Source organism: Shinella sumterensis (assembly GCF_004514425.2).
In the GTDB taxonomy this organism is placed as follows: Bacteria; Pseudomonadota; Alphaproteobacteria; order Rhizobiales; family Rhizobiaceae; genus Shinella; species Shinella sumterensis.
On record NZ_MYFN02000010.1, the window covers coordinates 111,793 to 167,078 of the forward strand.

Consider the following 55,286-nt stretch of genomic DNA (forward strand, 5'->3'; position numbering starts at 1 on the left):
GCGATCGGCGGCGTGGATATCGGCACCTATGAGCGCCGCGGCTATCTCGACGCGATGAAGGCGCAGATCGTCCAGGGCATCTTTGGATATTGCGGCATCCAGCCCATCGGCCTGGACTTGTTGCTCCCGATCGACCAGCCCGCGGCCGAGCAGGGATTGCAGGACGCCTTCGATATCGGCCGGCGTGTCGCAACGTCGAATTAACCCGGGCCGGGTTGGCCGCCGCCGTGTGCCGTCTCCACGAATTCCCGACGAAGACCCTCCGCGGGCGACGACAATCAGGCCTGTCCCTGAGAATAATGGTGCGGGTGGTCGGAATCGAACCGACACTCCTTTCGGAACCGGATTTTGAGTCCGGCGCGTCTACCAGTTTCACCACACCCGCACATTTGCCGCCGATTCGAGCCGGCGCTCTCCGCATCTTGCCAGCGGAGCATGCCTCCCCAATAGAGCGAGGCGGCATGGGGTGTCAACGGGAAAGGCCGGTTGCACGACCGATCACGACTGCCACGTCTTTTTCTCAAAAAAATTCTTTTTTAGCGGGAACGAATTTTCCGTGACCCCGTTTAGGGAGCGCAACCGCAGACACCCCCGGATGCGGTTGTGAGGGGGACCCAAGGGCGATGTGCACGCTCTTGGGTCTCAACCCAAAACACCTGATATTTCCAAACTTCCAACATGATCGAACCCATGCGCCGGCAAAGACGAACAATTGCGTCTGTCCGGCGTTCTGTCGCGCAGACGGCAAAGGAGAGCACCATGGTTTTCAAGGAAGGCACCTTCAAGGGCGAGCAGCCGGAACATTTCGAAGGCCCCCACCCGGCATGGCTGGAAACGGCCGTGGCGGACGCGCTTTCGATAGCCGGTGACATCGATGCGTCCGACATCTCCGTCACCTGCAAGGGAACGCGCATCATCCTGACCGGCAGCGTCGGCTCCCCGGAAGAGGGTGCCCGGGCCGTCGAGATCGCGGCTTCCGTCAAGGATGTCACCGAGGTCGACAGCCGCCTTTCCTGGCTCTGACCCGCAAAAAGCCGCCATTGCCCGGCCGCACCCCGGAATGCTAGTTGCAATGCAGCATGAAACGGGAGTTCTGCCGGATGCTTGTCGAAAGACCGGGCTATGATGCGCTGTATGCGGATTTCCGCTGGGATATCCCCGAGCGCTTCAATATCGGCACCGCCGTTTCCGATGCATGGGCGGCACGCGATCCCGATCGCGTGTGCCTCCAGCATTTCCTGCCGGACGCCGCGCCTCTCTCGCTGACCTACGGCGAACTTGCGGCAAAATCCGATGCCTTCGCAGCCGCCCTCCGCGCCGAAGGCGTCGAGAAGGGCGACCGCGTCGCGATCCTGCTGCCGCAGGGCTTCGAGACCGTGATCGCCCATCTCGCGACATACAAGGTCGGCGCCATCGCCCTGCCGCTTGCGCTGCTCTTCGGTGCCGACGCCCTGCTGTTCCGCCTGGAAAACGCCGGCGCCAGGGCCATCGTCACGAACGCTTTCGGCCTGGAGCGCCTCCAACCCATCCGCACCCGGCTCCCCTCGTTGAAACTGGTCATCGCGACGGAGGCCACCGGTGACCCGACCGCAAAACCCTTCCACGACCTTCTGTCGCGTCACGCAGGCTCCTTCGACGCCATCGACAGCGGTCCTGATGACCCCGCGATGATGATCTATACGTCAGGCACGACAGGCCCGCCGAAGGGCGCGTTGCATGGGCATCGCGTCCTGCTCGGCCACATCCCGGGCTTCCAGATGCACCACGAGTTCCTGCCGCAGCCGGGAGACCGCATCTGGACGCCGGCAGACTGGGCCTGGGCGGGTGGCCTGCTGAACGTCCTGTTGCCGGCGCTGCTGCTCGGCGTTCCCGTCGTCTCCTCGCCGGGCCAGAAATTCGACCCCGACATGGCCTACCGCATCATGCAGGACATGGACGTGCGCAATGCCTTCATTCCGCCCACCGCGCTGCGGCTGATGAAGACGGTCGCCGATCCCCGCGCAAAGTACAGGCTGAACCTGCGCACCATCGGCTCGGCCGGCGAATCGCTCGGGCGAGAAACCTGGGAATGGGTGCGCGATACGCTCGGCATCACCATCAACGAATTCTACGGCCAGACCGAGTGCAACATCGTGCTGGGCTCTATCGGCAAGCTCGGCGTGTCGCGGCCCGGCCCCATCGGCAAGCCCGTGCCGGGACACGTTGTCGCCGTCATCGATGCGAATGGCGCGGAAGTGCCGCGCGGCACCGTCGGCCAAGTCGCCGTCAAGCGCCCGGATCCCGTGATGTTTCTCGGATACTGGAACAATGCCAGGGCGACGGCGGAAAAGTTCATCGGCGACTGGATGACGACCGGCGACCTCGGGCACATGGACGAGGAAGGCTATGTCACCTTCTTCGGGCGGGACGATGACGTCATCACCTCCTCCGGCTACCGCATCGGCCCGAGCGAAATCGAGGATTGCCTTGCCGGTCATCCCGCCGTGCAGCTCGCCGCGGCGGTCGGCAAGCCCGATCCCGTCCGCACGGAAATCGTCAAGGCCTATGTCGTGCTCCGGCCCGGCCAGGAGCCGTCCGCAGCGCTTGCCGCCGACATCCGCGACTGGGTGAAATCCCGCCTCTCGATGCACGAATATCCGCGCGAGGTGGAATTCGTCGATGCGCTGCCGTTGACCACGTCCGGCAAGGTCATCCGCCACCTGCTGCGCGAGCGCGCGGCAAGCGAAGCGCCGTTTTCCGCCTAGGGCAGCACCCTAACGCCGGGCGAGCGAGCGGATCTTCTCGCGCAGCAGCCGCGCCACGTTGCGCGTGTTGCGGTAGAGATGAAGCTGAGCCGCCACCTGGCGCACGTCCCGGTCCCGGTTCTGCTGAAGCCCCACGACCAGCGTGCCCATGTCCTCGCGCTCTTCCCAGAACCGGCTCATGACGGGATGATCCGGCACCGCGCAGGAATCCGACCGCAGGATGTTGGCGTCGTCCAGATGCCACTCGGTCAGTTCCGCGACGAGAAGCTTGCCGGGCGAGTATTTCGCGAAGTCCTCGTCATAGGCCGTCTTCCACGTATAGGCCTCGCCCCCCATCAGGAAGACGACCATGGACGCGATGGCGCGGCCATCGAGATCGAGCGTGTGGATACGCACACCGTCGGTCTCGGCGAGATTGGTGATCGCCTCGCGAGCGAAGGCCGCGCGATAGCGGTCGTTGATCATCGCCGTGCGGCTGCGGCCCTTCCAGCCCGAGGCTTCGAGCAGCAGGAATTCCTCCATGCGCACGCGGATATCCGCCGGCTGGCGGGCGACATTGTAGCTGAGCGCGCCGAGCCGATCGAGCTTGCGCCACTGTCGGCGCAATTCGCGGAAATGCTCCGGCGAGATGGCTTTTTGCAGATAGGCCTGCCCGTCCAGCAGGCTTTCCAGCATCGGACGGCGATAGGTGTCGGTCACCGTCACCGGCAGGTTGCGGCCAATCGCGACGGCGCGCACCAACTGGGCGAAGGGGCCGGTGAGCCGCAGGTCCGGAAGGACGAGAACCGAGGGCAGCGCCACACCGGAACCGCCCAACGCCTCCAGGAAATTGTCCAGCGTCTCGGCCGCGTCTTCCGCATCGACCAGCGGCGTGCCGATCGGGCCGAACGGGTTGGACCAGGCCCGCAGGATGCTGGAGCCGATGGAAAAGCCGGGCTTCTCGACGGAAAACGGCATGAGCAGGCGGATGCGGCTGCGCTCCGCGCTTTCATCCCTGACGATGGCAAGGCGGACGGTGCGATCTTCCAACCGCGGCATGGCGGGCGCCAGAAAACGCCCCGAGAAGAAGACATTCGGCTCCATGACCCGGTTGGACAGGAAGTCGAGCTCCTGCTGAAGCTCGTAGCCGGCCGCGGCCGGATAGAGCGCGAGCGAACGGCCGGGGCGGCCGACGGCCACCCGCAGGTCTGCCGGCGGATGGGCCAGCGGCGGCGCCGGCGGAATGGCGGCCTGCGCGCGCCCGCCGGCGATTGCATGGTCGAAGCCGTGGCTATCGGTCATGGTTGTCCATCCCGTTGACAAGGCTTGCCTTCACCGGATTGGCGAAGGCGAAGAGAATGATCGAGAGTTTGCCCCGCACGGCGAGGTGCAGGAGCAGCGCTTCCACCATCATGGCGCCGGCCGTCGCCACGGCGGCCCCGGTAATGCCGAAGAGCGGTATGAGGGTGACGTTGAAGGTGATGTTTGCCGCCAGCGCCACGGCATAGACCAGGACGCAAAGCTTCTGCTCGCCCGACATGGTGAGCAGCACCTCGCCCGGCCCGACCAGCGCCTTGGCCATGATGCCGGAAAAGAGAATGAACATCAGGCTCCAGCCCGCCGTGAAGGCAGGCCCGAACAGCGACAGCAGAAGGTGGCCGAGGGCGAGAACGGTGAGCCCCACGCCGAGCGACGGCCAGAAGCTCCAGCGTACCGTCTCGCCGGCAAAGGTTGCCAGCGCCACGCGGTCACCGGAGGAGAAGAGCGCGGAGAAGCGCGGCGCGGCCGCCGCCTTCACCGAAAAGAACACGAAATGCACCAGCGCCATCGTCTTGGCGGCTGCGAAATAGATCGCGACGCTTTCCGGGTCGAGAAACAGGCCGACCACGATGACATCGGAATTGGTGAGCAGGAAGCCGAAGCCCTCGATGAGGAAGATCGGCAACGCCGCCTTGAGCCACAGCGAGAACTCGGTCCGGTGCGGGCCGGCGACATAGCGCTTGCCGAGCCGGTGGACGATGTTGAAGAACTGCACGACGGTCGTCAGGTAGGTGGCGGCCAGCGCGGCGGCCATTGCGGTCAGCGCCGTATGCGGCGCCCCGTATGTCACGGCCAGCACCATGAAGACGAGAATGAGCAGCGGCCGCGCGATATAGGTCGGGCTCAGCGCCACCACCGCCCAGCTGTGCGCCCGCGCCGTGCTTTCCAGCACGTCGCCCAGCGCGATCATCGGCATGCAGAAGAAGCCGATGAAGAGCGGCACGACATAATAGCCCGTCACGCTGTCGCGCAGCAGCCAGAGCAATAGCAGCCCGACGGCTGCGATCGCGCTGGAGGACAGCATGGCGAAGGTGCGTGCGGTCGACGTGAGGCCGCGGATTTCCGCATGCGCATTGCGGCCGGCATAGCCGGGCAGGAAGCGCACGACAGTCGTGTGAAAGCCGAGGCAGGACATGTCGCCGATGATGACGACCAGCGCCCAGACGAAGACGAAGATGCCGTATTCGAACTCGCCCATCAGGCGGGCCAGAACGATCTGTGTGAGAAAGGCGATTGCCGCGCTGGCGACGCGAATGGCGAAGGCGACGAGCGCCATGCGCTGGGCGAGCGTGCGCGGGTCGTCGCTGGCCAGGACGCGCAGCCAAGGCACGACCCTGCCGCGCAGACCCGATGGCAGCAATTTCTCTGCCGACTGAATGACCGCTATCAACACAGGAACCCGAACGCTACGCAGAACTCAACGCAACAGTCTTGTCAGGTCAGGGTTAACAAACGGTTGGCCAGCGCCGCGGAAGCCTTAACCGCACACAAAAGAAAATGCCGCCCGAAGGCGGCATTATCGAAGGATTTCAGCGGTCAGGCCTGCTCGAAGGCACCATGGCAGTGCTTGTACTTCTTGCCGGACCCGCACGGGCAAAGCTCGTTGCGACCGACACGACCCCAGGTCGACGGATCGTCGGGATTGCGATCCTCGGCGGCAACGGCCATGAAGCCCGTCGCTTCACCGACATTGAATTCGTCCTCGCCGGTCGTGCCATCGATATGATGGCCTTCCATGGCCGGCGGTGCCGGTACGGGCGCATCGGCGGCCTGACGTACGAGCTCGACGCGCATCAGCTGCGCGGTCACCGTCTGGCGCAGATTGGCCAGGAGCGCCTGGAAGAGCTCGAAGGCCTCCGCCTTGTATTCCTGCAACGGATCGCGCTGGGCATAACCGCGGAAACCGATGACGGAACGCAGGTGGTCCAGATTGACGATATGCTCGCGCCACAGGTGATCCAGTGTCTGGAGCAACACCGAGCGCTCGACATAGGTCATGATCTCGGGGCCGAAACGCTCGGCGCGGTCGGCGGCGGCATCGTCGGCAGCCTTGCGCAGCCGCTCGAGAATGTCCTTCTCGTCGATGCCTTCCTCTGCCGCCCAGGCCTCGATGGGAAGATCGAGATTGAGCTGTTCGAGAACGCCGGCCTTCAGGCCCTCGACATTCCACTGCTCGGCATAGGCGTTTTCCGGAATGTTCAGCTGGACGAGGTTCTCGACCACCTCATGGCGCATGTCGTTCACGATCTCGGACAGGTTTTCGCTGTCCATAAGCTCGATGCGCTGCTCGAAGATCACCTTGCGCTGGTCGTTGAGCACGTCGTCATACTTGAGCAGGTTCTTGCGGACGTCGAAGTTGCGCGCCTCGACCTTCTTCTGCGCACGCTCCAGCGCCTTGTTGATCCAGGGATGGACGATCGCCTCGCCCTCCTTGAGACCGAGCTTCTGCAGCATCGAATCCATGCGGTCGGACCCGAAGATGCGCATCAGGTCGTCCTGCAATGACAGGAAGAACTTCGAACGGCCCGGGTCGCCCTGGCGGCCGGAGCGGCCGCGCAGCTGGTTGTCGATACGACGGCTTTCGTGGCGCTCGGTGGCGAGAACGTAGAGGCCGCCGGCGGCCAGCGCCTGCTCCTTGAGCTTCTTCACCTCGGCGATGACGGCGCTGCGTTTGGCGTCAAGTTCCGGACCCGGCTCCATGTCGGCCAGCTCGCGCTCGAGGCGCATTTCCAGGTTGCCGCCGAGCTGGATGTCGGTGCCGCGACCGGCCATGTTCGTGGCGATCGTGACGGCGCCGGGCACGCCGGCCTGCGAAACGATATAGGCTTCCTGCTCGTGATAGCGGGCGTTCAGGACCTGGAAGTCCTTGAAGCCGGACTTTTTCAGCAGCTCGGCCAGAAGTTCCGATTTTTCGATCGAGGTCGTGCCGACGAGGATCGGCTGGCCCTTGGCGCGGGCAGCCTTGATCTCCTCGATGATCGCCTTGTACTTCTCTTCCGCCGTCCGGTAGACCTCGTCGTCCTCGTCGATACGCTGGATCGGCAGGTTCGTCGGGACTTCCACGACCTCAAGGCCGTAAATGTTGCCGAATTCCTCGGCTTCGGTCGACGCCGTACCGGTCATACCGCCAAGCTTGGAATACATGCGGAAATAGTTCTGGAAGGTGATCGAGGCCAGCGTCTGGTTTTCCGGCTGGATCGTGACCTTTTCCTTGGCCTCCAGCGCCTGGTGCTGGCCTTCCGAATAGCGGCGGCCCGGCATCATGCGGCCGGTGAACTCGTCGATGATGACGATCTCGTCGTTGCGGACGATGTAGTCCTTGTCGCGGGTGAAAAGCTTGTGGGCCTTCAGCGCATTGTTGATGTGATGGACGATCGCGACATTCTCGACGTCGTAAAGCGATTCGCCCTTGAGGAGGCCGGCCTGGCGCAGCAGGTTCTCCAGCTTCTCCGTACCCACTTCCGAGAAGTTGGCGGAGCGCTGCTTCTCGTCGATCTCGTAGTCACCCTCGTCCAGCATGGGAATGAAGGCGTCGATGGTGGTGTAGAGGTCCGAGCGGTCGTCAAGCGGGCCGGAAATAATCAGCGGCGTGCGCGCCTCGTCGACGAGGATCGAGTCCACTTCGTCGACGATGGCGAAGAAGTGACCGCGCTGCACCATCTGGCCGCGCTCGTACTTCATGTTGTCGCGCAGATAGTCGAAGCCGAGTTCGTTGTTCGTCGCGTAGGTGATGTCGCAGGCATAGGCCGCGCGGCGCTGGTCGTCGTCGATGCCGTGCACGATGACGCCCGTGGTGAGCCCGAGGAAGCCGTAGATCTTGCCCATCTGGGCGCTGTCGCGGGTCGCGAGGTAGTCGTTGACCGTCACGACATGCACGCCCTTGCCGGCCAGCGCATTGAGATAGACGGGAAGCGTCGCGACGAGCGTCTTGCCTTCACCGGTCTTCATTTCGGCGATCGACTTCTCGTGAAGGATCATGCCGCCGATGAGCTGCACGTCGAAGGGACGCAGACCGAGAACGCGGAACGCCGCTTCCCGGGCGACCGCGAAGGCCGGCACGAGAATGTCGTCCAGCGTCTTGCCTGCGGCGAGCTGTTCGCGAAATTCGACGGTTTTCGCCCTCAGCGCCTCGTCGGAGAGCGCTTTGGTCTCTGCTTCGAGCGCATTGATCGCGTCGACGCGATCTTTATAGGAGCGAACGCGGCGATCGTTCGAGGAACCGAACAACTTGCGGGCTAGGCCGCCAAGGCTGACCATCAGAATGGTCCTTTCTTTATGGGCGCCCCGGCGCGTGACAGGCCGCACGATAATTGCGCGCAAACCCGTGAAACGCCCGGAAACTGTTCTGGACGCGGGATTGCGTGACAGATAAGAGGGGGGTCGAATGATGTCAACGGCTCAGGCGGTTGCACAACTGCCACATTCTGGTGGTGTTGAGCAGTCTGGCACCGGATATCGACCCGATTCCGGCGAGGATGTGAAAGGTCTTTTTTCGTATGTTCAAGTACAGCAAGCTCGCAGCGGTCGCCCTGATCGCGATCGCCGCCGCCGGCACGGGCGCCCGTGCGCAGGATGCCGCCGCCGATCCGGTGGTCGCCAAGGTCGGCGCCGTGGAAATCCATGAATCCGAACTGAAGCTCGCGATGGCCGGCCTCGACCCGCAGCTTGCCAACCTGCCGGAAGAGCAGAAGCGCGTCGCAGCACTTTCCTCCATCATCGACGTGAAGCTTCTGGCTGCCGATGCCGACAAGGAAGGCCTGCGCGACAGCGACGACTTCAAGCAGCGCCTCGCCTTCCTCACGGACCGCGAACTGCACAACGCCTATTTCAAGAAGCACGTCGTCGATGCCGTCACCCCCGAGGAGGTGAAGGCGCGCTACGACAAGGAAATCGCGGCCATCACGCCGGAAGACGAGATCCATGCCCGTCACATCCTGGTCAAGACCGAGGATGAGGCCAAGGCCATCATCAAGGATCTCGATGCCGGCAAGGACTTCGTCGAAATCGCCAAGGAAAAGTCCACCGACCCGAACAAGTCGGAAGGCGGCGACCTCGGCTATTTCAGCAAGGGCCGCATGGTTCCGGAATTCGAAGAGGCCGCTTTCGCCCTCGAAAAGGGCGCCTATTCCAAGGTGCCGGTGAAGACCCAGTTCGGCTACCATGTCATCAAGGTCGAGGATAAGCGCAAGCAGCAGCCCCCGGCGCTCGACCAGGTCGAGCCGCAGGTCCGTCAGCTCATCATGCGCGACAAGTACATGGAACTGCTCGAAAAGGCCAAGGCGGAAGCGCCCGTCGATATCCAGGACCCCGCGCTGAAAACCGCTTATGACGCTGTCAACAAGCCGGAAGCCGAAGCGGGCGAAGACGCCGCACCGGCCGCCGAAGGCCAGCAGTAAGACCACAATGGCCCGGTGGATCCCGCCGGGCCCCTCCCCACCGCAGGAAAACACGCATGTCCGGCTCGATCTCTCCGCTTGCCCCGAAAACCTATGCCGAAATGCCGCCCATACGCGGTGTGCGCATGGCGACCGCCGCCGCGGGGATCAAGTACAAGAACCGGACGGACGTGCTGATGATGGTCTTCGATCGCCCCGCGGCGGTCGCCGGCGTTTTCACCCGCTCGAAATGCCCTTCGGCGCCCGTTGATTTCTGCCGTGCCAACCTGTCCGGCGGCGTCGCGCGCGCCGTCGTCGTCAATTCCGGCAACGCCAACGCCTTCACCGGCCGCAAGGGCCGTGAATCGACGAAGCTCACCGCCGAATCCGCGGCAAAGGCCGTCGGCTGCAAGGAGAGCGAGATCTTCCTCGCCTCGACGGGTGTGATCGGCGAGCCGCTCGATGCCACGAAGTTCTCCGGCGTCCTCGATGGCCTTGCCACCGCAGGAACGGACGACTTCTGGCTGGAGGCCGCCAAGGCGATCATGACCACGGACACCTATCCGAAGGTGGCCACCCGTACGGCCGAGCTCGGCGGTGTCACCGTGCGCATCAACGGCATTGCCAAGGGCGCCGGCATGATCGCGCCGGACATGGCGACCATGCTGTCCTTCGTCGTCACCGATGCCGACATTCCGGCCGCCGTCCTGCAATCGCTGCTCTCGGCCGGCGTCGGCACCACGTTCAACGCCATCACCGTGGACAGCGACACGTCGACCTCGGACACGCTTCTGCTGTTTGCGACGGGTGCGGCGGCGGCCGATGGCCAGAAGGCTGTGACGGCGGATGACGTCGCGCTCGACGGCTTCCGTGCCGCCCTCAACGACCTGCTGCGCGATCTCGCCCTCCAGGTCGTGCGGGATGGCGAAGGTGCGCGCAAGATGGTGGAGATCACCGTCGAGGGTGCTGAAAGCGACGATGCCGCCAAGCGGATCGCGCTTTCGATCGCCAATTCGCCGCTGGTCAAGACGGCCGTCGCCGGCGAAGACGCCAACTGGGGCCGCATCGTCATGGCCGTCGGCAAATCCGGCGAAATGGCCGATCGCGATCGCCTCGCCATCTGGTTCGGCGACGTTCGCGTTGCCGTCGACGGCGAGCGCGACCCCAACTATTCCGAGGAAGCGACGACCGCGATCATGCAGCGTCAGGATATCCCCGTTCGCGTCGAGATCGGCCTCGGCAACGGCCGGGCGACGGTGTGGACCTGCGACCTCACCAAGGAATATGTCGAGATCAACGGCGACTATCGCAGCTAAGCCATTTTGAAAAAGATATGCAGCCGCGCCATGCGTGTGGGGCTGCCCAGACCAGAGGCCCGGACAGCGTGACCCTTTCGGGACAGAAGACCACGATGATCGATCTTGCAAAAGTCAGGCGGCTGGAAGCCGTCGGCTTCCGTGCCTGGCCCGCCGCCACCGTGCTGTATGACGGAAGCTGGCTGTGCCGGCTGACCGCCGGCCACCCCTCGCGGCGGCTGAACTCGGTCAACCCGCTCGATCCGTCCGATTATCGCGATATCCCCATCCGGCTGGAAAAGGCGGCGAAGCGCTTTGCCGACTACGGCCGCCCGCTACTCGTGCGACAGACCCCGCTCACGCCGCCGCAGTTGATCGCCTTCATGGACGATGCCGGCTGGAAGGACATGGGCCGCACCATCGTCATGATGGCGGATCTCGCGACCCTGCCGCGCGATGAAGGCCTCGATCACCTGCCGAGCCGCGATGTCGGCCGCTTCGTCGATGCACGGCTGAGCGTTTCGGGCGACGACCCGGCCCTGAAACCCGGGCTCACCGAAATCATCAATGCCATCAAGCCCGAGGCGGGCCTCTTCATCTTCGAGGAACCGGGCTTCGGCCCCACCGCCGTCACCATCGCGGTGCAGGACAACGACCTCGTCGGCATCCTGCAACTCGGCGTCGCCGAAGAACGGCGCGGCCAGGGCCTTGGCACGGCAATCCTCCATGCGAGCCTGCGCTGGGCGAAGCTCAAGGGCGCGCGTCATGCCTGGGTGCAGGTGGAGGCCGACAATGCCGCCGCGCTTGCGCTCTATCGCCGCGCCGGCTTCCAGGACGTCTACCAATACAGCTATCGGGAACCGCCGGCCGCATGACCGAAACGATCGCACAGCCCCGCCGCATCCTGCTCGTTGCCGCCTGCGCGCTCGTCGATGCGGACGGGCGTGTGCTTCTGGCCCAGCGCCCCGAAGGCAAGTCGCTGGCCGGCCTGTGGGAGTTTCCCGGCGGCAAGGTCGAGCCGGGCGAAACGCCCGAGGAGACGCTGATCCGCGAGCTCGACGAGGAACTCGGCATCCGCACGAAGGTCGCCTGCCTCGCGCCGCTCACCTTCGCCAGCCACACCTATGACGATTTTCATCTCCTGATGCCGCTCTATATCTGCCGTCGCTTCGAAGGCACGGCGCATGGGCGCGAGGGGCAGGCCATCAAATGGGTGCGCCCGAAAGCGCTGCGCGATTACCCGATGCCACCCGCCGACGAGCCCCTCATTCCCTTCCTCATGGACCTGCTTTGAGCCGGTTCACTAGAATTTAAGTGCGAATTTTCAGTCTCCGTTAAGCAATCGTTTAGCAGCCTCGTTCAAATAATGCCGTGAACGTTGCAATGCCTGCGAGATCCTGTGATGCGTGACGAAGACTTCTGGAAAACCGTTCAGGAGAAAGATTTCACGCCGGCCGGCGATACCCGGACTGGCGCATTGAATCTGGCTCTGCTTTTCGGGACAGCCGTGATTGCGCTGGCGCTCGTCCTCACACCGGTGCTGTCCGCCAAGTCGGACAAGCGCATGATGGCGAACGTCCCCGATGAATTCGATATGATTTCGACCGGCTCCGTCCCGACGGACGGAACCAAGCGCTATACGGTGCGCCGCAGCGTGCTCCAGGAAATGCCCGGCGCCGTCTGCATTGTCAACGGCGCGGGTGCCGGCAGCGGCTGCTGACGGTACGTTCATGCGCAAGGGGCGCGGGGGAAGGGAATGATGACGAGACTGCTGAAATCGTTCCTCTCCGCCGAGCATGGCGCAACCGCCGTGGAATACGGCCTGCTTGCCGCCCTCATCTCCGTCGGCATGCTCGCCGGCCTGGGCGCCTTCTCCGACACGCTCAACAACACCTTCATGCTGCTCAGCGAGAAGATCGACCCCAAGTGAGGGACAGGTCGAGGGTCAGCGACCCCCGCCCTGCTTGAGCGCATCCGCAAGCCGCATCGTCGCCGAACCCGGCTTCAGCGGCTTCTGCTGGCTTTCATGCGGCGCCCAGCCCGAGACATAGATGATCGAAAAGGTCGCCCTGATCCGACCGTCGGGGTCCGAGAAGCGTTCGGCATAGAGTTCGGCCGCGCGCAGCAGGACGCCGCGCGCCAGCGGCCGCCGGCTGCGGCCGGAAAGCGGGTTCGCCATGCCCATAGCACGCAGATCCTTCATCAGCGGAAAGATCGAATCGTAGCGCACCGTATAGGTTTCCTTGTCCGTCACCGGCAGCGCAAAGCCGCCGCGCTGGAGCAGGGCCCCGACATCCCGCACATCCGGAAACGGAATGACGCGCGGGCTGGCACCCCCGGAAATCTCGCTTTCGGCCGCGAGCAGTACTTCCCGTAGTTCCTGCAACGTGCCGCTGCCGGGAATGGCCGCAAGGAAAAGGCCGTCCGGCTTCAGCGCCCGCCGGATCTGCACGAAAACGCCCGGCGTGTCGTTGGTGAGATGCAGCGCAAGCGGCGAGACGATGAGATTGACCGACTGCGGCTCAAGCGGAACCGTTTCCAGCGCTGCCAGCGTAACCGGCTCTCCCGCCGAAAAACGCCGGTCGCTCTCCACGCGTTCGATGGCATCGACCTTGCCGGTGCCGGCGATCGCCCGCGCCACGGCTCCGGTATGGCCATGCAGTTCGACCGCCTTCTCGAACCGGCGGTCTATCACGCTCAACCGCTCGGCAAGCTCCTCCGCGACGATGTCGAGCAGGAAGTCCGCCGGGCCGCTGCGAAGCGCGCGCAACCGGTTGGTATCGATGAGGGCATGGTCGAAGAGCGTTTCCATTGGCGATCCTGTTCGGAATTCCTTCGCTTTGGCCGGCAAGTGCGACTATTGTCAACCGCATGGGCGAAATAGAGGCCGAGGCATTGCCGGCAATCCCGCTCCGGCAGGCCCTCGCCCGCCGGATGAAGGCCTTCGCTGGCGCGGCCCTCGACATCGTCTACCCGCCCGCCTGTGCGGGATGCGGCCTGCTGCTGGGCACGGGTGCAGGGCTTTGCGCGCATTGCTGGTCGCGGCTTGCGCTGATCGAGCGCCCCTATTGCGAAGTGCTCGGCACGCCCTTCTCCCATGATCTCGGCCCCGGCATCCTCAGCGCCGACGCCATCGCCCATCCTCCGCCGTTCGACCGGCTGCGGTCCGTCGCCCTCTATGACGACCTCGCCCGCATTCTCGTGCATTCGCTGAAATATCGCGACCGCACGGACCTTGCGCCCATGATGGCGCAATGGATGCTACGCGCCGGCGACGGCACGATCGAGGCGGCCGATGTGATCGTGCCGGTGCCGCTGCACCGCTTGCGGCTGGTCTGGCGCAAGTTCAACCAGGCGGCCGAACTCGCCCGCGCACTCGGCGCGCTCGCCGGCAGGCCGGTTCTCATCGATGCCGTGCGCCGCGTCAAACGCACCCGTCGCCAGATCGGTCTCAACCCGCGCGCCCGCGAGGAGAACGTGCGCGGCGCCTTCGCGATCACCCCCGCGGGCCGTGAGGCCCTGTTCGGCAAGCGCGTCGTCCTGATCGACGATGTTTATACGACAGGCGCCACCATCGCCGCCGTCGCGCGCACGCTCAAGCGCGCGGGTGTTGCCGACATCACGGTTTTGACCTTTGCAAGGGCGCTTCCGGGACCTATATAAAGCAAGGTTTTTCCAAGTGTTGGAGCAGAAAGCATGGCCCCGGTCGTCATCTACACGCGTCAGTTCTGCGGCTATTGCAGCGCCGCGAAGAAACTTCTCGAGACGAAGGGCGTGGCCTACGAGGAGCATGACGCGACCTATGCGCCGGATGTGCGCCAGGAGATGATCAAGCGCTCGAACGGCCGCAACACCTTCCCGCAGATCTTCATCGGCGAGCGCCATGTCGGCGGCTGCGACGATCTGCATGCCCTTGAGCGCGCCGGCGAACTCGACGCGCTTCTCGCTGCCTGAACCGGCACAGGAGCCCGCCATGACCGTGACGATCGCCGCCATCCAGATGTGCTCGGGCACCGACCCGGTCCGCAACGTGGAGACGATGCAGCGCCTCGTGCGCGAGGCCGCCGCCAAGGGCGCCGTCTATGTCCAGACGCCGGAAATGACCGGCGCCATCCAGAAGGACCGCCAGGGCCTGCGTGCTATCCTGCGCCCGGAAGCCGATGACCTCGTGGTCGCGGCCGCCGCCGACCTTGCCCGCGACCTCGGCATCCACGTCCACGTCGGCTCCACGGCGATCGCACTCGCCGACGGCAAGGTCGCAAATCGCGGCTTCCTGTTTGGCCCGGATGGCGCGCGCATCTGCAGCTACGACAAGATCCACATGTTCGATGTCGATCTCGACAATGGCGAAAGCTGGCGCGAAAGCGCGGTCTACACGCCGGGCAGCATCGCCCGCATGGCGGATCTGCCCTTCGCAAGGCTCGGTTTCGCCATCTGCTACGACGTGCGCTTTCCCGAACTCTTCAAGGCCCAGGCCCAGGCCGGCGCCGAGATCATCTCCGTGCCCGCCGCTTTCACGCGGCAGACGGGCGAGGCGCATTGGGAAACGCTGCTGCGCGCGCGTGCCATCGAGAACGGCGTTTACATCATTGCCGCCGCGCAGGCGGGTGTCCACGAGGATGGTCGTGAGACCTTCGGCCATTCCATGATCATCGATCCCTGGGGCCGCGTGCTCGCCGAGGCCGGCGGCACCGGCGAGGCCATCGTGCTTGCCGATATCGACACCGGCGCCGTGAAGGCCGCCCATGACCGCATTCCCAACCTGCGCAACGGACGGACCTTCACGCTCGAAACGACCGCCGCCACCTCGAAGGGAGGCGTCGCCGCGTGATCCGCTACGATCTCTCCTGCGACAACGGCCATCCCTTCGAGGGTTGGTTCGGCTCGGCGGACGACTTCGACCGCCAGCAGAAGATGGCGCTGGTCTCCTGCCCCGTGTGTAACTCCACCCATGTCGCCAAGCGCCTCATGGCCCCTTCCGTGTCGACCGCCCGCAAGAAGGAGCGTCGCCAGGAAATGGTGATGCAGGCGGGCCAGAAGGAAATGATCGCCAAGCTGCGGGAGATCGTTTCGACGATCCGTGCCAATTCCGAGGATGTCGGGGAGCGCTTTCCCGAGGAAGCCCGCAAGATCCACTACGGCGAGGCGGAACAGCGGGGCCTCATCGGCCAGGCGACGCTGGACGAGGTCCGCGACCTCCTGGAAGAGGGCGTCGAGATCGCGCCGCTCCCCGTGCTGCCCGACGACACGAACTGATGCGCGGCCACCATCTCGCCGTCTACAACTTCGGCATTCATGTCGATGAATACGAAAGCGACCGCGTCACGGGCTTTCGCCTGCGCGAGCCCTTCAATTTCGAGGCGGCGAGCCGGGCGGAAGGCTATATCGGCCGTTCGGGCTATGACGAGGTGCCGGGGCCTGAAAGCTGGGGCGAGAAGGTCTATCCCCGCTTCCTCGCCGGCAGCGGGTTCGAAGACGCGCCGTCATCGCTGTCCCTCTGGTCCAGCCTCGAAAGCCTTATGGCCTTCACCTATGACGGCGTGCATGCCGATGCGCTCAAGCACGCCCGCAACTGGAACCAGAGGCAGGCCTGGCCGGCTCTGGTGCTCTGGTGGGTGAAGGAAGGCGCACGGCCGGTTTGGGCGGATGGGGCGGAACGTCTGGAACATCTCGCGGATCATGGCCCGACACCCCGCGCCTTCACCTTCAAGAAACCGTTCTGTCCCGATGGCGAGCCCGTCGTGATCGATAGGGATCGGGTGAAGGCCATCGGTGCGCGCAACGCCGTGGGGCAGCGGGACCTGCTCGCCGCCGTGCGGCTGCTGGAGCCCTGATCAGGCCGGCCGGCGCGCCACCAGCATGTAGTTGACGTCCATGTCCTTGGACAGGTTCCACTGGTTCAGCAGCGGGTTGAAGAAAACGCCCGTTCGGTCGGTCACGGTGAGGCCCGACGCCGTCAGCGGTTTTTCGATCTCCTCCGGGCGCACCAGCTTTTCATATTGATGCGTGCCACGTGGCAGCCAGCGCAGCACGTTCTCCGCCGCGAAGATCGCCAGCGCCGCGGCCTTCAGCGTCCGGTTGATCGTCGCAACGAAGGTCATGCCGCCCGGCCGCACCATGGAGGCGCAGGTCGTGAGGAAGAAATCGACATCGGAAACGTGCTCGACCACCTCCATGTTCAGCACGACATCGAAGGTCTCGCCGGCCTCTGCCAGCGCCTCGGCCGTCACCGCGCGATAGTCGACCGTAACGCCGTTTCCGGCCGCATGGGCCTTCGCGATACCGATGTTCTTTTCCGAGGCATCCGCGCCCAGCACCTCCGCGCCCATGCGCGCCATCGGCTCGGAAAGCAGCCCGCCGCCGCAGCCGATATCGAGGATGCGCAGGCCCTCCAGCGGGCGATGGGCCTGCGGGTCGCGGCCGAACTGCGCCGAGACGAGATCGCGGATATAGGCGAGCCGCACCGGGTTGAACTTGTGCAGCGGACGGAACTTGCCGGTGGGGTCCCACCACTCCGCCGCCATCGCGGAAAAGCGGTCGACTTCCGCCTGGTCGATCGTCGTGCGGGCTGCCTCGCTCATGGCCGTCTCCTTCGCGTGGATCTGTACCCGTGAAGTCGTCCTCCCGGCCCAAGATGTCAAGAGGACGATATGAAGCGCCCTTGCGGGGCCACGGCCTCAGCCGCGGCCGAACTCGTCCTCGATGCGGATGATATCGTCCTCGCCGAGATAGGATCCGGTCTGTACCTCGATCAGTTCCAGGAGGATCTTGCCGGGATTGGCGAGCCGGTGCAGCTCGCCCTGCGGGATATAGACCGACTCGTTTTCCCTGAGCGCGATGGTCTTGTCGCCGATCGTCACCTCGGCGGTACCGCGCACCACGATCCAGTGCTCGGAGCGGTGGTGGTGCTTTTGCAGGGAGAGCCGCTTGCCCGGCGTGACGAACAGGCGCTTCACCTGGAAACGCTCGCCGTTCAGCACGGACGTATAACCGCCCCACGGACGGTAGGCTGTCGGGTGGGTCTCCGTCAGCTTCTGCGTCTTGGGCAGGCTGGCAAGCTGCTTGACGAGCTTGCCGACATTCTGGCTGTCCTCCAGCCGGCCGACATAGACCGCATCCTCACTGGCCACGACGGCGATGTCGTCCAGCCCCTGCACCGCCACGTGAATGTCACGCGAGATGATCAGCGAATTGCGTGTATCGAGCACCGTCGTGCTGCCGTCGGCCACATTGCCGGCCTCGTCCCGCTGCCCGATCTTCCACACCGAATCCCAGCTGCCGAGATCCGACCAGGAAATCGGCGAGGGAACGACGGCCGCGATGGGCGTCTTCTCGAAGATCGCGTAATCGATGGAGATATCCGGCGCACGCGTGAAGGCCGCCTCGTCGAGCCGTTCGAAATCGAGATCGTGCTGCGCCTTGTCCACGGCCTCCTGCGCGGCCGCAAGAACTTCGGGTGCGTATTGCTGGAGTTCGCGCAGGAAAAGCCCGACAGGCAGCATGAACATGCCGGAGTTCCAGAGATAGCCGCCCGCCGAAAGCATTTCGACAGCCCTTTCGCGATCCGGCTTTTCGACGAAGCGATGCACGGCGTTGGCGCCATTGCCGAGGTCTTCGCCGATCTCGATGTAGCCGTAGCCGGTCGCAGGCTCGTTCGGCGTGATGCCGAATGTCACCAGCCGTCCCGCTCTGGCAGCGACCGCCGCCTTGTCGATACAGCCGAAATAGGTGGAATCGGCGTTGATCTCGTGGTCGGAGGCAAGCACCTGCATGAGCGCCTCCTCGCCGTACTTGCGCAGGACCACCGTCGCGGCCGCGGCGAGCGCCGGCGCCGTGTTGCGCGCCACCGGCTCCAGCAGGATGGATGCGAGCGAAACGCCCGCCGTGCGCGCCTGTTCGGCCACGAGAAAGCGGAAATCGCTGTTCGTGATCACGACGGCCGGCTCATAGCGCGCCGTGTCCGAGACCCGCGCCAGCGTCCGCTGGAAAAGCGTCGTCTCACCGAGGAATTCGAGGAACTGCTTGGGAGCCGATGCGCGTGACAGCGGCCACAGGCGGGTGCCCTTGCCGCCGGCCATGATTACGGGCACGATCTTGCTGCTCATTGTTCCTCACCATGACGCCATGGCCCCCAACCCCGGCGGGCCGTCCTGCGGGATATCTTTCTTAATGGTCGCCGGCGCAAACAGCAAATGCCACAACCGCAACGCCGGATGACCGCAACAAAAAACCCGCCGGAGGCGGGTTCGATGCGCAGCGATAAACGCGGGCGTCAGGCGGGAACGACGATGCCGCGCAGCGTGGTGAGCTCCGCGAGATAGCTCTCGATGCCGAACTTGTGTTCGTCCGTCGTTGCCTGCGCCAGCTCGGTACGGGCCGCCTCGACGCGCCGCGTAATCTGATCGACGTTGAAGTCGTCGACATGAACGGCGGATTCGGCGAGCAGCGTGCAGCCGGTCGGAATGATATCCGCGAAACCGCCGAAGACCACAAAGCGGTCCTTCCTGCCGTCCGCGAACTTCACGGTGACGACACCCGGCTTGATCGTCGTCATGGTCGGCGCGTGGTTGGCCATGACGGTCATCTCGCCCTCGGTCGCCGGGATGACGACTTCGCTGACGCTGCCGGAAACCAGCAGGCGCTCGGGAGAAACGAGTTCAAAGTTGAAGTTGTCAGCCATGACCATTCACTTTTTCTGATTTCATACGGCCGGGAAGATTGGCGGGCGCGCCCATCGGGCGCCCGCCAAAAACATCAAGCGGCTTCTGCAGCCAGCTTCTTGGCCTTCTCGACGGCTTCTTCCATCGAACCGACCATGTAGAAGGCAGCCTCCGGAAGGTGGTCGTACTCGCCGTTGACGAGGCCCTTGAAGCCCTTGATCGTGTCTTCGAGAGCAACCAGCTTGCCCGGCGAACCGGTGAAGACTTCGGCCACGAAGAACGGCTGCGACAGGAAGCGCTCGATCTTGCGGGCGCGGGCAACGGCCAGCTTGTCGTCTTCCGACAGTTCGTCCATGCCCAGGATGGCGATGATGTCCTGCAGGGCCTTGTAGCGCTGCAGCGTCGTCTGGACCTTACGGGCGACTTCGTAGTGCTCTTCGCCGACAACCATCGGGTCGAGCATGCGCGAGGTCGAGTCGAGCGGGTCAACGGCCGGGTAGATGCCCTTTTCGGCAATCGAACGCGAAAGAACGGTCGTTGCGTCAAGGTGGGCGAACGAGGTGGCCGGCGCAGGGTCGGTCAAGTCGTCGGCGGGAACGTAGATGGCCTGAACCGAGGTGATCGAGCCCTTGGTCGTGGTCGTGATGCGCTCCTGCATCTGGCCCATGTCCGTGGCGAGCGTCGGCTGATAGCCCACGGCCGACGGGATACGGCCGAGCAGAGCCGACACTTCGGAACCTGCCTGCGTGAAGCGGAAGATGTTGTCGACGAAGAACAGAACGTCCTGGCCCTTGTCGCGGAAGTCTTCAGCGATCGTCAGACCCGTCAGAGCAACGCGTGCACGTGCGCCCGGGGGTTCGTTCATCTGGCCGTAAACGAGGGCAGCCTTGGAGCCTTCGCCGCCGCCGTGCTTGTTCACGCCCGATTCGATCATTTCGTGGTAGAGGTCGTTGCCTTCGCGGGTACGTTCACCCACGCCTGCGAATACCGAGTAACCACCGTGCGCCTTGGCGACGTTGTTGATCAGTTCCATGATGAGAACGGTCTTGCCAACGCCGGCGCCGCCGAACAAGCCGATCTTGCCGCCCTTTGCATAGGGAGCGAGAAGGTCGACGACCTTGATGCCGGTGACGAGGATCTGGGCTTCCGTGGACTGCTCGACGTAGGACGGTGCTTCCTGGTGGATCGCACGCTTGCCGGAGGTAACCAGCGGGCCGGCTTCGTCGACGGGCTCGCCGATGACGTTCATGATGCGGCCGAGCGTTTCCGGGCCGACCGGAACGGTGATCGGGGCGCCCGTGTCTGCAACGGCCTGGCCGCGGACGAGACCTTCGGTCGAGTCCATGGCGATCGTGCGAACGGTGTTTTCGCCGAGGTGCTGGGCGACTTCGAGAACGAGGCGGTTGCCGTTGTTGTCGGTTTCCAGCGCGTTCAGGATCTGCGGCAGTTCACCGTCGAACGAAACGTCGACGACGGCGCCGATGACCTGCGTCACGCGTCCGGTTGCAACAAAAGCAGCCGGAGCCGCAGCCTTCGTGGAGGCCTTGGCGGCAGCGGTCTTCGCAGCCGGTGCCTTTGCGGCCGGAGCCTTGGTTGCAGGGGCTGCGGCCGGAGCCGCCGCTGCTGCGGCCGTCTTGGTCGCAGCCGGCTTCTTTGCCGCTGCGGTGTCCTTCGGGGTAGCTGCCTTAGCCATGTCTCTTACCCTCTTTGTCCTGGTCCTTAGAGCGCTTCAGCGCCCGAGATGATTTCGATGAGTTCCTTGGTGATCTGAGCCTGGCGCTGACGGTTGTAGTTGAGCGTCAGCTTGTTGATCATTTCACCAGCATTGCGGGTCGCGTTGTCCATGGCGCTCATCTTGGCGCCCATTTCGCCGGCGACGTTCTCGAGCAGGGCCCGGAAGATCTGGACGGAAATGTTGCGCGGGATGAGATCGCCGAGGATCGCGGCGGCATCCGGCTCGTAGTCGTAGATCGCGGTCGCACCGGTCGTCTCCGCCACGGCCGCCGGAGCGGAAGCCGGGATGAGCTGGAGCGCGGTCGGAATCTGCGAGATGACCGACTTGAACTCAGAATAGAACAGCGTGCAGACGTCGAACTCGCCCTTCTCGAACAGACCGATGACCTTGCGGCCGACCTGGTCAGCGTTCTCGAAGCCGATGCGCTTGACTTCGCGCAGATCGACGCGGTCGATGATCAGCGAAGCGTATTCGCGCCGCAGGATATCGAAGCCCTTCTTGCCCACGCAGATGATCTTGACCGTCTTGCCGCTCGCCAGAAGCTTGCGGGTGTGGTCACGCGCCAGACGAGCAATCTGCGAATTGAAACCGCCGCACAGGCCACGCTCGGCCGTGCAGACGACGAGCAGATGAACCTGGTCCTTGCCCGTGCCGGTCATCAGACGCGGCGCGCTATCGTCCTGGCCGACGGCCTGGGCGATGTTGGCGAGAACCGCGCTCATGCGCTGCGAATAGGGCCGGGCAGCCTCGGCCGCTTCCTGGGCACGCCGAAGCTTCGCCGCGGCGACCATTTTCATCGCCTTGGTGATCTTCTGCGTCGCCTTGACGGAGGCGATCCGGTTTTTCAGATCCTTAAGTGAAGGCATCCGTTTTCCGTCCTGTAGCACGATCTCCCGGACAGGTGTCGGGGATGGTCATGCGTCAAATCCAAAAGCTCGGAGCACCTGCGCGCCTTGGGCGCGCAGGGCTGGAACCGTCAGCCTCAGCCGAAGGTTTTGGCGAAGGTGTCGAGAGCAGCCTTGAGCTTGCCCTTCGTGTCGTCGCTGATCGCCTTGTCGGTGCGGATGGTGTCGAGGATCGCCTTGCCTTCCGAGCGGAAGTAGGCGAGCAGACCCTGCTCGAACTTGCCGACGTCGGAGACGGCGATCTTGTCGAGGTAGCCGTTCACGCCAGCGAAGATCACCACGACCTGCTCTTCCGTCTTCAGCGGCGAGAACTGCGGCTGCTTCAGGAGTTCGGTCAGGCGGGCACCGCGGTTCAGCAGGCGCTGCGTTGCGGCATCGAGGTCCGAGCCGAACTGGGCGAAGGCTGCCATTTCGCGATACTGGGCAAGTTCGCCCTTGATCGAGCCGGCGACCTGCTTCATCGCCTTGATCTGTGCGGACGAGCCGACGCGGGAAACCGACAGACCAACGTTAACGGCCGGGCGGATACCCTGGTAGAACAGGTCCGTCTCAAGGAAGATCTGGCCGTCGGTGATCGAGATCACGTTGGTCGGGATGAACGCCGAAACGTCGTTGCCCTGGGTTTCGATGACCGGCAGAGCCGTCAGCGAGCCAGCGCCCATGTCATCGTTGAGCTTCGCAGCGCGCTCGAGGAGACGCGAGTGCAGGTAGAAAACGTCGCCCGGATAGGCTTCGCGGCCCGGCGGGCGGCGCAGCAGCAGCGACATCTGGCGGTAGGAAACGGCCTGCTTGGAAAGGTCGTCGTAGCCGATCAGGGCGTGCTGGCCGTTGTCACGGAAGTATTCGCCCATCGCGCAACCGGCGAACGGTGCGAGATACTGCATCGGCGCCGGGTCGGACGCCGTTGCGGCCACGATGATCGAGTACTGGAGAGCGCCGCGCTCTTCGAGAACCTTCACGAACTGGGCAACGGTCGAACGCTTCTGGCCGATAGCGACATAGACGCAGTACAGCTTGTCGCCGTCGGGGCCGTTGTCGTGGATGGCCTTCTGGTTCAGGATCGTGTCCAGAATGATGGCGGTCTTGCCGGTCTGGCGGTCGCCGATGACGAGCTCGCGCTGGCCGCGGCCGACCGGGATGAGGGCGTCGATGGCCTTGAGGCCGGTCGACATCGGCTCGTGAACCGACTTGCGCGGAATGATGCCGGGAGCCTTGACGTCAACGCGGGCGCGCTTGGCGGCGTTGATCGGGCCCTTGCCGTCGATCGGGTTACCGAGCGCGTCGACGACGCGGCCGAGCAGTTCCGGACCGACCGGAACGTCAACGATGGCGCCGGTCCGCTTGACGGTGTCGCCTTCCTTGATGTCACGGTCCGAACCGAAGATCACGACACCGACGTTGTCGCTTTCCAGGTTCAGCGCCATCCCGCGGATACCGCCGGGGAATTCGACCATTTCACCAGCCTGAACGTTGTCGAGGCCGTAAACGCGGGCGATACCGTCACCGACGGAGAGCACCTGGCCGACTTCAGAGACTTCCGCCTCTTTGCCGAAATTTTTGATCTGATCTTTGAGAATTGCGGAAATTTCCGCGGCGCGGATATCCATCAGCCGACCTCTTTCAGTGCAAGCTTAAGAGTAGAGAGTTTGGTGCGAAGGGACGTGTCGATCTGGCGCGATCCCACCTTGACGATCAGACCACCGAGAATGGACGGGTCGACGGTGACGGCGATCGCCACGTCTTTGCCGGTGACGCCTTTCAGCGCCGCCTTCAATTCAGTTTCCTGCGCTGCGGTGAGCGCATGGGCCGACGTGACGTCGGCCGTGATTTCGCCGCGAGCGCGGGCCGCAATGGCGCGGTAGGCCTTGATCATGCCGGGAACGGCGAAGAGGCGGCGATTTGACGCAACCACCTTGAGGAAGTTTGCCACGAGGCCCGTGATGCCGGCCTTGGCGGCAACGGCGGAAATGGCCTTGGTCTGATCTTCGGCGGAGAAGACGGGGCTGACGATCAGCCGCTTCAGGTCATCGCTCTCATCGATCAGGGCCTGGAAACGGTCGAGATCGGCGCCGACAGCGGCAGCGGAGCCAGCTTCCTGCGCAAGGTCGAAAAGCGAAGACGCGTATCTTTCTGCAACACCGGAAACGAGCTGGGATGTGTCTGCCACGGGCACAAGCTTCTCTTCTTTTCATCCAGAGCGTTGGTCAGTAGCGGAGCTACGGCCCTAACACACTGAAATCGTTGCTGTAATCTTCAGCTCCCACAGGCTTTGACGCCCGCTTTTTCTGAATTTCGCGGTTCGTCTAGCATAGGAAACCCGGACTCGCAACACGCCGGACGCAGGAATGCGCCATAAGTCGGCCATAGTCGGGGCGAAACTTCACGGCGTGAGGTGTGTTCGTCTGTCAGAGGATATGAAACGCCGCTTTTGGCTCAGATGAAGCCGAATGCGTATCCGAGCGGGAGCGCCGCCAGCACTGCCTGGACCGCAAGCACGAGAAGGTTCTTTAACGTGAGGGAACCGTCCGACAGAAGCGAGAGAATGCGGCCGAAGGCGGCCAGTGCGAAACCTCCGCCAATCGCCATGTAGATCCAGCTTTGCGCCATCATCAGCGCGACGATGGCAAGCCCGGCATAGAAGCCGCCGGCCGAGCGCACGAAGGCCAGCCCTTCCCGGCTCGCCTCCTGAACCTGCAGGCCCGCAAGCCGGAGCGCCGTGCCCGGCGCAAACAGGGCGAACAATCCGATAAGCCCCGTCGCGACGGCCGCACAGAAGGCCAGGAACTCGCCGGTTTCGGTGGGTATGTAGAATTCCATCATGGCGGCCTCCGTCGCTTCGCGCGCATCCTCTATCGCATGGCGCGCCACGCCGCAGAAGCGGGGCAGGCGCCTGCGCACAATTCTTTGTTAACCATGCGCTTCAGAGGAAGCTCTGTGGATCGATGTCGAGCTGGACCTGGATCGACGCGCGTTCCTTCGGTCCATTGGCAAGCATCGCGCGCAGGAAGGCCTGCATCTCGCTTCCGCGCCGGCCGTGCACCAGAAGGCGGAAGCGATGACGGCCGCGCACCAGCGCGAGCGGCGCCTCCGCCGGCCCGAGGATCGAGATGCCGTCCGCATGGGGGGCCGCCTGGCGCAGGCCCCGCGCATGCGCTTCCGCCTCGTTGCGGCTGTCGGCCGAGACGATGACGGAGGCGAGCCGGCCGAAGGGCGGCAGGAGCGCCTTTTCCCGCTCGCCGATCTCGCGGTCGTAGAAGGCCTGCGCGTCGCCGGAGACGATGGCCTGCATGACCGGATGTGTCGGCTGATAGGTCTGGATGAGGCCGTGGCTCTTGAGGCCGGAGCGGCCTGCGCGGCCCGTCACCTGTGACAGCAGCTGGAACGTGCGCTCGGCCGCCCGCGGATCGCCGTTCGACAGGCCGAGATCCGCATCCACCACGCCGACCAGCGACATCAGCGGGAAATTGTGCCCCTTGGCCACCAACTGCGTGCCGATGACGATATCCGCCTCGCCGCGCGCGATCGCTTCCAGCTCCAGCCTGAGCCGCTTCACGCCCATCAGGTCGGAGGAAAGCACGATGGTCCGCGCCTCCGGGAAATGTCGCTCCACCTCTTCTGCGATACGCTCGACGCCCGGCCCGCAGGCCGCGAGGTGGTCGAACGTGCCGCATTCCGGGCAGGCTTCGGGCGTGCGCTCGGCATAGCCGCAATGGTGGCACTGTATCTGCCCGCGGAAACGATGCTCCACCAGCCAGCTCGAGCACTGCGGGCACTGGAAGCGATGGCCGCAAACCCGGCAAAGCGTCAACGGGGCGTAGCCGCGCCGGTTGAGGAAGAGCAGCGCCTGCTGTTCCTTCTCGATGGTGCGTGCAATGCCGCGCAGCATGATGGGCGAGAGAAAGCCGCCCCGCGCCGGTGGATGGCGGCGCATGTCGATGAGATGCAGATCCGGCAGCGCCGCATCGCCATAGCGCGTCGGCAGGTGCAGTTTCCGGTACCGCCCGACATCGCTGTTGACGCGGCTTTCCACCGACGGTGTCGCCGAGACGAGCACGGCCGGAAAGTCGCCGATTCGCGCCCTGACCACCGCCATGTCGCGCGCATTGTAGAAGACGCGGTCTTCCTGCTTGTAAGCGGGGTCGTGCTCCTCGTCGACGATGACGAGGCCGAGATTCTCGAAGGGCAGGAAGAGCGCCGAGCGCGCGCCGGCGACCACCCGCACGTCGCCCGTCGTGACCTGCCGCCAGACCTTTTCGCGGGTGCGCGGCGCGAGATCAGAATGCCACTCCGCGGGCTTGGCGCCGAAACGATCCTGAAAGCGTTCGAGGAAGCTCGCCGTCAGCGCGATTTCCGGCAGCAGGATCAGCACCTGCCGGCCCTTCCGCAGCGTTTCGGCAATCGCCTCGAAATAGACCTCCGTCTTGCCCGAGCCGGTGATGCCGTCGATCAGGGACACCGAGAATTCGCCCTTGCGCACGCTCTCGATGAGTTCAGCCGCACTTTCCGTCTGCGGCCCTTCCAGCCGCGGCGCGACATAATCGGGGTCGGGCGGCGCAACGACCGGCGGCGGCGGCAGGAAGACCGTTTCGAACGTGCCCTGCTTGACCAGTCCATCGACGACACTCGTCGAGGTGCCCGAGGCGTGGGCAAGCCCCGAACGCGTCCAGGGAAGGCCATCTTCCACCAGCTCCAGCACGCGCTCGCGTGCGCTGGTCAGGCGCTCCGGCCGGTGGCCGGTGAAGCGCAGCCCCTCGATCATCGGCTCGGGATCGAAAGCGGTCGGCGCGCGCAGCGCCATGCGCGTCACGAGACCGGGCGGCGTGACGGTATAGGCGGAGACCCAATCGAGGAAATCGCGCATTTCCTTCGACAGCGGTGGGCAGTCGAAGACCTTTTCGATGGGCCGGAGCTTCTTCGGATCGACCTTGCCGTCATCGCCGCCGTCCCACACGACACCGGGCACCAGCCGTGGCCCGAGCGGCACCTGCACGATCGAGCCCGGCTGAACCGCCATGCCGTCAGGCACCGTATAGGAATAGGGCACCGGCGTCGGCACCGGCACCATGACGGGCACCGTGCGCGGAAAGAGTTTGTCTCCGAAAAGGTCGGTCGAATCGCTGCTCATTTCCCGCGACCATGCCCCCATGGCCGCGGGAAGAAAACCGCAAAGATGAAGCCGGCGTCATTCGTCATCGTCGGCCATAACGCCCGTCAGCCGCATGCCGTCGATCCAGGTCGCGCCGTCATTGCGCACGACCCGTTTCGCGCGCACCCCGCAACGCGCCTCCACCTCGGCGGCCAGCCGCTCGGAATGGGTGACGACCCACAGCTGGCTCGTCTGCGCCGCCTGCGCGATCATCTCGGCGAGCGGCGAGAGCATGTCCGGGTGAAGGCTCGCCTCCGGTTCGTTGAGCGCGATCAGCGGCGGCGTGCGATAGGACAACAGCGCGGCGGCGAGCGCCAGAAAGCGGATCTGCCCGTCGGACAATTCGCGTGGCTGAAAGACGCGCTGCGGAAACTGCGGGAAGATCAGCCCGTAGGAGGCGAATTCCTCCGGCTCCGGCACCGAAAGCTGGGCCCCGCCGAACGCATCCGCCACCGCCCGGTCGAGATCGACCGTGTCCTGCCGCGTCCATCGCAGCGTCGCAAACACCGCCGCCATATTGGCCCCGTCCTGGTCGAGCAGCGGGGCGGTAACGGCAAGGCACGGCTGGCGCAGCGCCGAATCCCGGTCGGAGCGGAAGCCATGGAAGAACCGCCATTGCGAGACCGCCCGGCGAAAGGTGCCGATTTCAGGGTAGTGTCCGGCATCGCCCAGCAGCGCGACCGCCGTTTCCGATGTCAGCGCCTGCTCGGGATATTCGACCATGCGGCCGTTCTCGTCGCGCACCATGATGCCCGGTCCGGCACGCTTCATGACGGCGACGGGGCGCCGCCCGGTCTCGATCGACAGCTCCTCGGCCTTGACCTGCGGCTCGAAGGTAAAGCCCGCGGCCGCCTTCGACGGGCGCAGCCCGGCTTCCACACGATAGCGGAAGGTGATCGCGCGTTCCTCGTCGAGAAGTTCCGTTTCCAACCGGATGCGCACCGGCTCGTTGGCGCGCCGCTTGCCCGTCCAAAGCGCCGAGGCCATGCCGCCCTCCGCGGCGATCTCATGCGCAAAATTCCCGCGCACGGCCGCCTGCACCAGTTGCAGGGAACGGTAGAGGTTCGACTTTCCCGCCCCGTTTTCCCCGACGAACAGGTTCACGCGCCCGAGATCCATGCGGATCGCGCGCAGCGAGCGGTAGTTTTCGGCAGACATGGAACGCAGCAGCATGGACCTATCCGGTTTGTCGAGGCACGTTTTAGGAACGGCTTCGTGTCTACAGGAAGGCAGGCTACTTTGGCGAGCGCTGTGCGGAACGTTAGCAGATCCCTAACGCAAATCGCCGATCCTGCGACGGACACTCCGGGGCAATCGCCAAAGGCAGGACATGACGGACCTTCTCATCATCGCCGATCCAACGCTCATGAACGAGCGGCAGGCATGGCTCGCAGCGCTTGCCGGCGAGCGTCGCCTTTCGGCCAACACGCTGGACGCCTACGAGCGCGACACCCGCCAGTTCCTCGCCTTCCTGACCGGGCACCTCGCCGCACCGGCCAGCCTGAAGGACATCGGCAACCTGCGGCCGGCGGACCTGCGTGGCTTCCTTGCCGCCCGCCGGCGCGACGGCGCGGGCGCGCGAACGCTCGGCCGCGGCCTTGCCGGCCTGCGCTCCTTCCTGCGTCATCTGGAGCGCAAGGGTCTCGCCAATTCCGCCGGCGCGACCGCCGTCCGCTCGCCGAAACAGCCGAAATCGCTGCCGAAGCCGCTCTCCGACCGACAGGCCATCGCCGTCGTCGATGCGCACGAGCAGCTGGCCGATGAACCATGGATCCGCGCCCGCAACGCCGCCGTGCTCGCCCTGCTCTACGGCTGCGGCCTGCGTATCTCGGAGGCGCTGGCGCTGACAAAGGCCGATTTCGCGGGAAGCCCGACATCGCTGCGCATCACCGGCAAGGGCGGCAAGACGCGCATCGTGCCGCTCATTGCGCCCGCCCGCGTGGGCGTGGAGGATTACATCAAGCTCTGCCCCTTCCCGCTCGGCGACGACGGGCCGCTGTTTCGCGGCGCGCGGGGCGGTGCCTTGCAGCCGGCGATCATACAACGGGAAATGCAGAAGATGCGCGGCGCGCTCGGCCTGCCGGACAGCGCCACGCCGCACGCACTGCGCCATTCCTTCGCCACCCATCTTCTGGCCGGCGGCGGCGACCTGCGCACCATCCAGGAACTGCTCGGCCATGCCAGCCTTTCCACCACGCAGGTCTATACCGGTGTCGATTCCGCGCGGCTGCTCGAAATCTACGACCGCGCCCATCCGCGCGCCTGATCCGTTAAGAGATTCGTGAGAACCCCGGGACTAGGGTCGCCGCACAATGCAGGGAGTTCGACCATGACAGTCCTTCTTCACAAAAGCCGCGTGGCGCTTGCCGACCGGGCGGCGGATGCCGGCCTGTGGCTGCTCGCCGCCGTCAACGTGCTGATCGCGCTCGCATTCCTGGTCGTGCTCGCATCCCTGTCGCCGGCGAACGCGCAGGACCTTCCGGCCTGCAGCGGCAACAACCTGCTCGCCAAGGTCGAAAAGAACGATCCTGCCGCCTTCGCCAAACTGCGCGCGGAGGCCGATGCCGTGCCGAACGGCAAGGCCATCTTCTGGAAGATCGAGAAGGACGGCAAGCCGGCCTCCTGGCTGCTCGGCACCATGCATGTGACCGATCCGCGCGTCGTCGCCATGCCGGACGGCGCACGCAAGGCCTTCGACGAGGCCGTGACGGTCGTCGTCGAATCCGACGAAATCGCCGACGAGAAGAAGGCCGGCGTCACCATTCTGGCGCGGCCGGACCTGACCATGTTCACCGACGGCAAGTCGATCACCGACTTCCTCGACAAGGACGATGCCGAGACGCTGGCCGAGGGGCTGAAAGGCCGCGGCCTGTCGCTGGCCGCCGTCGCGCGCATGAAGCCGTGGATGATCGCGAGCTTCGTCGCGCTGCCCGCCTGCGAGATCACCCGAAAGACGGCCGGCGCCGCCTTCCTGGACCAGAAACTCGCCACGGATGCGCTGGCCGAAGGCAAAACCCTCAAGGGTCTCGAAACCCTGATCGAACAGATTTCCGCCCTCGATTCGCTGCCCATCGAACCGCAGATCCAAGGCCTTGTGCAGACCGTCGCGCTCGGCGACACGCTGCAGGACGTGATCGAGACGATGAGCCAGCTCTATCTGGCCGGCGATGTCGGCATGATCATGCCGATGATGCGCGCCGCAGCACCCCTGGAAGAGGGCGAGGTCGACAGCTATGCCGATTTCGAACAGCGCATCATCATCGACCGCAACCACACCATGGCGACCCGGGCTGCCCCGATCCTGGCGGACGGCAACGTCTTCATGGCCGTGGGCGCGCTGCATCTTCCCGGCACGGAAGGCGTCGTGGAACTGCTGCGCAAGAAAGGCTTTACGGTTACGGCCGTGAACTGATCACGCGCGCGCCGATCCCTGACAGCATGGTGCGGACGATCAGCTTGTGGAACGGCAGGACGGCGGCAAGGTAGAGCCGCCCGAGCAGGTTGTTGCGATGGACGAGGGTCATGATGGAGAGCGTCTGGCCGCAGGGCCGGTCGGACCGCACGTCGATGACGATGCGGAAGTCCAGGTGCCGGTCGTCGAAGCCCAGCACCACCCGGTCGTCGGTGACGCTCACCACGGGAAAGCCGCCGATCTCCCTGTCAGATGTCCGCACCTCGCCCGCCGCGCCTTTCAGCCCGAACGGCGCGACCAGCGCGTTACGCAGCACCATCAGCCTGCGTATCCAGCGCGGCGGATGCTCCAGCGCCAGCCGCGCGGCCTCGCGTGCCGTGAGATGATCAACAGGCAGGCCGAGCGTGAACCGGTCCGCCCAGTCGGCGGCGGGAAGAACGGGATGGGGGAGCGAGACGGGTCTCGACACGGGCGACATGGCAGCCTCCTTCAGGACCGCCATGCTGCGCTTTAACGCCCGGAGATGACAGGCGGCCGGTTGTCGCAGCCGCCCACTTCTATCGCATATGATCGGATCACATGTGGATGGGCTTGAAGAAGGTCGCGAGCGCGGCTTCCTTCACGGCTTCCGACATGGTCGGGTGCGCGTGGCAGGTGCGGCCGAGATCTTCGGAGGAGCCGCCGAACTCCATCAGCACGGCCGCCTCGTGGATCATCTCGCCGGCACCGAAGCCGACGATATGCACGCCAAGCACGCGGTCCGTGTCCTTGTCGGCCAGAACCTTCACGAAACCGTCCGTCGCCAACATGGCGCGGGCGCGGCCGTTGGCCGTGAACGGGAACTTGCCCACCTTGTAGGCGATGCCCGCGGCCTTCAACTCTTCCTCGGTCTTGCCGACGGAGGCGACCTCCGGCTGCGTGTAGACGACACCGGGGATGACGTCATAGTTCACATGACCCGCCTGTCCGGCGAGGATTTCGGCAACGGCGACACCCTCGTCTTCCGCCTTGTGGGCGAGCATCGGGCCGCGCACGACGTCGCCGAGCGCATAGATGCCGGGAACGTTCGTCTGGAAATGCTTGTCGATCTCGACGCGGCCGCGGCTGTCGAGCGCCACGCCGGCTTCCGCAAGGCCGAGGCCTTCGGTGTAGGGCTTGCGGCCGGTGGCGATCAGCACGACATCGGCGTCGATGGTGGTGGCCTCACCGCCCTTGACCGGCTCGAAGGTCACCTTGGCGCCCGCGCCCGTCTTCTCCACGCCCGTCACCTTGGCGCCGAGCTTGAAGTCGATGCCCTGCTTGGCCAGCATGCGCTGGAACTGCTTGGAGACCTCGCCGTCCATGCCGCCGAGGATCGTATCGAGATATTCCACGACCGTGACCTTGGCGCCGAGGCGCGCCCAGACCGAACCGAGCTCCAGCCCGATGACGCCGCCGCCGACGACGACCAGATGGCCAGGCACCTTGTCGAGCGCAATGCCGCCCGTCGAGGAGACGATGACCTTTTCATCGATCTCGACCGGGACGCCCGGAATGCCGGCGACGTCGGAACCCGTGGCGATCACGATGTTCTTCGTTTCGAGGACCTGCTCCTCGCCCTTGTCATTGGTGACGGAGACCTTGCCGGCGCCCAGCACCTTGCCGGTGCCCTGGATGCCGTCGATCTTGTTCTTCTTGAAGAGGAAGGCGACGCCGTCGACATTCGACTTCACCGTCGCATCCTTGTGCGCCATCATCTTCGGCAGATTGAGGGTGGGCTTCACGCCGTCGATGCCGAGCGCTTCCATGCCGTGGGCGGCGTGGCTGTAGGTCTCCGACGCATGCAGCAGCGCCTTGGAGGGGATGCAGCCGACATTGAGGCAGGTGCCGCCATAGGTGGCGCGCTTTTCGACGACCGCGACCTTCAGCCCGAGCTGGGCCGCCTTGATGGCGCAGACATAGCCGCCGGGGCCGGAACCGATAACGATGAGATCATATGCCATGACAAGTCCTTCCTGCGCAGGGCCTAGCGGCCGCCGCTGACGTTGAGGGCGGCACCCGTTACATAGGATGCCGCATCGGAGAGAAGATAGAGAATGGATTGAGCCACTTCATCGGCCGTGCCCGGCCGCTGCATCGGGATGAGCGACGCCATGTCGCGCGCCCGGTCCGGCAAGCCGCCGGAAGCGTGGATTTCGGTATCGATGATGCCGGGGCGCACGAGGTTCACGCGAACGCCTTCAGCTGCGACCTCACGGGCGAGGCCAATGGTGAAGCTCTCGATCGCGCCCTTGCTGGCGGCATAGTCGACATACTGCCCGGCAGCACCGAGCAGGGCCGCAACGGAGGAGAGGTTGACGATCGCCCCGCCCGCGCCGCCGTGACGGGTCGACATGCGACGTACGGCTTCCTGCGCGCAGCGGATGGAGCCCATGACGTTGACGGCGAACATGCGCTCCAGCCGCTCGGACGACATCTCGTCGACGCGCTGCGGCGTCGCCACGATGCCGGCATTGTTGACGAGGCCGTCGAGCCGGCCGAACGTGCCGTCGATGGTCGAGAAGATCGAGGCAAGGCCAAGCTCGGTGCCCACATCGCCCTGAACGGGGATCGCCGAACCGCCGGCCGCGCGGATATCCGCCACCACGGCTTCGGCGGCCTGGAGATTGGTGACATAGTTCACGGCAACCTGCCAGCCGGCCGCACCCGCCAACCGGCAAACGCTGGCGCCGATGCCACGGCTGCCGCCGGTCACGAGAAGAACGGGAGCCTCGCTCACGCCGCGCACCCCTTGAGCTTGAGAAGATCCCACGGCACCACCTTTGCCTTGCCCTCGTCCCACAGCTTCGAATAGCGCAGTGACGGGCCAAAGCCGGAGAGCAGTACGCCTGCCGTTGCCGTAGCACTCTCCTCAGGCAGGTCGGCCGCATCGCCCGCGCCGTCGAGCGCGTAGATCACGCCCTCCCAGACCGTGCAGGCGGCGATCTCCTCGCCGGTCACATCGCCCTCCGGGCACTTGTACATGACCATGCCGTTCGAGCGGGCGGGATCGCCCGGCATGACGATACCGTCAAGCACGGTGCCGCTTGAAAGGACCTTCAGCTTGAAATGATGGCTCGTCGCGGCAGCGTCGGAGCCGATGGGTTCGAAGGTCAGTTCATAGCCGCCGTCGCGGTCTGCGTAGATCGCGCGGTCCTGCCGGCACTCCGCCGCAAAGGCGGAGGTTGCGGCAAGCAGACCGGCAAGGACGAGGACGACGCGCATTGTTCAGTGCGCCTTTTCCGTCGCGAGCTTGATGCCCAGCGCGATGAAGACGAGGCCGCTCGTGCGGTCGATCCACTGGCTGGCCCGCGAGAATGCCGCACGCATGCGCGGCGTCGTCATGAAAAGCGAGACGCCGACGAACCAGGCGATCAGGCAGGTTGCCATGACGAGGCCGTAGCCGAACTTCACGGCGATCGGCGTGTGCGCGCTGACGACGGTGGAGAAGATCGACAGGAAGAAGAACACCGCCTTGGGATTGAGCGCATTGGCAAGGAAGCCGAGCCCGAAGGCGCGCAGCGCCGACTGGTCGCTCTTTGCACCCTCGCGCCCCTCCACCGCCTCGAGCGAGAGATCGGCCTTGCCGGCGCGCAGCGCCTTGATGCCGATATAGATGAGATAGGCCACGCCGCACCACTTCACGATGTTGAAGAGGTAGATCGACTGGGAAATGATCAGCCCGAGGCCGAGGATCGTGTAGGTGACGTGGAACATCAGCGACGCGCCGACGCCGAAGGACGTGACGATCGCCGCCCGGCGCCCGTGCACGAGCGACTGGCGCATGACCATGGCGAGATCGGCCCCCGGCGAAACGATGGCGAAGGAGAAGATGGCCATCAGCGAGGCGAGTTCGAGAAGATAGCTGCTCATCGCGCTCGTCCTCCTAGACGATGATGGCGCCCGCCATCACCGCCAGGCCCGCCAGCGAGGCAAGCCAGACCAGCGAGCGGATATAGGGAATGCCCGTCAGATAGAGCGGGATATAGACGAGGCGGGCAATGAACCACAGCCATGCGCCGATGAGACCCCAGCCCGAGGGGTCGCCGGCAATCGCAAGCGCCAGGGCAAGCGCGACGAAACCGGCATAGGTCTCGCGGAAGTTGGCGGACGCGCGCGCGGCGCGTCCGGCGAGGATGCCTTGCGGTTCGTGCGCGCCGTCACGCGGACCGGCATTCCACTGCGAACCGAGCTCGCGCGTGGCGAGCATGCCCTGCAGGAGGATATGGAAGACGAGCAGCGCCACGCTCAGGACGATGAGCACGAGCATGGGGTAAGCCAACGCTGCCGTCTCCATGAAAGCCTCCTTAGAGATCCAGAACCAGACGCTCCGGATCTTCCAGGCTGTCCTTGACGCGAACGAGGAAGGTCACCGCTTCCTTGCCGTCGACGATACGGTGGTCATAGGACAGCGCGAGATACATCATCGGGCGGATGACGATCTGGCCACCGACGACGACCGGGCGCTCCTGGATCTTGTGCATGCCGAGGATGCCCGACTGCGGGGCGTTCAGGATCGGCGAGGACATCAGCGAGCCGTAGACGCCGCCGTTCGAGATGGTGAACGTGCCGCCCTGCATGTCGGCCATGGAGAGCGCGCCGTCACGCGCGGCCTTGCCGAGACGGCCGATTTCCTTCTCGATGGCGGCAATGCCCATCTGGTCGGCATCGCGCACGACCGGAACCACCAGACCCTTGTCCGTGCCGACGGCGACGCCGACATGGCAGTAGTTCTTGTAGATGATGTCGGTGCCGTCGATTTCGGCATTGACGGCCGGCAGTTCCTTCAGCGCATGCGTCACGGCCTTGGTGAAGAAGCCCATGAAGCCGAGCTTTACGCCGTGCTTCTTCTCGAAGAGGTCCTTGTAGCGGTTGCGCAGGTCCATCACGGCCGACATGTCCACCTCGTTGTAGGTGGTCAGCATGGCTGCGGTGTTCTGCGCGTCCTTGAGGCGCTTGGCGATGGTCTGGCGCAGGCGCGTCATCTTCACGCGTTCTTCGCGCGGCGCATCGGCCTCGGAGGAGGCCGGACGGGCGGCAACCTTGGCAGGCTCGGCCGATGCAGCCGTCGATGCCGTGATGCCCTTGGCGACGGCAGCCAGCACGTCGCCCTTCAGCACCTGGCCGCGCTTGCCCGAACCATCGACCTGATCGGCCGAGAGGTTGTTTTCGGCAAGAAGCTTTGCGGCGGCAGGAGCCGCCGGCATGGTGGACGCGCCGCCGGCGGCGGGCTTGGCTTCGGCGGCCGGAGCGGCGGCAGGGGCCTTCTCGACCTTTTCGGCAGCGGCGGGAGCGGCAGCGGCAGCACCGGCGGACGCGCCTTCGGTGATCTGGCCGAGCAGGCCGCCCGGCTCGACGGTCTCGCCGGCATTGGCGGTGATTTCGCCCAGCACGCCCGAGGCGGGCGCCGGCACTTCGATCGTCACCTTGTCGGTTTCGAGCTCACAGAGCGGCTCGTCCGCCTTGACGACGTCGCCGACCTTCTTGAACCAGGTGCCGACGGTCGCTTCGCTGACGGATTCGCCCAGGGTCGGGACGCGGATTTCGGTAGCCATGATTGTGTTCCGTTCGTTCGTGTCTTGTTGTCAGGGATACCGGGCGGATCAACCGCCCAGCGCGTCCTCTAGGAAGGCGGCGAGCTGCGCGAGGTGCTTCGACATCAGGCCCGTTGCCGGCGATGCGGCAGCCGGACGGCCGGTGTAGCGCACACGCTGGTACTTGGCGTCGATATGGGCGAGCACCCATTCGAGATAAGGATCGATGAACGCCCAGGCGCCCATGTTCTTGGGCTCTTCCTGGCACCAGACCATCTCGGCGTTGCGGAAGCGCGAAAGCTCGTTGATCAGCGCCTTGGCCGGGAACGGATAGAGCTGTTCCAGACGCAGCAGATAGACATCGTCGATGCCGCGCTTTTCGCGCTCTTCCAGCAGGTCGTAGTAGACCTTGCCCGAGCACATCACGACACGGCGGATCTTAGCGTCCTTCTGGAGCTTGATCGGCCCGTCCTTGATCACCTCGGCGTCGTCCCACAGCAGACGATGGAACGAGGTTTCCCCCGCCATTTCCGACAGCGACGAGACGGCCCGCTTGTGGCGCAGCAGCGACTTCGGCGTCATCATGATGAGCGGCTTGCGGAAATCGCGCTTCACCTGGCGACGCAGGATGTGGAAATAGTTCGCCGGCGTCGTGACGTTGGCGACCTGCATGTTGTCTTCCGCGCAGAGCTGCAGGAAGCGCTCAAGACGGGCGGAGGAATGCTCCGGACCCTGGCCCTCATAGCCATGCGGCAGAAGGCAGACGAGGCCCGACATGCGCAACCACTTGCGTTCGCCCGACGAGATGAACTGGTCGAAGATGACCTGTGCACCATTGGCGAAGTCGCCGAACTGGGCCTCCCAAAGGGTGAGCGCGTTCGGACGGGCCAGCGAATAGCCGTATTCGAAGCCGAGCACGGCTTCTTCCGAGAGCATCGAGTTGATGACCTCGTAGCGCGCCTGCGTGGGCGACAGGTTGGCGAGCGGAATGTAGCGGTCTTCGGTTTCCTGATCGTAGAGAACCGAGTGACGCTGCGAGAACGTGCCGCGCTCGCAATCCTGGCCGGACAGGCGGATCTTGGTGCCTTCCACGCACAGCGTGCCGAAAGCCAGAGCCTCGCCCATCGCCCAGTCGATGCCCTCGCCCGTCTCGATCATCTGCATGCGGTTGTCCATGAACCGCTGGATGGTCTTGTGAGCCTTGAAGCCTTCCGGGATCGTCGCGATCTTGCGGCCGATTTCCTTGAGCTGCTTCATCGGCACCGAGGTCTTGCCGCGGCGCTGTTCGTCCTGGTTGTCGGCCGAGCGCAGGCCCGACCATGCACCGTCGAGCCAGTCGGCCTTGTTCGGCTTGTAGGATTGGCCGGCCTCGAACTCCTGTTCGAGATTGGCGCGCCAGTCGGCCTTCATCTTCTCGAATTCGCCTTCGGAGATGACGCCTTCGGCAATGAGCCGCGCGCCATAAAGGCTGACCACGGTCTTGTGGGCGCGGATCGCCTTGTACATCTTCGGCTGCGTGAACGCCGGCTCGTCGCCTTCGTTGTGGCCGAAGCGGCGGTAGCAGAAGATATCCAGCACGACCGGCTTGTGGAACTTCATGCGGAATTCGGTCGCGACCTTGGCGGCATAGGTCACCGCTTCCGGATCATCGCCGTTCACATGGAAGATCGGCGCCTCGATCATCTTGGCCACGTCAGACGGATAGGGCGAAGAGCGCGAGAAGGCCGGGTTCGTGGTGAAGCCGATCTGGTTGTTGATGATGACGTGGACCGTGCCGGCGACGCGATGGCCGCGCAGGCCGGACAGGCCGAGGATTTCGGCCACGACGCCCTGGCCTGCAAAGGCCGCATCGCCGTGCAGCAGGAGCGGCATCACCTTCGCGCGTTCACGCAGCGGAATGATATCGCCTTCGAACACCGTCGCCATCTGGTCCTGCTTGGCGCGGGCCTTGCCCATCACGACAGGGTTGACGATCTCGAGATGCGAGGGGTTGGCCGTCAGCGACAGGTGCACCTTGTTGCCGTCGAACTCGCGGTCCGAGGAGGCGCCGAGATGGTACTTCACGTCGCCGGAACCTTCGACGTCGTCAGGCGCGTAGGAGCCGCCCTTGAACTCGTGGAACACGGCGCGGTGGGGCTTGGCCATCACGTTGGTGAGAACGTTCAGGCGGCCGCGGTGGGCCATGCCGAGCACGATTTCCTTGAGGCCCAGCTGGCCGCCGCGCTTGATGATCTGCTCCAGCGCCGGGATCAGCGCTTCGCCGCCATCCAGGCCGAAACGCTTGGTGCCCTTGTACTTGACGTCGATGAACTGCTCGAAGCCCTCGGCCTCGATCAGCTTCTGGAGGATCGCCTTCTTGCCCTCGGGCGTGAAATCGACGCCCTTGTCCGGGCCTTCGATGCGCTCCTGGATCCAGCCCTTTTCCTCCGGGTTGGAGATGTGCATGAATTCGACGCCGATCGTCGAGCAGTAGGTGCGCTCGAGGATTTCGACCATTTCGCGCACGGTGGCATATTCGAGGCCGAGCACGTTATCGATGAAGATCTTGCGGTCGAGGTCCTTCTCCTCGAACCCGTAATTCGAAGGCGAAAGCTCGTGATAGTCCTCGACGGGTGCCGCGATGGCGAGCGGGTCGAGCTTGGCGTGCAGGTGGCCGCGGGCGCGGTAGGCGCGGATCATCATGATGGCGCGCACGCTGTCGCGTGTCGCCTGGTTCACATCGGCCTGGTTGACGGGCGTGCCGGTCTGCGCGGCGGCGGCTTCAGCCTTGGCCTGCACCTTCTTTTCCAGGACCTTTTCGACCACGCCCCAATTGCCGTCGAGCGCGGAGACGAGTTCGCCATTGGCGGCGATCGGCCAGTTCGCGCGCTTCCACGAAGCACCCTTGGCGGCCTTCACGACATCGGAAGGCTGGTCTTCGAGTGCCTTGAAGAAGGCCTGCCATTCCTCGCCGACGGAGGCGGGGTTCGCCTCGTACTGGGCATAGAGCTGCTCGATATAGGCCGCGTTCGCTCCGTCGAGGAAGGAAGTGGCCAGGAATTGTTCGTTGGCGTCTTGCCGTGCCATGGTCTTTCGCGGGCGCCGCGCCCGCCTCCCGAACGATCGTGTTGACCGGGCCTGCCCGGTTTTCCGCCCGCCCGGCTTTTAGCCGGCGACCGGTGAGATGGGTCGGCCGGCTTCGTCAGCCGGCCAGCCCGTTTCGTTGTCAGCCCTTCAGGACTTCCACCAGCGTCTTGCCGAGGCGCGCCGGAGAGGGCGAAACCGTGATGCCCGCCGCTTCCATGGCGGCGATCTTGGATTCCGCATCGCCCTTGCCGCCCGAGACGACAGCGCCGGCATGGCCCATGGTGCGGCCCTTCGGCGCCGTGCGACCCGCGATGAAGCCGGCCATCGGCTTCTTGCGGCCCTTCCTGGCTTCGTCGATGAGGAACTGCGCCGCATCTTCTTCAGCCGAACCGCCGATCTCGCCGATCATGATGATGGACGTCGTGGCGTCGTCGGCCAGGAACATCTCCAGCACGTCGATGAATTCGGTGCCCTTGACCGGGTCGCCGCCGATGCCGACGGCCGTGGTCTGGCCGAGGCCTTCGTTGGAGGTCTGGAACACCGCTTCATAGGTAAGTGTGCCGGAGCGCGAAACAATACCGACGGAGCCCTTGCGGAAGATCGAGCCCGGCATGATGCCGATCTTGCATTCTTCCGGCGTCAGGATGCCGGGGCAGTTCGGGCCGAGCAGGCGCGAGGAGGAGCGGTCGAGGCGGGCCTTGACGCGCACCATGTCCGCGACCGGGATGCCCTCGGTGATGCAGGTGATGAACGGGATTTCCGCATCGATCGCCTCGATGATCGCGTCCGCGGCACCGGCCGGCGGAACGTAGATCACGGACGCATCCGCGCCGGTCTTTTCCTTGCCTTCGGCGACGGAGGCGAAGATCGGCAGGCTTTCGCCCTTGGAGCCGGTCCAGGTTTCGCCGCCCTTCTTCGGGTGGATGCCGCCGACCATCTGCGTGCCGTAATAGGCGAGCGCCTGTTCGGTGTGGAAGGTCCCGGTCTTGCCGGTCAGGCCCTGAACGAGGACCTTGGTGTTCTTGTTGACGAGAATCGACATGAGGTCTGGTCCTTCCGTTAGCCGTTGATCGCGGCGACGATCTTCTTGGCAGCGTCGTCCAGATCGTCGGCGGCGGTGATCGCCAGGCCGGATTCGTTCAGGATCTTCTTGCCAAGCTCGACATTCGTGCCTTCGAGGCGAACGACCAGCGGAACCTTGAGGCCGACTTCCTGCACGGCAGCGACCACGCCTTCGGCGATGACGTCACACTTCATGATGCCGCCGAAGATGTTGACGAGGATGCCCTCGACCTTCGGGTCGGCGGTGATGATCTTGAAGGCAGCCGCCACCTTCTCCTTGCCGGCGCCGCCGCCGACGTCGCAGAAGTTCGCCGGCTCCTTGCCGTAGAGCTTGATGATGTCCATCGTCGCCATGGCGAGACCGGCGCCGTTGACCATGCAGCCGATGTTGCCGTCGAGCGCCACATAGGCGAGATCCCACTTGGAGGCCTCGATTTCCTTGGCGTCTTCCTCGGTCTCGTCGCGCAGCGCCTTGATGTCTTCGTGGCGGAACAGCGCGTTGCCGTCGAAGGAGACCTTGGCGTCGAGAACGCGCACGCGGCCGTTCTTCATGACGATCAGCGGGTTGATCTCGAGCAGGCTCATGTCCTTCTCGACAAACGCCTTGTAGAGGATCGGGAACAGCTTCTCGCCGTCGGCCTTGGCTTCACCTTCGAGCTTGAGGGCCGAGGTCAGCTTCGCCAGATCGTCGGCGGTGACGCCTTTCTCCGGGTTGATCGCGACGGTGACGATCTTCTCCGGCGTGTCATGCGCGACGGCCTCGATGTCCATGCCGCCTTCAGTGGAGACGACGAAGGCCACCTCGCCGACGGAACGGTCGACCAGCAGGGAGAGATAGAGTTCGCGGTCGATATCGGCGCCGTCCTCGATATAGAGGCGGTTCACCTGCTTGCCGGCAGGGCCGGTCTGGGCGGTGACGAGCGTATTGCCGAGCATTTCCTTGGCATGGGCCTTGGCTTCGTCGATAGAGAAGGCAAGGCGCACGCCGCCCTTCGCATCGGGACCGAGCTCCTTGAACTTGCCCTTGCCGCGGCCGCCGGCATGAATCTGGCTCTTGACCACGTAAAGCGGGCCGGGCAGCGACTTGGCAGCCGCCTCGGCCTCGTCGGCGGAGAAGATCGCCACGCCTTCGGCGACCGGCGCGCCATAGCTCTTCAGAAGAGCCTTGGCCTGATATTCATGAATGTTCATGGTGAAATCCTGTCTGGAGCATGTCCAGCAAAATGCCTTTGCCGGACATGCGTGAACAAAAGAACCGGAATTACTTCAGCGCGGGTGCGATGTTGATGCAGGCTTCGCAAAGGCCTGCGACGGCCGCGACCGACTTCTCGAAGGCTTCCTGCTCGGCCTTGTTGAACTCGACCTCGATGATGCGCTCGACGCCACCCTCGCCGATGACGGTGGGAACGCCGACATACATGTCCTTCACACCGTACTGGCCCGACAGGTAAGCCGCGCAGGGCAGAACCCGCTTCTTGTCCTTCAGGTAGGACTCGGCCATTTCGATCGCGGACGCGGCCGGCGCATAGTAGGCCGAGCCCGTCTTGAGCAGGCCGACGATCTCCGCGCCGCCGTCACGGGTACGCTGGATGATTTCTTCCAGGCGCTCCTTGGTGACCCAGCCCATCTTGACGAGGTCGGTCAGCGGAATGCCGGCGACGGTGGAGTAACGGGCGAGCGGCACCATCGTGTCGCCGTGGCCGCCGAGAACGAAGGCGGTGACGTCCTGGACGGACACCTTGAATTCCTCGGAGAGGAAGAGGCGGAAGCGGGCCGAGTCCAGCACGCCGGCCATGCCGACGACCTTGTTCTTCGGCAGGCCGGAGAACTTCTGCAGCGCCCAGACCATCGCGTCGAGCGGGTTGGTGATGCAGATGACGAAGGCGTCGGGGGCGTATTTCTTGATGCCGGCGCCGACCTGTTCCATGACCTTGAGGTTGATGCCGAGCAGGTCGTCGCGGCTCATGCCGGGCTTGCGGGCAACGCCGGCGGTGACGATGCAGACATCGGCACCCTCGATCGCGGCATAGTCGCTGGCGCCCGTCAGCGAAGCATTGAAGCCTTCGACCGGCGAGGATTGGGCGATATCGAGGCCCTTGCCCTGCGGGATACCGTCGGCAATGTCGAAGAGGACGATGTCGCCCAGCTCCTTCAGGCCGGCGAGATGCGCCAGCGTGCCACCGATCATGCCAGAACCAATAAGTGCGATCTTCTTGCGGGCCATGAAAGCTTCCTTTGCTTCGATCAACGGGCCCGGCAATGTCGCAACCGCAGGACCCTTCGGCGCAAGGGCTTACGCTTGTCAGGTTAAAAATTCAATACATACTTTTTGATCGAAGTATTTCAATCGGTTAGATGCAAATTTTCTTACGTAAACGTAAGAATTTCCGTCATGCTTTCGTCACGCCCGTGCTGTATCTGGCGTTGTGGTCCGCCAGATACTCGGTGCTGCGGATCTCGATGAGGCGCGAGACGGTGCGATCGAATTCGAAGCCTTCCGTGCCCTTGCGGGTGACCAGAAGATCTTCCGGCGCGGCGGCGGCGGACGCGAAAAGCCGCGCGCGGTGATCGTAGATCGTGTCCACGAGATTGATGAAGCGCTTGGTCTCGTTGCGCTTTTCCGCACCGAGCAGCGGAATGTGATCCACGAACAGCGTATCGTAATGCGCAAGGATCTCGAGATAATCGGCAGCACCCAGCGGCCTGGCGCACAGGTCGGCAAAGGAAAAGCGGGCAACGCGCCCGGCCGCCTGCGGCACGGCGATGGTTCGCCCGCGAAACGACAGCGTCGCCGGCGCGACGGTCGCGCCCGCCGTCTCGCGCCGCCAGGCGGCATCCATCGCCGCATCCGCCTCGCTGTCCAGCGGATGGCGGAAAACGGGCAGGCCGCTGTCCTTTTCCATGCGGTAGTCCGTCACGGAATCGAGCGGCACGATCTCGACATACTGTTTGAGAAGATCGACGAAGGGCAGGAAGAGGTCGCGGTTGAGACCCTCGCGATAAAGGTTGTCCGGCTCGACATTCGACGTCGCGACGAGGATGCAGCCACGCTGGAAAAGCTCGCCGAAGAGCCGCGACAGGATCATCGCATCCGCGATGTCGGTCACGGAGAATTCGTCAAAGCAGAGCAGGCGTGCTTCCTCGATGAGGCTGGCGGCCACCGGCGGCACGGGGTCGGCCTGCTTGGTCTCGCCCGCCTTCAGCTTCTGCCGGTGTTTGTGGATGCGGTCGTGCACATCCGCCATGAATTCGTGGAAATGCGCCCGCCGCTTGCGCTTCAGCGGCGCAAGCTCGAAGAACATGTCCATCAACATGGTCTTGCCCCGGCCGACGCCGCCATGGATGTAGAGCCCCTTCGGGGCCGCGACGCTTTCGGGCTTGCGGGAGGCGAAGAGCCAGCCGAGCGCGCTCGACTTGCGCGCCGGCCGCTGGACGTGGAGTTCACTCAGCAGCCTGTCGAAGCGCAGCGCCATCGCCTGCTGCGCCGCATCCGGCTTCAGCGTTCCGCTTGCCACGAGGGCCTTCAGCCTGCCTGAAACGCCATGTTCCGGATGTGTCGAAACACTGTCCCAGTGCTTGCCCATGGGCGATGCTTATCCGCGTCGGAAGAGAAAGGGATCAGCGCGACAGGCTAACCGGCTGGCCCGAATTGGTCGATCCGTCGAAGCGGGTATCGGCGGTCTTGTAGAGACGCGCGATGGGATTGCCCTCGCGGTCCTTCAGCACGACCTGTTTGCCGGCGACTTCCCAGGAGCCCATCGCCGTCAGCTCGCCCGCGCAGCCGCGCGTGCCGCCGCGCGACCCGCCGCCGAGATTGGTGAGAGTCAGGAACATGTCGCAGGAAGACGGACCGTTCGCCACCCGCCAGTTGCCGACCATGGATTCCTTCTTGACGTCGAGCGCGCTCGCCGCGGCGGCGGCGTTGCCCGTGCCGGTCGCCATGGCCGTGTCGGTCGTCGGCTGGGCGGGGAACTGCGCGGTATCCTTGGTCGGATCGGGCAGCTGGCTGGACGAGACGCTGCCCACGGGCTGGCCCTGGAGCGGCGTGATGTTCGGCTGCGTATTCACGCTGTCCATCGGCGCGGTCCGCTGGCACCCCGCAAGAGCAAGCGCCATCATCAGTCCGCCTGCCACATGATGAATCCGCATGTCGATACTCCCGATATCTGCCCGATACTGCTGCCGTGCAGCAATTCTCGCCGAATTAACGTGAATCGCCCGCATGAATCAAGACGGAACGGCCCGAATGATCAGGCCGCCTCGTCACGTTTCGTGAACGCTGCTTATGTAGGTCAGAGACGGCGCTCGACCAGCATCTTCTTGATCTCGCCGATTGCCTTGGCCGGATTGAGGCCTTTCGGGCAAGCCTGGGCGCAATTCATGATCGTGTGGCAGCGATAGAGGCGGAAGGGATCTTCCAGATTGTCGAGGCGCTCGCCGGTCGCTTCGTCGCGGCTGTCGATCAGCCAGCGATAGGCCTGAAGCAGGACGGCCGGGCCGAGATAACGGTCGCCGTTCCACCAGTAGCTGGGACAGGAGGTCGAGCAGCAGGCGCAGAGAATGCACTCGTAAAGCCCGTCCAGCTTGAGACGGTCGTCATGGCTCTGCTTCCACTCCTTGGCCGGCGTCGGCGACACGGTCTTCAGCCAGGGCTCGATCGAGCGGTGCTGGGCGTAGAAGTTGGTGAGGTCAGGGATGAGATCCTTCACCACGGGCATATGCGGCAGCGGATAGACTTTCACCGCGCCCTTCACCTCGTCCATGCCCTTGGTGCAGGCGAGCGTGTTGGTGCCGTCGATGTTCATGGCGCAGGAGCCGCAGATGCCTTCGCGGCAGGAGCGGCGCAGCGTCAGCGTCGGATCGATCTTGTTCTTGATGTAGAGCAGCGCATCGAGAACCATCGGCCCGCAATCGTCGACATCGATGTAATAGGTGTCGATCGACGGGTTCTTGCCGTCGTCGGGGTTCCAGCGGTAGACGCGCAGCTCGCGCGTGTTCGTGGCGCCGGCCGGCTTCGGCCAGACCTTGCCTTCGCTGATCTGCGAGTTCTTCGGGAGAGCGAGTTCAACCATTATCGGCCCATGCCTTTTGCCATCAGTGCCAGTTCGATAGCCGGCGTCAGATCATTGTTGTCTTCAATTCGCAGCATGCGGATATCGGTAACCGAAGGTGCGAACCAATCATATTCGAGCGTAAGCCGCTGGACCGCGATCTGGCATTTCACGCTGTCGATCGTCTCATCGCCGAAATAGACGCTGCCCTGCTGGCGGTCGAATCCCTGACCACGAAGGAATTTGGCAATGTCGTTATACGCATTCTGCCACGACTGATTGTGATAGCTCTTTTTCAGCGTATCCGTATCGAGGTCGAAGCTGATCGCATACATGGGTCGTGAGAACCTTCTGTTATGCCCCATCATGTTCATGGCGAAATCCTTTCCCCGCCATTGTCGCATGACTCCGCTTAATAAACACGCGCCTTGGGCGCGATCTTCTGGGGATCGATGCCGTCGGCGATGAGGTCGGTGTGCACGGGGCGATAGTCGAGCTTCACGTCGCCCGCCTCGTTGACCCATGCGAGCGTGTGCTTGCGCCAGTTGACGTCGTCGCGGCCGCCGAACGGACCGTCGACATAGTCCTCGCGGGCATGCGAGCCGCGGCTTTCCTTGCGCGCTTCGGCACCGTAGACCGTGGTGATGGCGTTGGCCATCAGGTTTTCCAGCTCCAGCGTCTCGACGAGGTCGGAATTCCAGATCATCGAGCGGTCGGTGACCTTGATGTCAGGCAGTTCCTTCCAGATTTCCGTGATGCGCTTGCAGCCGTTTTCCAGCGATTCCTGCGTACGGAACACGGCGGCGTCTTCCTGCATGGTGCGCTGCATCTTGTCGCGCAGCACGGCCGTCGGCGTGCTGCCATTGGCGTAGCGCAGGCGGTCGAAGCGATCCATGATCCTGTCGCAGGCGGCGATGTCGAGCGCCGGGACAGGCTCGTTGCGATCGATGACCTCGCCGGCGCGGATGGCCGCGGCACGGCCGAAGACCACCAGGTCGATCAGCGAGTTGGAGCCGAGGCGGTTTGCGCCGTGCACCGAAGCGCAGCCGGCTTCGCCCACAGCCATGAGACCGGGCGCGATGCGCTCCGGGTTCTGGCCGTCGGCATTGAGCACCTCGCCCCAGTAGTTCGTGGGAATGCCGCCCATATTGTAGTGCACGGTCGGCAGGACCGGGATCGGCTCGCGCGTCACGTCCACGCCAGCAAAGATCTTCGCGCTCTCGGAAATGCCCGGCAGGCGCTCGTGCAGAACGGCCGGATCGAGATGGTCGAGATGCAGGAAGATGTGGTCCTTGTTCTTGCCGACGCCGCGGCCTTCGCGAATTTCCATCGTCATGCAGCGCGAGACGACGTCGCGCGAGGCGAGGTCCTTGGCGGACGGCGCATAACGCTCCATGAAGCGCTCGCCTTCGGAATTGACGAGATAACCGCCCTCCCCGCGCGCGCCCTCGGTGATGAGGCAGCCCGCGCCGTAGATGCCGGTCGGGTGGAACTGCACGAATTCCATGTCCTGCAACGGCAGGCCGGCGCGCGCGATCATGCCGCCGCCGTCGCCCGTGCAGGTATGGGCCGAGGTGGCCGAGAAGTAGGCACGGCCGTAGCCGCCGGTCGCCAGAACCACCATCTTGGCGGCGAAGCGATGGATCGTGCCGTCGTCGAGGTTCCAGGCCACGACGCCGGTGCAGCGGCCGTCGGCCGACATGATCAGGTCGAGCGCGAAATACTCGATGAAGAATTCCGCATTGTTGCGCAGCGACTGGCCATAGAGCGTGTGCAGGATGGCGTGGCCGGTACGGTCGGCGGCGGCACAGGTGCGCTGCACCGGCGGGCCTTCGCCGTAGTTCTGCATGTGGCCGCCGAACGGGCGCTGGTAGATCTTGCCTTCGGCATTGCGCGAGAAGGGCACGCCGTAATGCTCGAGCTCATAGACCGCCTTCGGCGCTTCCATGGCGAGATACTGCATGGCGTCGACGTCGCCGAGCCAGTCGGAGCCCTTTACGGTATCGTACAGGTGCCACTGCCAGCAGTCGGGCGTCATGTTGACGAGCGAGGCGGCGATGCCGCCCTGGGCGGCGACGGTGTGCGAACGCGTCGGGAAGACCTTGGTGATGCAGGCCGTCTTGAGACCCTGCTCGGCCATGCCGAGCGTGGCGCGCAGGCCCGCACCGCCGGCCCCGACGACGATCACGTCGAAGGAGTGGTCCACATAGGTATAGGCCTTGCCGTTGGCCGCCGGGGAGGAGTTCGCTGCCATGATGGATTATCCTGCGAAGGCGATCTTGAGGACGGCGAAAAAACAGAGAGCGCCGACCAGAAACGCGAAGAAGGTATTGAGCATGAGAAGGACGATCTTGATGCCTTCCGCATGCACGTAGTCCTCGATGATGACCTGCATGCCGAGCTTCATGTGGATGAGGCCGGAGATCACGACGAGGGCCATGATAACGGCCACGAACGGGTTCGACAGCGCTGCCGTCACCTCCGCATAGGAGGCGCCGTTGTAGCAGATAAGAAAGCCGACGAAGAACAGGAGCAGGGGCACGTTGGCCACAGCCGTGAGACGCTGGCGCCAGAAATGTTCCGTGCCGTCCTTTGCCGAGCCGAGGCCGCGAACCTTGCCGAGGGGCGTGCGCATATCCATGGGGCTCTCCTCAGCGTGCCAGGTAGCCGACGACCCAGATCAGCACCGTCAGGGCGACGGAGGCGATCGGGGTTGCAATGGCGAGTTTGGTATTGAAGTGCTTCTCGTAGCCGTGGCCCATGTCCCACATGAAGTGGCGGAGCCCGCCAAGCATGTGATGCATCAGCGCCCAGGTATAGCCGAAGAGCACGAGGCGGCCGATCAGCGTGCCGAAGAACCAGCTGACCCAGCTGAAATAGGCCTCGCCCGAAGCGGCGGCGATCAGCCACCAGGCGACCAGCACCGTGCCGAAGTAGAGCGCCGCACCGGTGATGCGGTGCACGATGGACATGACCATCGTCGGGATTGGCTTGTAGACTTGGAGATGCGGCGAGAGCGGCCGGCTTCGAGTGACATTCGCCATCTGAACCTCACGGAACCCCGGAGAGCCATAAACTGGACAAATTTTCTCCGGAATTGCAGTATGTTGTGCACAATGCAGTGATTGCGACGTTTAATCACCGGAAAGCGGAACCACAAGCCTCATTGCAGTGCAAAATGAATTTAATCGATTAGAGATCGCGCCTGCGGCCGCCCCGTTTTAAGACATCGCCGCGCCGTTAACGATATCTGAAAATTCTTCAAGCGTGTCAGTGACTTTCCGCGGCCAGGGGGCCATTCTGCCCGTTAACGATTTGTTAACCACCCACGGAAGGCAGGACAGAATGACTCTGTTATCGGCACTCCGCGCGACGAAAGTCTTCGTGCTTGCGGCCGCGCTCGTGACAGGCGGCATGACGGCCGCCCATGCCGGCGACGGCCTGCGCCATCGCCATCACCACAATCATGGCGGCCATGGCGGCCTGAAGACGATTTCGCGTCTCGATACCGATGCCAGCCGCGGCGGCTTCAGCACCCGGCTGCGCTATCACGGCGACGGCGGCAGGCGCGCCGACCCGGATTTCTACGCCGGCGGCATCGTCGCCTATCGTGACGGCGGCAGCGGTCTTTATTTCTATGTCGAGGACGACGGCGGCTATCGCTGGTCCGCCCGGCCGGCGGAGCGCCGTGCAAGCGGGCCGAAGATCATAACGCTCAGCCCGGGTCACAACGACTGTGCATGGGAAGCGGGCGTCTGCGTCATCCGGCCGGGCCGGTGAAACGCCAGACCGTGGTCTTCTTGACCTCGCTGTCCTCCAGCGCCCGCGTCACCGGCACCGTATAGGTGGCGAGCGCTTCCATGCGCTCGCGCGGGCAATAGGCGCGGCCGGGATCGCCGACCAGCACCGTGGCGCCGCGCGCGGCAAGCGCGGCAAACCAGGGAATGAGCGCTTCGGCGAAGGCGCGGTCGTAAAATACGTCGCCGGCAAGAACGACGTCCCAGCCTTCATCGCGTCCAAGCATATCCTCGCTCGTGCTGTCGAGCGACACGTCGTTCAACGCCGCGTTCAGGCAAATCGCCGTTCCGCTCCAGGGATCGATATCCGCCGCCAGCACCGAGGCAGCGCCTGAAAGCAGCGCCGCGATGCCGACGAGGCCGGAGCCGCTGGCGAAATCGAGCACCGATTTGCCGGCTACCAGCGCCGGGTGATCCAGCACATGGCGCGCGAGCCCCTGGCCGCCCGCCCAGGCGAAAGCCCAGAAGGGCGGCGGCAGGCCGATCTCCTCCAGCTCAGCCTCGGTCTTCAGCCACAGGTCATGCGCCTCGGAGGCGAGCCTGAGCTGCACCTCCGGCACATGCGGCGGCGCCAGCACGTCCGTATTTTCGATGATGAAGACCTGCGGGTCCGTCCTCACGAGCAGGTCAGCGCGGCGGGTTGTCGAGACCGCCCATGCGGCAGACCTCGATCCACTCCTCCTCCGTGACCGGCTGCACCGAAAGGCGCATGGAGGTGACGAGCGCCATCTTGGCAAGCTTCGGGTTGGCCTTCACGTCCTTGAGCGAGACGGGCTTCGGCATGTCGCACACCGCGCGGATATCGACGCAGTCCCAGCGCGGATCGTCGCCCGCGGTCGAATCGGGGTGCGACAGGGCGCAGACCTCGGTGATGCCGACGACCTCCAGCCCCTCGTTGGAGTGGTAGAAGAAGCCCTTGTCGCCGATCTTCATGGCCCGCATGTTGTTGCGCGCCAGATAGTTGCGCACGCCGTCCCATTCCTCGCCGGCCTCACCCTTCGACTTCAGCTTGTCCCAGGAGAACTTGAAGGGTTCGGATTTGTAGAGCCAGTACGCCATCGACTCAGGCCTCCGGGTTGTTGAAGACCCAGTTCCAGGCCTTCACCTCGACGGACGCGAACAGGCCGGCCTTGGCATAGGGATCGTTGGCGGCGATTTCGCGCGCGGCCTCGATCGTCTCGGCCTTGACCACGACGAGGCTGCCTGTCGGCTTGCCGTCCTCGCCGAGGAAGGGCCCGGCAAAGGCAAGCGTGCCTTCCGTGTTGAGCGCGTTCAGATAGGCGACGTGTTCGGGACGGGTGTCGAGGCGCACCTGCAGCGCGCCGGGCTTGTCCTGGCAGACGAATGCGAAAAGCATGGACGATCCTTCTCTGGCTTCTGGCCGTTCTGTCATTCCTGGGTGATGGGGCGCGTCATCAGCTGCCCGATGGCCGTCTTCACGTCGAGCGTGCCGTCGATGATGCGCGCCACCGCATCGGTGATCGGCATGTCGATGCCCTTTTTGGCAGCGACGCCGGAGGCGACGGAGGCGGCGAATGCCCCCTCGACGAGGTCGCCCGACCAGCCGGCCGCGTTGCCCTCGCGCCCGAGCGCGATGCCGAAGCGCAGGTTGCGCGACTGGTGGCTGGTGCCGGTCAGCACGAGATCGCCGAGCCCGGACAGGCCCATGACGGTCACACCCTCGCCGCCGTGGCCTTCGACGAAGCGCGACAGCTCCGCAAGCCCGCGCGAAATCAGCGCCGCCCGGGCCGAATCGCCAAGCTGCGCGCCCTCGATGATCCCGCAGGCGATCGCCAGCACGTTCTTGAGCGCCCCGCCGAGCTGCACGCCGATCCGGTCCGTCGACGGATAGAGCCGGAAGGTCGGCCCGGAAAGCGCCTTTGCCAGCACCGCGCCGATCTCGATCGTGCGCGCGGCGATCACCATGGCCGTCGGCAGGCCCTTGGCGATATCGGCCGCGAAGCCCGGACCGGACAGCACCGCGATCTCGCGGCCCGGAAGCTCCTCTTCCAGCACGTCCGTCAGGAGGCGGCCCGTGTCCTTTTCCATGCCCTTGGCGCAGACAACGACGGCCGTGCCGGGCGCGAGCAGCGGCGCGAGCGTGCGCGCGGCTTCACGTTGCGCCTGCGATGGCATGGCGAAAAGCACGATGCCCGCCCCTCGCACCGCCTCGATATCCGCGCTGTAGGTCAGCGCATGCGGCAGGTCGATGCCCGGCAGCGCCTTCTCGTGACGGCGTGAAAGCCGCATCGTCTCGACAATGTCGGCAGAGCGGCCGATGAGAACGACGTCCCCGCCGCTTGCCGCCGCAACGCTTGCGAGCGCGGTCCCGAAGGCGCCTGCGCCGAGCACGGCGATCCTGCCCGAGATGCTCATGCCTTGGCTCCCCGTTTGCCGGATCCCAGAAGCGTCGCGGCCGCCTTGTCGAGCGGCCAGCGCGAGCGCGGCGCGACGGAGAGGTCATCCGCCGAAAGCCCCACGGCCATGCGCTCCAACCCCGCCCAGGCGATCATCGCCGCATTGTCTGTGCAGAGCGCCAGCGGCGGCGCGATGAACCGGAACCGGTTCTTGTCGCACAGCGCCTGAAGCGTCGCGCGCAGCTCGGCATTCGCCGCAACGCCGCCGGCCACCACCAGCGCCGGTGTCGCGACATCGGGATAGAGCGCGCGGAACCGCTCCAGCCCGCGGCCGATGCGATCCTTCAGCGTGCGCGACACGGCGCGCTGGAAGGAGGCGCAGATGTCAGCGATATCCTGCTCGGTGACGGGCTCGATCGATTGCGCGGCTTGCCGCACGGCCGTCTTAAGCCCCGAAAAGGAGAAATCGAGCCGCGCTTCGCCGACGAGCGGGCGCGGAAAGGTGAAGCGTTCGGCATTGCCGCGCTTCGCCATGCGCTCGACGGCCGGGCCGCCGGGATAGGGCAGGCCGAGCAGCTTGGCCGTCTTGTCGAAGGCCTCGCCGAGCGCGTCGTCGATGGTCGTGCCCCAGCGCTCGTAATCATCGACGTCGCGCACCAGAACGAGCTGGGTATGGCCGCCGGACACCAGCAGCATCAGATAGGGAAAGGCGATGCCATCGGTCAGCCGGGCCGTCAGCGCATGTCCCTCGAGATGGTTGACGGCGTAGAGCGGCTTGCCGGTCGCCCGCGCAATGGCCTTGCCCGTCATCAGCCCGACGATCAGGCCGCCGATCAGCCCCGGACCGCTGGTCGCGGCAATGGCATCGACATCCGCGAGCGTGCGCCCGGACCGCAGCAGCGCTTCGGAAATCAGGCTGTCCAGCGCCTCGACATGGGCGCGCGCCGCGATCTCCGGCACCACGCCGCCATAGGCGCTGTGCTCCTCGAGCTGGCTCAGCACCACCTCGCCCAGGATCTCGCCATGCCCGTCCGCCGCGCGTGTGACGACGGCCGCGGCGGTCTCGTCGCAGCTCGTTTCGATGCCGAGAATGGTCAGTTGGGACGACATGAAGCACTTGGGATTGATTGCGATGGGCGGTAAACCCGTTTACGAGACATCCCGGTAACAATGGATCAAGGCGGATGCAAACAAAACCTTTCCGGATCGGCACGCGCGGCAGCCCGCTGGCGCTCGCCCAGGCCCACGAGACCCGTTCGCGCCTGATGGCGGCCCATGGCCTGGCCGAAGACATGTTCGAGATCGTCGTGCTCTCCACGAAGGGCGACCGCATCACCGACCGTTCGCTGGCGCTGATCGGCGGCAAGGGCCTGTTCACCGAGGAGATCGAGGCACAGCTGGCCTCCGGCGAGCTCGATTTCGCCGTGCATTCCTCCAAGGACATGCCGACGAAACTGCCGGAAGGGCTGCATCTCTCCGCCTTCCTGCCGCGCGAGGATATCCGCGACGCCTTCATCGGCCGCACCGCAAAGCGCCTGCTCGACCTGCCGCAGGGCGCAACGGTCGGCTCGGCCTCGCTACGCCGGCAGGCGCTCATCCGGCGCCTGCGGCCGGACCTCAACGTCATCGTCTTCCGTGGCCAGGTCGATACCCGTCTCGGCAAGCTCGCCGCCGGCGAGGCCGATGCCACGCTGCTCGCCTATGCCGGGTTGAAGCGCCTCGGCAAGACGGATGTGCCGACCGAACTGCTCGACCCCGTTTCCTTCCCGCCGGCGCCGGCGCAGGGCGCGATCTGCATCGAAAGCCGCATTGGCGACGATCGCATCAGCGGCCTGCTTTGCGCCATCGACGACCGCACGACCCACGCCGCCGTCGCCTGCGAGCGCGCATTTCTCGCCACGCTCGACGGCTCCTGTCGCACGCCCATCGCCGGTTACGCGAGCGTCGAGGGCGACCACATCCGGTTTCGCGGCATGATCCTGACGCCGGACGGCAGCCAGTTCCACGAAATCGAGACGAGCGGCCCGGCCAGCGATGCCGCAAGCCTCGGCGCCGATGCCGGCGAGGCGATCCGCGCGAAGGCGGGAGCCGGTTTCTTCGACAGCTGGGCCTGAGCCGTGCGCGTGCTCGTGCTTCGCCCCGAGCCGGCCGCGGCCCGCACTGCCCGAACACTCTCGGCGCGAGGCCATGACGCGGTGCTGCTGCCGCTCTCGAAAGCCGAACACGATATCGAGGCCGTCAGGGAAGCGCTCGCAACGCCGCACGCGGCCATCGCCGTGACCAGCGCGGAAATCGCACGGCTGTTTTCGACGATCGGGACCGACCTCGCCCCGCATCTTTCGACACGCGTCTTCGCCGTGGGACAGGCCTCCGCAGACGCGATGAAGGCGGTCGGTTTCCATGACGTCCACGCGGCCGGCGGCGACGGCGCGGCACTGGCCGAAAGCGTCATCGCGCATGTTCGCGTTTCCGGTGCGCCGGAGAGCCCGATCCTCTATCTCGCCGGCAAGCCGCGTGCATCCGGCTTCGAGAACAGGCTTCGGGCGGCAAGCATCCCGTTCCGGACGATCGAAAGCTACCGCATGATGGCGCTCACCTACCCCCCGACCGCCGTCGCATCTGCACTGCTGGAACCGGTGCCCGATGCCGTGCTTCTTTATTCGCCGGAAAGTGCGCGTGCCTTCTTCGGCCTCGCGCCCCTCCTGGAAATGCCGGATCGGTTTGCGGCGCTGCGTCTTCTCTGCATGAGCCCGAATGTCGCGGCGATCGTGCCGGAACGCTTTGCCGCACAGGCCGAAATCGCCACGGCGCCCGATGAGGCGAGCCTGCTCGCGCTGCTCTGACGGCAGGGCCGCGGCGGATGAATTTGCCGGCGGGGTCTTTCCCTCCCCGCCATCCCTGTCTACCTTTAGTGCAGTGCACATGAATGCAAGGAGGTCGCCATGGAACCGGAAAACCCGTCCCGTCGCAAGAAGAGCGGCGACGAACCCGTGACGATCGATCTCGAAGCCGTCCCGGCCAGCGGCGAGGAGACGCGGCAGGCTGCTGAAGAACCTGTGGCGGAAGAGACGACGCCGGCAGCAGAAACGGCCTCCGAGACGACCCCCGAGCAGGAAGACCTGAAGGACGAACCGGTCGAGCCTGCCCGCCCCACCTATGAGGAGCCCGTGCGCGCAGAGACGCCGCCGCCTTCGCAGCGCGGCAATGCCGGCACGCTGGCGGCCGGCATTCTCGGCGGCCTTATCGCGCTCGTCGGCGCCGGCAGCCTGCAATATGGCGGCTATCTGCCCGCCCCCGGCCCCGAACGCGCCGGTGACGATGCCGCCCTTTCGAGCCTGGCGAACGAGGTCGAGGCGCTGAAGGCCCGGTTGGCGGAAGCCCCGTCGGCTGCCCCGGTCGATCTCCAGCCGCTCGAAACCCGCCTTGCGGCCCTGGAAAAATCCACCGCTGACGGTGGTGGCGCATCCGGCGCGAACCCGGAAAGCGTGACGAAGCTCGAAGGCGACGTGACGCGGCTGAACAGCGAGCTTGCCGGCCTGCGTGACCAGATCGCCCGTACCAGCGAGGCGGTGGGCACTACTGAAAGCCAGCTGACCGAACGCATCGCCGCCGCCGAACAGAAGCTCGACGCGCCGCGCAGCGATATCGAAATGGCCAAGGCCGTGGCCGCGAGTGCGCTCAAGACCGCCATCGATCGCGGCGGCCCGTATCTCGCGGAGCTGGAAGCCTTTGCCAGCGTCGCACCGGACGATCCGTCCATCGCGGGCCTGCGCGCCCATGCGGCCGTGGGCGTCGCGTCGCGCGCCGACCTCGCCGCCGATTTCCAGAAG

At 64.9% G+C, this 55,286-nt stretch carries 57 protein-coding genes and 1 tRNA gene (2 of these 58 only partly in view); 20 read left to right on the forward strand and 38 right to left on the reverse strand.

Going from position 1 to position 55,286, the window contains the following annotated elements:
* A protein-coding gene (locus B5M41_RS18185; RefSeq protein ID WP_134649364.1) for an NAD(P)H-dependent oxidoreductase crosses the window boundary here: on the forward strand, positions 1-204 show its final stretch. Its footprint begins 387 nt before the window's first position; 204 of the gene's 591 nt are visible here — the last part of the coding sequence; the start codon falls outside the window, past its left edge; it ends in the stop codon at positions 202-204.
* A 96-nt stretch (positions 205-300) separates the two neighbouring features.
* Here the strand turns inward: B5M41_RS18185 and B5M41_RS18190 are convergent.
* Positions 301-385, reverse strand: a tRNA-Leu gene (locus tag B5M41_RS18190).
* A gap of 374 nt (positions 386-759) precedes the next feature.
* Here B5M41_RS18190 and B5M41_RS18195 point away from each other — a divergent pair.
* On the forward strand, positions 760-1,023 hold the full coding sequence (locus B5M41_RS18195) for a BON domain-containing protein (protein ID WP_134649363.1): 264 nt from the start codon (positions 760-762) through the stop codon (positions 1,021-1,023).
* A gap of 77 nt (positions 1,024-1,100) precedes the next feature.
* Complete coding sequence (locus tag B5M41_RS18200; protein ID WP_134649362.1) at positions 1,101-2,744, forward strand: AMP-binding protein; 1,644 nt, start codon at positions 1,101-1,103, stop codon at positions 2,742-2,744.
* A 9-nt stretch (positions 2,745-2,753) separates the two neighbouring features.
* Here the strand turns inward: B5M41_RS18200 and B5M41_RS18205 are convergent, their stop codons facing one another.
* The 3 genes from B5M41_RS18205 to secA all read right to left on the reverse strand — a co-directional run bounded on the left by B5M41_RS18205 (position 2,754) and on the right by secA (position 8,300).
* On the reverse strand, positions 2,754-4,025 hold the full coding sequence (locus tag B5M41_RS18205) for a GNAT family N-acetyltransferase (RefSeq protein WP_134649361.1): 1,272 nt from the start codon (positions 4,023-4,025) through the stop codon (positions 2,754-2,756).
* Entirely contained in the window at positions 4,015-5,403 is a 1,389-nt protein-coding gene (locus tag B5M41_RS18210; protein ID WP_230640215.1) for a lipopolysaccharide biosynthesis protein, read from the reverse strand. The genes B5M41_RS18205 and B5M41_RS18210 overlap by 11 nt, the downstream gene beginning before the upstream one ends.
* Positions 5,404-5,579: 176 nt before the next feature.
* Positions 5,580-8,300 (reverse strand): preprotein translocase subunit SecA, encoded by a 2,721-nt coding sequence (gene secA / locus B5M41_RS18215; protein ID WP_134649360.1) that lies wholly within the window; start codon positions 8,298-8,300, stop codon positions 5,580-5,582.
* 239 nt (positions 8,301-8,539) lie between these two features.
* On the opposite strand from secA, the gene B5M41_RS18220 reads away from it, so the two are divergent.
* The 6 genes from B5M41_RS18220 (at position 8,540) to B5M41_RS18245 (ending at position 12,643) form a co-directional block, all read left to right on the forward strand.
* A complete protein-coding gene (locus B5M41_RS18220) occupies positions 8,540-9,439 on the forward strand; it encodes a peptidylprolyl isomerase (protein WP_134649359.1) in 900 nt (299 codons plus the stop codon).
* 56 nt (positions 9,440-9,495) lie between these two features.
* The gene (gene argJ, locus B5M41_RS18225) at positions 9,496-10,734 is read left to right on the forward strand and encodes a bifunctional glutamate N-acetyltransferase/amino-acid acetyltransferase ArgJ (protein ID WP_134649358.1); all 1,239 of its coding nucleotides are present in this window, start codon (positions 9,496-9,498) and stop codon (positions 10,732-10,734) included.
* Positions 10,735-10,829: 95 nt separating this feature from the next.
* Entirely contained in the window at positions 10,830-11,588 is a 759-nt protein-coding gene (locus tag B5M41_RS18230; RefSeq protein WP_134649357.1) for a GNAT family N-acetyltransferase, read from the forward strand.
* Positions 11,585-12,007, forward strand: a complete 423-nt coding sequence (gene mutT, locus B5M41_RS18235) for an 8-oxo-dGTP diphosphatase MutT (protein WP_134649356.1) — start codon at positions 11,585-11,587, stop codon at positions 12,005-12,007. The genes B5M41_RS18230 and mutT overlap by 4 nt, the downstream gene beginning before the upstream one ends.
* A 108-nt stretch (positions 12,008-12,115) precedes the next feature.
* Positions 12,116-12,433, forward strand: a complete 318-nt coding sequence (locus B5M41_RS18240; protein WP_134649355.1) for a hypothetical protein — start codon at positions 12,116-12,118, stop codon at positions 12,431-12,433.
* A gap of 36 nt (positions 12,434-12,469) precedes the next feature.
* Positions 12,470-12,643, forward strand: a complete 174-nt coding sequence (locus B5M41_RS18245) for a Flp family type IVb pilin (RefSeq protein WP_329959099.1) — start codon at positions 12,470-12,472, stop codon at positions 12,641-12,643.
* A gap of 15 nt (positions 12,644-12,658) precedes the next feature.
* Here the strand turns inward: B5M41_RS18245 and B5M41_RS18250 are convergent, their stop codons facing one another.
* Positions 12,659-13,525: a methyltransferase domain-containing protein gene (locus B5M41_RS18250; RefSeq protein WP_134649354.1), complete on the reverse strand. Its 867-nt coding sequence runs from the start codon at positions 13,523-13,525 to the stop codon at positions 12,659-12,661.
* 59 nt (positions 13,526-13,584) lie between these two features.
* On the opposite strand from B5M41_RS18250, the gene B5M41_RS18255 reads away from it, so the two are divergent.
* From B5M41_RS18255 to B5M41_RS18275, 5 genes are read left to right on the forward strand one after another with little or no spacing between them, the layout of a single operon-like run.
* Positions 13,585-14,376, forward strand: coding sequence for a ComF family protein (locus tag B5M41_RS18255; protein ID WP_134649353.1), 792 nt, complete (start codon positions 13,585-13,587; stop codon positions 14,374-14,376).
* 33 nt (positions 14,377-14,409) lie between these two features.
* A complete protein-coding gene (grxC, locus tag B5M41_RS18260) occupies positions 14,410-14,667 on the forward strand; it encodes a glutaredoxin 3 (RefSeq protein ID WP_134649352.1) in 258 nt (85 codons plus the stop codon).
* A 19-nt stretch (positions 14,668-14,686) separates the two neighbouring features.
* Positions 14,687-15,544: a carbon-nitrogen hydrolase family protein gene (locus B5M41_RS18265; RefSeq protein ID WP_134649351.1), complete on the forward strand. Its 858-nt coding sequence runs from the start codon at positions 14,687-14,689 to the stop codon at positions 15,542-15,544.
* Positions 15,541-15,969: a DUF1178 family protein gene (locus B5M41_RS18270; RefSeq protein WP_134649350.1), complete on the forward strand. Its 429-nt coding sequence runs from the start codon at positions 15,541-15,543 to the stop codon at positions 15,967-15,969. The genes B5M41_RS18265 and B5M41_RS18270 overlap by 4 nt, the downstream gene beginning before the upstream one ends.
* A complete protein-coding gene (locus tag B5M41_RS18275; protein WP_134649349.1) occupies positions 15,969-16,547 on the forward strand; it encodes a DUF3291 domain-containing protein in 579 nt (192 codons plus the stop codon). Before B5M41_RS18270 ends, B5M41_RS18275 begins: the two co-directional genes overlap by 1 nt.
* On the opposite strand, the gene ubiG is transcribed toward B5M41_RS18275, so the two are convergent.
* From ubiG to B5M41_RS18325, 10 genes are all read right to left on the reverse strand, one after another.
* Complete coding sequence (gene ubiG / locus B5M41_RS18280; RefSeq protein ID WP_134649348.1) at positions 16,548-17,294, reverse strand: bifunctional 2-polyprenyl-6-hydroxyphenol methylase/3-demethylubiquinol 3-O-methyltransferase UbiG; 747 nt, start codon at positions 17,292-17,294, stop codon at positions 16,548-16,550.
* Positions 17,295-17,390: 96 nt separating this feature from the next.
* The gene (locus B5M41_RS18285) at positions 17,391-18,818 is read right to left on the reverse strand and encodes a mannose-1-phosphate guanylyltransferase/mannose-6-phosphate isomerase (RefSeq protein ID WP_134649347.1); all 1,428 of its coding nucleotides are present in this window, start codon (positions 18,816-18,818) and stop codon (positions 17,391-17,393) included.
* A gap of 167 nt (positions 18,819-18,985) precedes the next feature.
* The gene (locus B5M41_RS18290; protein ID WP_134649346.1) at positions 18,986-19,393 is read right to left on the reverse strand and encodes a F0F1 ATP synthase subunit epsilon; all 408 of its coding nucleotides are present in this window, start codon (positions 19,391-19,393) and stop codon (positions 18,986-18,988) included.
* 74 nt (positions 19,394-19,467) lie between these two features.
* Complete coding sequence (atpD, locus tag B5M41_RS18295; RefSeq protein ID WP_134649345.1) at positions 19,468-21,066, reverse strand: F0F1 ATP synthase subunit beta; 1,599 nt, start codon at positions 21,064-21,066, stop codon at positions 19,468-19,470.
* Positions 21,067-21,092: 26 nt separating this feature from the next.
* Entirely contained in the window at positions 21,093-21,974 is an 882-nt protein-coding gene (locus B5M41_RS18300; RefSeq protein WP_134649344.1) for a F0F1 ATP synthase subunit gamma, read from the reverse strand.
* A 116-nt stretch (positions 21,975-22,090) separates the two neighbouring features.
* A complete protein-coding gene (atpA, locus tag B5M41_RS18305) occupies positions 22,091-23,620 on the reverse strand; it encodes a F0F1 ATP synthase subunit alpha (protein WP_134649343.1) in 1,530 nt (509 codons plus the stop codon).
* Entirely contained in the window at positions 23,620-24,186 is a 567-nt protein-coding gene (locus B5M41_RS18310) for a F0F1 ATP synthase subunit delta (protein WP_134649342.1), read from the reverse strand. Before B5M41_RS18310 ends, atpA begins: the two co-directional genes overlap by 1 nt.
* Positions 24,187-24,446: 260 nt before the next feature.
* A complete protein-coding gene (locus B5M41_RS18315) occupies positions 24,447-24,830 on the reverse strand; it encodes an AGROH133_08824 family phage infection protein (RefSeq protein WP_134649430.1) in 384 nt (127 codons plus the stop codon).
* A gap of 103 nt (positions 24,831-24,933) precedes the next feature.
* Positions 24,934-27,138 carry a primosomal protein N' gene (locus B5M41_RS18320; RefSeq protein ID WP_134649341.1) on the reverse strand — a complete coding sequence of 735 codons (2,205 nt, stop codon included), beginning with the start codon at positions 27,136-27,138 and terminating at the stop codon, positions 24,934-24,936.
* 57 nt (positions 27,139-27,195) lie between these two features.
* Positions 27,196-28,332, reverse strand: coding sequence for an AAA family ATPase (locus B5M41_RS18325; RefSeq protein ID WP_134649340.1), 1,137 nt, complete (start codon positions 28,330-28,332; stop codon positions 27,196-27,198).
* A gap of 157 nt (positions 28,333-28,489) precedes the next feature.
* Between B5M41_RS18325 and B5M41_RS18330 the strand changes: the two genes are divergently transcribed.
* Both B5M41_RS18330 and B5M41_RS18335 read left to right on the forward strand, forming a co-directional pair.
* Positions 28,490-29,425, forward strand: coding sequence for a tyrosine recombinase XerC (locus B5M41_RS18330; RefSeq protein WP_134649339.1), 936 nt, complete (start codon positions 28,490-28,492; stop codon positions 29,423-29,425).
* 63 nt (positions 29,426-29,488) lie between these two features.
* The gene (locus tag B5M41_RS18335) at positions 29,489-30,571 is read left to right on the forward strand and encodes a TraB/GumN family protein (RefSeq protein WP_134649338.1); all 1,083 of its coding nucleotides are present in this window, start codon (positions 29,489-29,491) and stop codon (positions 30,569-30,571) included.
* Here B5M41_RS18335 and B5M41_RS18340 read toward each other — a convergent pair.
* The 18 genes from B5M41_RS18340 to sdhC all read right to left on the reverse strand — a co-directional run bounded on the left by B5M41_RS18340 (position 30,555) and on the right by sdhC (position 48,346).
* Positions 30,555-31,049, reverse strand: a complete 495-nt coding sequence (locus B5M41_RS18340) for a DUF2867 domain-containing protein (RefSeq protein WP_230640216.1) — start codon at positions 31,047-31,049, stop codon at positions 30,555-30,557. The two genes, B5M41_RS18335 and B5M41_RS18340, sit on opposite strands and share 17 nt — an antisense overlap.
* A gap of 97 nt (positions 31,050-31,146) precedes the next feature.
* Positions 31,147-32,553, reverse strand: a complete 1,407-nt coding sequence (lpdA, locus tag B5M41_RS18345) for a dihydrolipoyl dehydrogenase (protein ID WP_134649336.1) — start codon at positions 32,551-32,553, stop codon at positions 31,147-31,149.
* 23 nt (positions 32,554-32,576) lie between these two features.
* Positions 32,577-33,329: an SDR family oxidoreductase gene (locus B5M41_RS18350; protein WP_134649335.1), complete on the reverse strand. Its 753-nt coding sequence runs from the start codon at positions 33,327-33,329 to the stop codon at positions 32,577-32,579.
* A complete protein-coding gene (locus tag B5M41_RS18355; protein ID WP_134649334.1) occupies positions 33,326-33,814 on the reverse strand; it encodes a hypothetical protein in 489 nt (162 codons plus the stop codon). The genes B5M41_RS18350 and B5M41_RS18355 overlap by 4 nt, the downstream gene beginning before the upstream one ends.
* Positions 33,815-33,817: 3 nt before the next feature.
* Entirely contained in the window at positions 33,818-34,462 is a 645-nt protein-coding gene (locus B5M41_RS18360; protein WP_134649333.1) for a LysE family translocator, read from the reverse strand.
* A 13-nt stretch (positions 34,463-34,475) separates the two neighbouring features.
* Positions 34,476-34,886: an MAPEG family protein gene (locus B5M41_RS18365; protein ID WP_134649332.1), complete on the reverse strand. Its 411-nt coding sequence runs from the start codon at positions 34,884-34,886 to the stop codon at positions 34,476-34,478.
* Positions 34,887-34,896: 10 nt separating this feature from the next.
* Complete coding sequence (gene odhB, locus B5M41_RS18370; RefSeq protein WP_134649331.1) at positions 34,897-36,144, reverse strand: 2-oxoglutarate dehydrogenase complex dihydrolipoyllysine-residue succinyltransferase; 1,248 nt, start codon at positions 36,142-36,144, stop codon at positions 34,897-34,899.
* Between the two features lie 48 nt (positions 36,145-36,192).
* Positions 36,193-39,189 carry a 2-oxoglutarate dehydrogenase E1 component gene (locus B5M41_RS18375; RefSeq protein WP_134649330.1) on the reverse strand — a complete coding sequence of 999 codons (2,997 nt, stop codon included), beginning with the start codon at positions 39,187-39,189 and terminating at the stop codon, positions 36,193-36,195.
* Positions 39,190-39,328: 139 nt separating this feature from the next.
* The gene (gene sucD / locus B5M41_RS18380; RefSeq protein ID WP_134649329.1) at positions 39,329-40,231 is read right to left on the reverse strand and encodes a succinate--CoA ligase subunit alpha; all 903 of its coding nucleotides are present in this window, start codon (positions 40,229-40,231) and stop codon (positions 39,329-39,331) included.
* A gap of 17 nt (positions 40,232-40,248) precedes the next feature.
* Positions 40,249-41,442, reverse strand: a complete 1,194-nt coding sequence (gene sucC, locus B5M41_RS18385; RefSeq protein ID WP_134649328.1) for an ADP-forming succinate--CoA ligase subunit beta — start codon at positions 41,440-41,442, stop codon at positions 40,249-40,251.
* Positions 41,443-41,512: 70 nt separating this feature from the next.
* Positions 41,513-42,475 (reverse strand): malate dehydrogenase, encoded by a 963-nt coding sequence (gene mdh / locus B5M41_RS18390; RefSeq protein ID WP_134649327.1) that lies wholly within the window; start codon positions 42,473-42,475, stop codon positions 41,513-41,515.
* Between the two features lie 166 nt (positions 42,476-42,641).
* A complete protein-coding gene (gene zapE / locus B5M41_RS18395) occupies positions 42,642-43,835 on the reverse strand; it encodes a cell division protein ZapE (protein ID WP_134649326.1) in 1,194 nt (397 codons plus the stop codon).
* A 34-nt stretch (positions 43,836-43,869) separates the two neighbouring features.
* The gene (locus B5M41_RS18400; protein ID WP_134649325.1) at positions 43,870-44,400 is read right to left on the reverse strand and encodes a protease inhibitor Inh/omp19 family protein; all 531 of its coding nucleotides are present in this window, start codon (positions 44,398-44,400) and stop codon (positions 43,870-43,872) included.
* A gap of 143 nt (positions 44,401-44,543) precedes the next feature.
* On the reverse strand, positions 44,544-45,323 hold the full coding sequence (locus tag B5M41_RS18405; RefSeq protein WP_134649324.1) for a succinate dehydrogenase iron-sulfur subunit: 780 nt from the start codon (positions 45,321-45,323) through the stop codon (positions 44,544-44,546).
* On the reverse strand, positions 45,323-45,676 hold the full coding sequence (locus B5M41_RS18410; RefSeq protein WP_230640218.1) for a virulence factor: 354 nt from the start codon (positions 45,674-45,676) through the stop codon (positions 45,323-45,325). The genes B5M41_RS18405 and B5M41_RS18410 overlap by 1 nt, the downstream gene beginning before the upstream one ends.
* 38 nt (positions 45,677-45,714) lie before the next feature.
* Positions 45,715-47,556: a succinate dehydrogenase flavoprotein subunit gene (gene sdhA / locus B5M41_RS18415; protein WP_134649323.1), complete on the reverse strand. Its 1,842-nt coding sequence runs from the start codon at positions 47,554-47,556 to the stop codon at positions 45,715-45,717.
* A gap of 6 nt (positions 47,557-47,562) precedes the next feature.
* Positions 47,563-47,943 carry a succinate dehydrogenase, hydrophobic membrane anchor protein gene (sdhD, locus tag B5M41_RS18420; RefSeq protein ID WP_134649322.1) on the reverse strand — a complete coding sequence of 127 codons (381 nt, stop codon included), beginning with the start codon at positions 47,941-47,943 and terminating at the stop codon, positions 47,563-47,565.
* A 10-nt stretch (positions 47,944-47,953) separates the two neighbouring features.
* Positions 47,954-48,346: a succinate dehydrogenase, cytochrome b556 subunit gene (sdhC, locus tag B5M41_RS18425; protein ID WP_134649321.1), complete on the reverse strand. Its 393-nt coding sequence runs from the start codon at positions 48,344-48,346 to the stop codon at positions 47,954-47,956.
* 301 nt (positions 48,347-48,647) lie between these two features.
* Between sdhC and B5M41_RS18430 the strand changes: the two genes are divergently transcribed.
* Positions 48,648-49,082: a hypothetical protein gene (locus tag B5M41_RS18430; RefSeq protein ID WP_134649320.1), complete on the forward strand. Its 435-nt coding sequence runs from the start codon at positions 48,648-48,650 to the stop codon at positions 49,080-49,082.
* Here B5M41_RS18430 and B5M41_RS18435 read toward each other — a convergent pair.
* Genes B5M41_RS18435 through tsaD form a run of 5 tightly spaced genes read right to left on the reverse strand, consistent with a single transcriptional unit; the run spans position 49,063 to position 52,566 of the window.
* A complete protein-coding gene (locus B5M41_RS18435) occupies positions 49,063-49,719 on the reverse strand; it encodes a class I SAM-dependent methyltransferase (RefSeq protein ID WP_134649319.1) in 657 nt (218 codons plus the stop codon). The two genes, B5M41_RS18430 and B5M41_RS18435, sit on opposite strands and share 20 nt — an antisense overlap.
* 7 nt (positions 49,720-49,726) lie before the next feature.
* Entirely contained in the window at positions 49,727-50,158 is a 432-nt protein-coding gene (locus tag B5M41_RS18440; RefSeq protein WP_134649318.1) for an EVE domain-containing protein, read from the reverse strand.
* A gap of 4 nt (positions 50,159-50,162) precedes the next feature.
* Complete coding sequence (locus tag B5M41_RS18445; protein ID WP_134649317.1) at positions 50,163-50,456, reverse strand: YciI-like protein; 294 nt, start codon at positions 50,454-50,456, stop codon at positions 50,163-50,165.
* A gap of 32 nt (positions 50,457-50,488) precedes the next feature.
* Positions 50,489-51,469, reverse strand: a complete 981-nt coding sequence (locus B5M41_RS18450; RefSeq protein ID WP_209020871.1) for an NAD(P)H-dependent glycerol-3-phosphate dehydrogenase — start codon at positions 51,467-51,469, stop codon at positions 50,489-50,491.
* A gap of 2 nt (positions 51,470-51,471) precedes the next feature.
* A complete protein-coding gene (gene tsaD / locus B5M41_RS18455; protein WP_134649315.1) occupies positions 51,472-52,566 on the reverse strand; it encodes a tRNA (adenosine(37)-N6)-threonylcarbamoyltransferase complex transferase subunit TsaD in 1,095 nt (364 codons plus the stop codon).
* A gap of 74 nt (positions 52,567-52,640) precedes the next feature.
* Here tsaD and hemC point away from each other — a divergent pair, with 74 nt between their 5' ends.
* The 3 genes from hemC to B5M41_RS18470 all read left to right on the forward strand — a co-directional run.
* Positions 52,641-53,570, forward strand: coding sequence for a hydroxymethylbilane synthase (gene hemC / locus B5M41_RS18460; RefSeq protein ID WP_134649314.1), 930 nt, complete (start codon positions 52,641-52,643; stop codon positions 53,568-53,570).
* Positions 53,571-53,579: 9 nt separating this feature from the next.
* Positions 53,580-54,299, forward strand: a complete 720-nt coding sequence (locus tag B5M41_RS18465) for a uroporphyrinogen-III synthase (protein ID WP_167719083.1) — start codon at positions 53,580-53,582, stop codon at positions 54,297-54,299.
* Between the two features lie 99 nt (positions 54,300-54,398).
* Positions 54,399-55,286: the 5' portion of a COG4223 family protein gene (locus tag B5M41_RS18470; protein WP_134649312.1), read on the forward strand. Its footprint extends 330 nt past the window's final position; the window shows 888 of its 1,218 coding nt (coding positions 1-888); the start codon lies at positions 54,399-54,401; the stop codon falls past the right edge of the window.

Excerpts from the sequence above, each read along its gene's own strand:
- B5M41_RS18230 (WP_134649357.1), top strand. The coding sequence starts at position 10,830 with ATGATCGATCTTGCAAAAGTCAGGCGGCTGGAAGCCGTCGGCTTCCGT.
- B5M41_RS18400 (WP_134649325.1), bottom strand. The coding sequence starts at position 44,400 with ATGCGGATTCATCATGTGGCAGGCGGACTGATGATGGCGCTTGCTCTT.
- sucD (WP_134649329.1), bottom strand. The coding sequence starts at position 40,231 with ATGTCGATTCTCGTCAACAAGAACACCAAGGTCCTCGTTCAGGGCCTG.
- B5M41_RS18255 (WP_134649353.1), top strand. The coding sequence starts at position 13,585 with ATGGGCGAAATAGAGGCCGAGGCATTGCCGGCAATCCCGCTCCGGCAG.
- B5M41_RS18410 (WP_230640218.1), bottom strand. The coding sequence starts at position 45,676 with ATGAACATGATGGGGCATAACAGAAGGTTCTCACGACCCATGTATGCG.
- hemC (WP_134649314.1), top strand. The coding sequence starts at position 52,641 with ATGCAAACAAAACCTTTCCGGATCGGCACGCGCGGCAGCCCGCTGGCG.
- mdh (WP_134649327.1), bottom strand. The coding sequence starts at position 42,475 with ATGGCCCGCAAGAAGATCGCACTTATTGGTTCTGGCATGATCGGTGGC.
- sdhD (WP_134649322.1), bottom strand. The coding sequence starts at position 47,943 with ATGGATATGCGCACGCCCCTCGGCAAGGTTCGCGGCCTCGGCTCGGCA.
- ubiG (WP_134649348.1), bottom strand. The coding sequence starts at position 17,294 with ATGAGCGAGGCAGCCCGCACGACGATCGACCAGGCGGAAGTCGACCGC.
- B5M41_RS18220 (WP_134649359.1), top strand. The coding sequence starts at position 8,540 with ATGTTCAAGTACAGCAAGCTCGCAGCGGTCGCCCTGATCGCGATCGCC.
- tsaD (WP_134649315.1), bottom strand. The coding sequence starts at position 52,566 with ATGTCGTCCCAACTGACCATTCTCGGCATCGAAACGAGCTGCGACGAG.
- B5M41_RS18195 (WP_134649363.1), top strand. The coding sequence starts at position 760 with ATGGTTTTCAAGGAAGGCACCTTCAAGGGCGAGCAGCCGGAACATTTC.
- B5M41_RS18290 (WP_134649346.1), bottom strand. The coding sequence starts at position 19,393 with ATGGCTGACAACTTCAACTTTGAACTCGTTTCTCCCGAGCGCCTGCTG.
- odhB (WP_134649331.1), bottom strand. The coding sequence starts at position 36,144 with ATGGCTACCGAAATCCGCGTCCCGACCCTGGGCGAATCCGTCAGCGAA.
- B5M41_RS18335 (WP_134649338.1), top strand. The coding sequence starts at position 29,489 with ATGACAGTCCTTCTTCACAAAAGCCGCGTGGCGCTTGCCGACCGGGCG.
- B5M41_RS18300 (WP_134649344.1), bottom strand. The coding sequence starts at position 21,974 with ATGCCTTCACTTAAGGATCTGAAAAACCGGATCGCCTCCGTCAAGGCG.
- B5M41_RS18355 (WP_134649334.1), bottom strand. The coding sequence starts at position 33,814 with ATGCGCGTCGTCCTCGTCCTTGCCGGTCTGCTTGCCGCAACCTCCGCC.
- B5M41_RS18445 (WP_134649317.1), bottom strand. The coding sequence starts at position 50,456 with ATGCTTTTCGCATTCGTCTGCCAGGACAAGCCCGGCGCGCTGCAGGTG.
- B5M41_RS18275 (WP_134649349.1), top strand. The coding sequence starts at position 15,969 with ATGCGCGGCCACCATCTCGCCGTCTACAACTTCGGCATTCATGTCGAT.
- atpA (WP_134649343.1), bottom strand. The coding sequence starts at position 23,620 with ATGGATATCCGCGCCGCGGAAATTTCCGCAATTCTCAAAGATCAGATC.
- sucC (WP_134649328.1), bottom strand. The coding sequence starts at position 41,442 with ATGAACATTCATGAATATCAGGCCAAGGCTCTTCTGAAGAGCTATGGC.
- B5M41_RS18245 (WP_329959099.1), top strand. The coding sequence starts at position 12,470 with ATGATGACGAGACTGCTGAAATCGTTCCTCTCCGCCGAGCATGGCGCA.
- B5M41_RS18340 (WP_230640216.1), bottom strand. The coding sequence starts at position 31,049 with ATGTCGCCCGTGTCGAGACCCGTCTCGCTCCCCCATCCCGTTCTTCCC.
- B5M41_RS18440 (WP_134649318.1), bottom strand. The coding sequence starts at position 50,158 with ATGGCGTACTGGCTCTACAAATCCGAACCCTTCAAGTTCTCCTGGGAC.
- zapE (WP_134649326.1), bottom strand. The coding sequence starts at position 43,835 with ATGGGCAAGCACTGGGACAGTGTTTCGACACATCCGGAACATGGCGTT.
- B5M41_RS18320 (WP_134649341.1), bottom strand. The coding sequence starts at position 27,138 with ATGAGCAGCGATTCGACCGACCTTTTCGGAGACAAACTCTTTCCGCGC.
- B5M41_RS18365 (WP_134649332.1), bottom strand. The coding sequence starts at position 34,886 with ATGGAGACGGCAGCGTTGGCTTACCCCATGCTCGTGCTCATCGTCCTG.
- lpdA (WP_134649336.1), bottom strand. The coding sequence starts at position 32,553 with ATGGCATATGATCTCATCGTTATCGGTTCCGGCCCCGGCGGCTATGTC.
- argJ (WP_134649358.1), top strand. The coding sequence starts at position 9,496 with ATGTCCGGCTCGATCTCTCCGCTTGCCCCGAAAACCTATGCCGAAATG.
- B5M41_RS18285 (WP_134649347.1), bottom strand. The coding sequence starts at position 18,818 with ATGAGCAGCAAGATCGTGCCCGTAATCATGGCCGGCGGCAAGGGCACC.
- B5M41_RS18265 (WP_134649351.1), top strand. The coding sequence starts at position 14,687 with ATGACCGTGACGATCGCCGCCATCCAGATGTGCTCGGGCACCGACCCG.
- B5M41_RS18430 (WP_134649320.1), top strand. The coding sequence starts at position 48,648 with ATGACTCTGTTATCGGCACTCCGCGCGACGAAAGTCTTCGTGCTTGCG.
- B5M41_RS18240 (WP_134649355.1), top strand. The coding sequence starts at position 12,116 with ATGCGTGACGAAGACTTCTGGAAAACCGTTCAGGAGAAAGATTTCACG.
- B5M41_RS18360 (WP_134649333.1), bottom strand. The coding sequence starts at position 34,462 with ATGAGCAGCTATCTTCTCGAACTCGCCTCGCTGATGGCCATCTTCTCC.
- B5M41_RS18405 (WP_134649324.1), bottom strand. The coding sequence starts at position 45,323 with ATGGTTGAACTCGCTCTCCCGAAGAACTCGCAGATCAGCGAAGGCAAG.
- atpD (WP_134649345.1), bottom strand. The coding sequence starts at position 21,066 with ATGGCTAAGGCAGCTACCCCGAAGGACACCGCAGCGGCAAAGAAGCCG.
- B5M41_RS18325 (WP_134649340.1), bottom strand. The coding sequence starts at position 28,332 with ATGCTGCTGCGTTCCATGTCTGCCGAAAACTACCGCTCGCTGCGCGCG.
- secA (WP_134649360.1), bottom strand. The coding sequence starts at position 8,300 with ATGGTCAGCCTTGGCGGCCTAGCCCGCAAGTTGTTCGGTTCCTCGAAC.
- B5M41_RS18200 (WP_134649362.1), top strand. The coding sequence starts at position 1,101 with ATGCTTGTCGAAAGACCGGGCTATGATGCGCTGTATGCGGATTTCCGC.
- B5M41_RS18375 (WP_134649330.1), bottom strand. The coding sequence starts at position 39,189 with ATGGCACGGCAAGACGCCAACGAACAATTCCTGGCCACTTCCTTCCTC.
- B5M41_RS18330 (WP_134649339.1), top strand. The coding sequence starts at position 28,490 with ATGACGGACCTTCTCATCATCGCCGATCCAACGCTCATGAACGAGCGG.
- grxC (WP_134649352.1), top strand. The coding sequence starts at position 14,410 with ATGGCCCCGGTCGTCATCTACACGCGTCAGTTCTGCGGCTATTGCAGC.
- B5M41_RS18315 (WP_134649430.1), bottom strand. The coding sequence starts at position 24,830 with ATGGAATTCTACATACCCACCGAAACCGGCGAGTTCCTGGCCTTCTGT.
- mutT (WP_134649356.1), top strand. The coding sequence starts at position 11,585 with ATGACCGAAACGATCGCACAGCCCCGCCGCATCCTGCTCGTTGCCGCC.
- sdhA (WP_134649323.1), bottom strand. The coding sequence starts at position 47,556 with ATGGCAGCGAACTCCTCCCCGGCGGCCAACGGCAAGGCCTATACCTAT.
- B5M41_RS18250 (WP_134649354.1), bottom strand. The coding sequence starts at position 13,525 with ATGGAAACGCTCTTCGACCATGCCCTCATCGATACCAACCGGTTGCGC.
- B5M41_RS18205 (WP_134649361.1), bottom strand. The coding sequence starts at position 4,025 with ATGACCGATAGCCACGGCTTCGACCATGCAATCGCCGGCGGGCGCGCG.
- sdhC (WP_134649321.1), bottom strand. The coding sequence starts at position 48,346 with ATGGCGAATGTCACTCGAAGCCGGCCGCTCTCGCCGCATCTCCAAGTC.